The organism is Segetibacter koreensis DSM 18137, assembly GCF_000374045.1.
GTDB lineage: Bacteria > Bacteroidota > Bacteroidia > Chitinophagales > Chitinophagaceae > Segetibacter > Segetibacter koreensis.
Map to the genome: position 1 here is coordinate 1 of NZ_KB893331.1, position 57,671 is coordinate 57,671.

The 57,671-nt window shown below is 37.4% G+C and carries 49 protein-coding genes and 1 pseudogene (1 of these 50 running past the window's edge); 25 read left to right on the plus strand and 25 right to left on the minus strand.

Annotation, left to right across the window (positions count from 1 at the left end):
- Positions 1 to 512 (minus strand): annotated as a pseudogene (locus tag B154_RS28685) (tail fiber domain-containing protein); the annotation flags it as partial.
- Between the two features lie 450 nt (positions 513 to 962).
- Here B154_RS28685 and B154_RS30780 point away from each other — a divergent pair.
- On the plus strand, positions 963 to 3,785 hold the full coding sequence (locus B154_RS30780; protein ID WP_018615062.1) for a DUF4082 domain-containing protein: 2,823 nt from the start codon (positions 963 to 965) through the stop codon (positions 3,783 to 3,785).
- A 626-nt stretch (positions 3,786 to 4,411) separates the two neighbouring features.
- On the opposite strand, the gene B154_RS0114945 is transcribed toward B154_RS30780, so the two are convergent.
- Positions 4,412 to 5,341 (minus strand): T9SS type A sorting domain-containing protein, encoded by a 930-nt coding sequence (locus B154_RS0114945; RefSeq protein ID WP_018615064.1) that lies wholly within the window; start codon positions 5,339 to 5,341, stop codon positions 4,412 to 4,414.
- A gap of 455 nt (positions 5,342 to 5,796) precedes the next feature.
- Between B154_RS0114945 and B154_RS0114950 the strand changes: the two genes are divergently transcribed.
- Both B154_RS0114950 and B154_RS0114955 read left to right on the plus strand, forming a co-directional pair.
- Entirely contained in the window at positions 5,797 to 9,195 is a 3,399-nt protein-coding gene (locus B154_RS0114950) for a methylmalonyl-CoA mutase family protein (RefSeq protein ID WP_018615065.1), read from the plus strand.
- A 344-nt stretch (positions 9,196 to 9,539) separates the two neighbouring features.
- A complete protein-coding gene (locus tag B154_RS0114955) occupies positions 9,540 to 10,634 on the plus strand; it encodes a metallophosphoesterase (RefSeq protein ID WP_018615066.1) in 1,095 nt (364 codons plus the stop codon).
- Positions 10,635 to 10,650: 16 nt separating this feature from the next.
- On the opposite strand, the gene B154_RS0114960 is transcribed toward B154_RS0114955, so the two are convergent.
- On the minus strand, positions 10,651 to 11,532 hold the full coding sequence (locus B154_RS0114960) for a hypothetical protein (protein WP_018615067.1): 882 nt from the start codon (positions 11,530 to 11,532) through the stop codon (positions 10,651 to 10,653).
- A 327-nt stretch (positions 11,533 to 11,859) separates the two neighbouring features.
- Positions 11,860 to 12,147 (minus strand): hypothetical protein, encoded by a 288-nt coding sequence (locus B154_RS0114965; RefSeq protein ID WP_018615068.1) that lies wholly within the window; start codon positions 12,145 to 12,147, stop codon positions 11,860 to 11,862.
- A 159-nt stretch (positions 12,148 to 12,306) separates the two neighbouring features.
- Here B154_RS0114965 and B154_RS0114970 point away from each other — a divergent pair, with 159 nt between their 5' ends.
- From B154_RS0114970 to B154_RS0114985, 4 genes are all read left to right on the plus strand, one after another.
- Entirely contained in the window at positions 12,307 to 12,501 is a 195-nt protein-coding gene (locus tag B154_RS0114970; RefSeq protein WP_018615069.1) for a hypothetical protein, read from the plus strand.
- 94 nt (positions 12,502 to 12,595) lie between these two features.
- Complete coding sequence (locus B154_RS32445) at positions 12,596 to 12,739, plus strand: hypothetical protein (protein ID WP_018615070.1); 144 nt, start codon at positions 12,596 to 12,598, stop codon at positions 12,737 to 12,739.
- 123 nt (positions 12,740 to 12,862) lie between these two features.
- A complete protein-coding gene (locus tag B154_RS0114980; RefSeq protein WP_018615071.1) occupies positions 12,863 to 14,077 on the plus strand; it encodes a DUF763 domain-containing protein in 1,215 nt (404 codons plus the stop codon).
- Between the two features lie 345 nt (positions 14,078 to 14,422).
- Positions 14,423 to 16,231, plus strand: coding sequence for a pyruvate dehydrogenase complex dihydrolipoamide acetyltransferase (locus tag B154_RS0114985; protein WP_018615072.1), 1,809 nt, complete (start codon positions 14,423 to 14,425; stop codon positions 16,229 to 16,231).
- 197 nt (positions 16,232 to 16,428) lie between these two features.
- Here the strand turns inward: B154_RS0114985 and B154_RS0114990 are convergent, their stop codons facing one another.
- The gene (locus tag B154_RS0114990; RefSeq protein ID WP_018615073.1) at positions 16,429 to 17,685 is read right to left on the minus strand and encodes a pyridoxal phosphate-dependent aminotransferase; all 1,257 of its coding nucleotides are present in this window, start codon (positions 17,683 to 17,685) and stop codon (positions 16,429 to 16,431) included.
- Between the two features lie 171 nt (positions 17,686 to 17,856).
- Between B154_RS0114990 and B154_RS0114995 the strand changes: the two genes are divergently transcribed.
- Entirely contained in the window at positions 17,857 to 18,432 is a 576-nt protein-coding gene (locus B154_RS0114995) for an adenylate kinase (RefSeq protein ID WP_018615074.1), read from the plus strand.
- A 404-nt stretch (positions 18,433 to 18,836) separates the two neighbouring features.
- Positions 18,837 to 19,616 (plus strand): enoyl-CoA hydratase/isomerase family protein, encoded by a 780-nt coding sequence (locus B154_RS0115005; RefSeq protein ID WP_018615076.1) that lies wholly within the window; start codon positions 18,837 to 18,839, stop codon positions 19,614 to 19,616.
- A gap of 65 nt (positions 19,617 to 19,681) precedes the next feature.
- On the opposite strand, the gene B154_RS0115010 is transcribed toward B154_RS0115005, so the two are convergent.
- The 8 genes from B154_RS0115010 to lptB form a co-directional block, all read right to left on the minus strand.
- A complete protein-coding gene (locus B154_RS0115010; RefSeq protein ID WP_018615077.1) occupies positions 19,682 to 20,323 on the minus strand; it encodes a carbonic anhydrase in 642 nt (213 codons plus the stop codon).
- Positions 20,320 to 21,885, minus strand: coding sequence for a SulP family inorganic anion transporter (locus tag B154_RS0115015; protein ID WP_018615078.1), 1,566 nt, complete (start codon positions 21,883 to 21,885; stop codon positions 20,320 to 20,322). The genes B154_RS0115010 and B154_RS0115015 overlap by 4 nt, the downstream gene beginning before the upstream one ends.
- Positions 21,886 to 21,953: 68 nt before the next feature.
- Positions 21,954 to 22,268 (minus strand): hypothetical protein, encoded by a 315-nt coding sequence (locus tag B154_RS0115020; protein WP_018615079.1) that lies wholly within the window; start codon positions 22,266 to 22,268, stop codon positions 21,954 to 21,956.
- A gap of 105 nt (positions 22,269 to 22,373) precedes the next feature.
- On the minus strand, positions 22,374 to 23,123 hold the full coding sequence (gene fabG, locus B154_RS0115025; protein WP_018615080.1) for a 3-oxoacyl-[acyl-carrier-protein] reductase: 750 nt from the start codon (positions 23,121 to 23,123) through the stop codon (positions 22,374 to 22,376).
- A 165-nt stretch (positions 23,124 to 23,288) separates the two neighbouring features.
- Positions 23,289 to 24,392, minus strand: a complete 1,104-nt coding sequence (locus B154_RS0115030) for a hypothetical protein (RefSeq protein ID WP_018615081.1) — start codon at positions 24,390 to 24,392, stop codon at positions 23,289 to 23,291.
- Positions 24,389 to 25,036 carry an ABC transporter ATP-binding protein gene (locus tag B154_RS0115035; protein ID WP_157580791.1) on the minus strand — a complete coding sequence of 216 codons (648 nt, stop codon included), beginning with the start codon at positions 25,034 to 25,036 and terminating at the stop codon, positions 24,389 to 24,391. The genes B154_RS0115030 and B154_RS0115035 overlap by 4 nt, the downstream gene beginning before the upstream one ends.
- A 211-nt stretch (positions 25,037 to 25,247) precedes the next feature.
- Positions 25,248 to 26,762 carry a GH3 auxin-responsive promoter family protein gene (locus B154_RS0115040; RefSeq protein WP_018615083.1) on the minus strand — a complete coding sequence of 505 codons (1,515 nt, stop codon included), beginning with the start codon at positions 26,760 to 26,762 and terminating at the stop codon, positions 25,248 to 25,250.
- 119 nt (positions 26,763 to 26,881) lie between these two features.
- Complete coding sequence (gene lptB, locus B154_RS0115045; protein ID WP_018615084.1) at positions 26,882 to 27,694, minus strand: LPS export ABC transporter ATP-binding protein; 813 nt, start codon at positions 27,692 to 27,694, stop codon at positions 26,882 to 26,884.
- Between the two features lie 243 nt (positions 27,695 to 27,937).
- Between lptB and B154_RS0115050 the strand changes: the two genes are divergently transcribed.
- From B154_RS0115050 to B154_RS0115085, 7 genes are all read left to right on the plus strand, one after another.
- The gene (locus B154_RS0115050) at positions 27,938 to 28,891 is read left to right on the plus strand and encodes a methylenetetrahydrofolate reductase (protein WP_018615085.1); all 954 of its coding nucleotides are present in this window, start codon (positions 27,938 to 27,940) and stop codon (positions 28,889 to 28,891) included.
- A 177-nt stretch (positions 28,892 to 29,068) separates the two neighbouring features.
- The gene (polA, locus tag B154_RS0115055; protein WP_018615086.1) at positions 29,069 to 31,903 is read left to right on the plus strand and encodes a DNA polymerase I; all 2,835 of its coding nucleotides are present in this window, start codon (positions 29,069 to 29,071) and stop codon (positions 31,901 to 31,903) included.
- A 118-nt stretch (positions 31,904 to 32,021) separates the two neighbouring features.
- Positions 32,022 to 32,696 (plus strand): uracil-DNA glycosylase family protein, encoded by a 675-nt coding sequence (locus B154_RS0115060; protein ID WP_018615087.1) that lies wholly within the window; start codon positions 32,022 to 32,024, stop codon positions 32,694 to 32,696.
- Between the two features lie 94 nt (positions 32,697 to 32,790).
- Positions 32,791 to 33,444, plus strand: coding sequence for a DsbA family protein (locus tag B154_RS0115065; RefSeq protein ID WP_018615088.1), 654 nt, complete (start codon positions 32,791 to 32,793; stop codon positions 33,442 to 33,444).
- Positions 33,445 to 33,455: 11 nt separating this feature from the next.
- A complete protein-coding gene (locus tag B154_RS0115070) occupies positions 33,456 to 33,851 on the plus strand; it encodes a group III truncated hemoglobin (protein ID WP_018615089.1) in 396 nt (131 codons plus the stop codon).
- A gap of 230 nt (positions 33,852 to 34,081) precedes the next feature.
- Complete coding sequence (locus tag B154_RS28700; RefSeq protein ID WP_018615090.1) at positions 34,082 to 34,561, plus strand: DUF5606 family protein; 480 nt, start codon at positions 34,082 to 34,084, stop codon at positions 34,559 to 34,561.
- A gap of 91 nt (positions 34,562 to 34,652) precedes the next feature.
- Entirely contained in the window at positions 34,653 to 36,374 is a 1,722-nt protein-coding gene (locus tag B154_RS0115085; protein ID WP_018615091.1) for a M3 family oligoendopeptidase, read from the plus strand.
- Between the two features lie 124 nt (positions 36,375 to 36,498).
- Here the strand turns inward: B154_RS0115085 and B154_RS0115090 are convergent, their stop codons facing one another.
- Entirely contained in the window at positions 36,499 to 36,915 is a 417-nt protein-coding gene (locus B154_RS0115090) for a Fur family transcriptional regulator (protein WP_051084314.1), read from the minus strand.
- A gap of 19 nt (positions 36,916 to 36,934) precedes the next feature.
- Positions 36,935 to 37,594, minus strand: a complete 660-nt coding sequence (locus B154_RS0115095; RefSeq protein WP_033411811.1) for an SCO family protein — start codon at positions 37,592 to 37,594, stop codon at positions 36,935 to 36,937.
- 197 nt (positions 37,595 to 37,791) lie between these two features.
- Between B154_RS0115095 and B154_RS0115100 the strand changes: the two genes are divergently transcribed.
- Positions 37,792 to 38,190, plus strand: a complete 399-nt coding sequence (locus B154_RS0115100) for a MerC domain-containing protein (RefSeq protein WP_018615094.1) — start codon at positions 37,792 to 37,794, stop codon at positions 38,188 to 38,190.
- An 80-nt stretch (positions 38,191 to 38,270) separates the two neighbouring features.
- Here the strand turns inward: B154_RS0115100 and cysS are convergent, their stop codons facing one another.
- From cysS to B154_RS0115135, 6 genes are all read right to left on the minus strand, one after another.
- Positions 38,271 to 39,788 (minus strand): cysteine--tRNA ligase, encoded by a 1,518-nt coding sequence (gene cysS, locus B154_RS0115105; RefSeq protein ID WP_018615095.1) that lies wholly within the window; start codon positions 39,786 to 39,788, stop codon positions 38,271 to 38,273.
- 158 nt (positions 39,789 to 39,946) lie between these two features.
- Positions 39,947 to 41,053 carry an endonuclease/exonuclease/phosphatase family protein gene (locus B154_RS0115110; RefSeq protein ID WP_018615096.1) on the minus strand — a complete coding sequence of 369 codons (1,107 nt, stop codon included), beginning with the start codon at positions 41,051 to 41,053 and terminating at the stop codon, positions 39,947 to 39,949.
- Between the two features lie 197 nt (positions 41,054 to 41,250).
- Positions 41,251 to 42,168, minus strand: coding sequence for a rhomboid family intramembrane serine protease (locus B154_RS0115120; RefSeq protein WP_018615097.1), 918 nt, complete (start codon positions 42,166 to 42,168; stop codon positions 41,251 to 41,253).
- A 32-nt stretch (positions 42,169 to 42,200) separates the two neighbouring features.
- Positions 42,201 to 43,025 (minus strand): rhomboid family intramembrane serine protease, encoded by an 825-nt coding sequence (locus B154_RS0115125; RefSeq protein ID WP_018615098.1) that lies wholly within the window; start codon positions 43,023 to 43,025, stop codon positions 42,201 to 42,203.
- A gap of 37 nt (positions 43,026 to 43,062) precedes the next feature.
- Complete coding sequence (gene rlmD, locus B154_RS0115130) at positions 43,063 to 44,463, minus strand: 23S rRNA (uracil(1939)-C(5))-methyltransferase RlmD (protein WP_018615099.1); 1,401 nt, start codon at positions 44,461 to 44,463, stop codon at positions 43,063 to 43,065.
- 182 nt (positions 44,464 to 44,645) lie between these two features.
- Complete coding sequence (locus B154_RS0115135; protein ID WP_018615100.1) at positions 44,646 to 45,251, minus strand: DNA-3-methyladenine glycosylase family protein; 606 nt, start codon at positions 45,249 to 45,251, stop codon at positions 44,646 to 44,648.
- A 105-nt stretch (positions 45,252 to 45,356) separates the two neighbouring features.
- On the opposite strand from B154_RS0115135, the gene B154_RS0115140 reads away from it, so the two are divergent.
- Positions 45,357 to 45,827, plus strand: a complete 471-nt coding sequence (locus tag B154_RS0115140) for a YybH family protein (RefSeq protein ID WP_018615101.1) — start codon at positions 45,357 to 45,359, stop codon at positions 45,825 to 45,827.
- A gap of 44 nt (positions 45,828 to 45,871) precedes the next feature.
- Here B154_RS0115140 and B154_RS0115145 read toward each other — a convergent pair whose 3' ends face one another.
- Positions 45,872 to 46,090: a hypothetical protein gene (locus tag B154_RS0115145; protein ID WP_018615102.1), complete on the minus strand. Its 219-nt coding sequence runs from the start codon at positions 46,088 to 46,090 to the stop codon at positions 45,872 to 45,874.
- A 62-nt stretch (positions 46,091 to 46,152) separates the two neighbouring features.
- Positions 46,153 to 46,935, minus strand: a complete 783-nt coding sequence (locus tag B154_RS0115150) for a glycoside hydrolase family 25 protein (RefSeq protein WP_018615103.1) — start codon at positions 46,933 to 46,935, stop codon at positions 46,153 to 46,155.
- 267 nt (positions 46,936 to 47,202) lie between these two features.
- On the opposite strand from B154_RS0115150, the gene B154_RS0115155 reads away from it, so the two are divergent.
- The 5 genes from B154_RS0115155 to B154_RS0115175 all read left to right on the plus strand — a co-directional run bounded on the left by B154_RS0115155 (position 47,203) and on the right by B154_RS0115175 (position 53,017).
- Positions 47,203 to 48,261, plus strand: coding sequence for a dienelactone hydrolase family protein (locus B154_RS0115155; RefSeq protein WP_211217503.1), 1,059 nt, complete (start codon positions 47,203 to 47,205; stop codon positions 48,259 to 48,261).
- A 266-nt stretch (positions 48,262 to 48,527) separates the two neighbouring features.
- Positions 48,528 to 49,559, plus strand: a complete 1,032-nt coding sequence (locus tag B154_RS0115160) for a radical SAM/SPASM domain-containing protein (protein ID WP_018615105.1) — start codon at positions 48,528 to 48,530, stop codon at positions 49,557 to 49,559.
- A gap of 54 nt (positions 49,560 to 49,613) precedes the next feature.
- Positions 49,614 to 50,066, plus strand: a complete 453-nt coding sequence (locus B154_RS0115165; protein WP_018615106.1) for a MarR family winged helix-turn-helix transcriptional regulator — start codon at positions 49,614 to 49,616, stop codon at positions 50,064 to 50,066.
- Positions 50,067 to 50,100: 34 nt separating this feature from the next.
- On the plus strand, positions 50,101 to 51,579 hold the full coding sequence (locus B154_RS0115170; protein ID WP_018615107.1) for a glycoside hydrolase family 10-like protein: 1,479 nt from the start codon (positions 50,101 to 50,103) through the stop codon (positions 51,577 to 51,579).
- Between the two features lie 217 nt (positions 51,580 to 51,796).
- Complete coding sequence (locus tag B154_RS0115175) at positions 51,797 to 53,017, plus strand: DegT/DnrJ/EryC1/StrS family aminotransferase (RefSeq protein WP_018615108.1); 1,221 nt, start codon at positions 51,797 to 51,799, stop codon at positions 53,015 to 53,017.
- Between the two features lie 9 nt (positions 53,018 to 53,026).
- Here the strand turns inward: B154_RS0115175 and B154_RS0115180 are convergent, their stop codons facing one another.
- Positions 53,027 to 53,248: a hypothetical protein gene (locus B154_RS0115180; RefSeq protein WP_157580793.1), complete on the minus strand. Its 222-nt coding sequence runs from the start codon at positions 53,246 to 53,248 to the stop codon at positions 53,027 to 53,029.
- Between the two features lie 269 nt (positions 53,249 to 53,517).
- On the opposite strand from B154_RS0115180, the gene rpoN reads away from it, so the two are divergent.
- Together rpoN and B154_RS0115190 are read left to right on the plus strand one after the other, a co-directional pair.
- Complete coding sequence (rpoN, locus tag B154_RS0115185; protein ID WP_026260216.1) at positions 53,518 to 54,999, plus strand: RNA polymerase factor sigma-54; 1,482 nt, start codon at positions 53,518 to 53,520, stop codon at positions 54,997 to 54,999.
- 6 nt (positions 55,000 to 55,005) lie between these two features.
- Positions 55,006 to 55,680, plus strand: a complete 675-nt coding sequence (locus tag B154_RS0115190) for a hypothetical protein (protein WP_018615111.1) — start codon at positions 55,006 to 55,008, stop codon at positions 55,678 to 55,680.
- A 108-nt stretch (positions 55,681 to 55,788) separates the two neighbouring features.
- On the opposite strand, the gene cphA is transcribed toward B154_RS0115190, so the two are convergent.
- Positions 55,789 to 57,671: the 3' portion of a cyanophycin synthetase gene (gene cphA / locus B154_RS0115195; RefSeq protein WP_026260218.1), read on the minus strand. It continues 739 nt past the right edge of the window; only the last 1,883 of its 2,622 coding nucleotides appear in the window; its start codon lies beyond the right edge, outside the window; it ends in the stop codon at positions 55,789 to 55,791.

The window sequence follows — 57,671 nt, forward strand, 5'->3', positions numbered from 1 at the left end:
CCATAAGTACTTCCACTTCCGTATACTCCACTGCCTGAACTGTTGTAACCAAAAATACCGTTGTTGCCAACATACAGTCCGCTACTAATTGAGGCATTACCGGCTACCTGCAATTTATATAAAGGAGATGATGTGCCTATTCCTACATTTCCTGACACATACAAACCATTTGACGGACCACTGCTGCTGCTGCCGATGGAAACACCACCATTGCCATTAACGATAAATTTAGTAGACCCATTTACCTGCGCACGAAAAGGACTTACACCGGAAGCACTGTTAACGGTAAACCTGGAAGTGGTGCCTGTTGAACCTATCCCCCAGTTACCTCCATTGGTTATCCTGCCCCGTTCTGTATTATTTGTTATAAAAACAACAGATTGGCTATTTTTTGTACCAAACTTTCCTGTTGCAGTTAAGGTATTGCCTCCATTTACCCAGTTTTGAGCAAGACCGGTGAGTTGAATAAATAAAAAAGAAGCAAAACTCAAAATAGAGAATATCTTTTTCATAATTAAAATATTTATAAATGATTTAGAAGTTTCAATTAACTCTTGTCATAAGTAAGAAAAAACTTACGGAGGAATAGTTGAAAAATGAAAGTGTTGACACATAGGTCTATCTTTAAAAGATTGGGAAAAGGAGAGTTGGAAAAAAATGAGGACTTGCTACTATAAAAATAAGGGATATAAAAAGCAAATGCAAGAGTCTTCAATATAAACATTTAGAGTGAATCCTGCAAGTGTTTGATTTTATATTTTTTAATAATACATTGCAATAACAAAATATTTTATTGCTAAAGAGCGCATTTAAGTATCATGCCTTTTTAGAAATTAATTTAGGTCTACTATAACGTGCATCTGACTGAGTAAACAAAGAAGGAATTTTGAAATATAAACCGAAGTTCAACTTCTTTGTGATTTATTTTCTTTTGAAAGTATTCTTGATATGAAAGGAAAGTTATGTTTAAACAAATTTTTAATAAGAAATACTCCAGATATAAATATAAACCGGTGATTAACGGTTATTGTAAAGTTACTCCGATATATAACTGTTTTTTCAGGTCCGGATTGCCCAATATTATTTGTTATTTCTTTCTATCATTTTTCATTTCATTTGGTCCTGTTATTGCTCAGGATGCAAATAACTGCACAGGGCCTACTGCTACTATAGAGGCTTCCTCTCCTGTCTGCCAGGGTGGAACTGTTTCCTTAAAGTTGAAAGAGGCTAGTGGTCATGCTCCTTTTGATCTTGTAGTTAACGGGGTTACGTATAAGGGGGTCGAGGTAGGGCAAACCTTTGCAACAGTTTCTGCAGCTGGCAGTATATGGGGCATGGGTGGTACTCCTGCAAATGGCAATGTTAACGATGGCGTACCCATTGAGGTGGGTGTCAAGTTTCGGTCTGCTATAAAAGGCTATATTACCGGAATTCGCTTTTATAAAGGTGTACAAAATGCCGGCGTTCACATAGGGTCCTTATGGAATTCTTCGGGTACGCGTTTAGCAACTGCTACCTTTACCAATGAGACCGACAGCGGCTGGCAGGAGGTAACTTTTCCCGTACCTGTTTCTATTGCAGCCAACACTACTTACATAGCTTCTTATTTGTCACCAAAAGGTATTTATGCTTACAGTGGAGATTTTTTTACAAATGCTGGTGTGTCAAAAGACTCGCTTACAGCTTTGCAATCAAATGCTGGTGAATTAAATGGAATTTATAAATACGGCGGTGGTTTTCCTGATCAGTCGTTCAACAATTCAAATTATTGGGTTGATGTATTGTTTATTAGTTCGCTCACGTCAGCAACAACTACCAATTATACGCTGACGAGCATTGCAGACAGTCATAATTGTACTTCAAATGGCGCAGCATTGAGTGTAGCTTCCGTCGCTATTAATCCCTTGCCTTCCGGATCAATAAGAATTGAGGAACAAACCTGTGATAGTGATAAAATTAATCTGATTTTTGATGCTAATAGTGGAGCCGGTCCTTTTAATCTGGTTATAAATGGCACATCTTACTCAAATATTATTAGTGGTTCGGCTTTTAGCACTGGCATGCAAACATATTCTGCCACTAGCATTTGGAGTAATAATACACCACCGTCGACAGCAACTGTAAGTAGTGACAGTAGCAGTGTCGAGTTGGGTGTCAAATTCAAATCAACTACAAGCGGAAAGGTTCTTGGAATACGTTTTTATAAGGCGACAGGAAACTCAGGTAAGCATACTGGTTCGCTGTGGTCCGCAGACGGAAATTTATTAGCAACAGGTATATTTAGTAATGAAACTTCAGGCGGCTGGCAGCAGCTAAATTTTACAACACCTGTAGTTATCCAGGCAAATACTGTCTATATAGCTTCTTATTATACACCTGTTGGTCAATATTTGTATAGTAGTAATTATTTTACCAATAACTCAGCCGGTAATTCTTTTCTCAAAGCATTAAGTAGCGGTGAAGAGGGTGCTAATGGGGTTTTTAAATATGGCCCTGGCGGTATATTTCCTACCGAGTCATTTGACAACACAAATTATTGGGTAGATGTAGTTTTCAAACCTGATACTGTATTTACTCCCGAAAAAAACTTTTTTCACTTAATATCTGTTTCAGATGCAAACTCTTGTACTCTTTTGGGGGATCCTTTATACGAGCTGGGGGTTGTACCCATTTCATGTCCCCCCGTTTTAATGGATAGCCTTGTTCCTGTAACCTGTTCACCTCAGAGTTTACAATTGGTTTTTCGCCAACCCATTAGTTGTGCTTCTATTGCTGTCGATGGAAGTGATTTTACAGTTGAAGGGCCATACCCAGTAAGAGTAACAAGTGCCAGAGGTGATTGTGTCAGTAATGGATTTTCATCCTCAATTACTATTCAATTGGATAAGCCCTTGCAGCGAGCAGGGAAGTTTCAATTACATCTTCAGGACGGCAGTGATGGAAATACATTATTGGATGAACATAACCAGCAAACGCCAAAAGGTTCCGCTTTATCTTTTGAGATAAAAGATACCGTAAATGCTGCATTTACTTATACCATAAAATATGGTTGTTCAATAGATAGTGTCCTTTTTAGGCATACCGGTAGTAATGGTGTTAATCAATGGATGTGGGAATTGGGTGATAACGTAAACAGCACAAATCAAAACCCTATGGCTCTTTATTCAGTTTTTGGCGAAAAACAAGTGAGGCTGATAACAAGCAATGGGTTTTGTAGTGATACTGCCAATGCCACTATTGTGCTGGATAACTATTTAAGTGTAGATCTTGATGTAAAAGCAAAGGAATGTACCCAGGAGCCCGTAGAATTTATTAGCACAGCAAAGGGAAAGATTGTAAAACATCAGTGGTCCTTCGGTGATGGCACATTCTCTGACCAGGCATCGCCTTTCCATTCCTACCAGTACACCCAGCAAGCTGGAAATGCTTTTCAGGTTAGCTATTCTGTAACTGATCAGTATGGCTGCGTGAAAAGTATAACCATACCCCTGGATATTTATACCAATTGCACTGTATATATTCCCAATGCTTTTACGCCTACCGGAGATGGTCTAAATGATTTGTTCAGACCTTTAAATGTAAAACTTTCAGATCACTATGAGTTTAGAATATTAAACCGTTGGGGACAGGAAGTATTTTTTACGAAAGATATTTCCCAAGGCTGGGATGGCCGTTACAAAGGCCAGAATCAGCAAACCGGTACTTACGTTTGGATGATGCGCTATACAGATATTAATACTAAAAAAATCGTAAACCGCAAAGGCAGTTTTATCTTAATAAGATAGATATCTGGGTGATATACTCAACATTATTGATTCTGTAATTGTGAAAGTTAAAGGAGTTGTTTTTCAACCTTTTTTTCGCACTACTTCTAATACTTTTTGCACTTATTTTATTAATATCATATTTTTTTTGCCTGATTTTAAAAGTAGCTTAACAGATTTCCTTAAAAAAACAGATTTCTTTTATTGTAACTTTAATTCGTATCTTTTATTTCTTTTTCTTCTCTCTTTTAAATTCTCCAATTTTCTATGATTACTATTTAACCTAATAGTTCAGAAAATAATTTTTGAATACTGTGAGAAACATCAATGTATCACAATAAAAAATTCAATCATGGAAGATTTTCTCACTATGCTGCCTGGTATAATAATCATTATTGGTTTTACAGTTTCATTAATAAAAAATAGGGAACACAAGCATCAGTAGTTATAATCATAGATTATAATTGCGTGTTTTAATGAATGATTTGTGCGATTTTATGATCGCTTCTCCATCACATATGTTTTTAGGAGCGTAATTTTTTTTAACTGAAATTGTCGTTCTTTTACTAATATAAAAATCCTGCAAAACTGTCTGTTTGTCTTGCAGGATTTTTTAGATTACCGATAGTCCTCTACTTCAAAAAATGCTATTTGACTACTACCTGGTGAGTTTCTTTTAACCCATTGAGCATGAAAATGATGGAATAATTGCCTGCAGGCAAATCTCCTAAATGTAGATGGCCATTATTTACACCTGCATACGCCTGCATCATTGTGTTTATAAGTATCTTTCCTTCGGTACTGATAACTTTTACATTCATTTTGCCTTCTTTTTCCGCGTTAAACGTCAACATTAAATGGCCCATTGCAGTTACGGGATTAGGGCTTATAGAAGTTATTAGCTTAAGGTTAGACAATTTATTCTTAAACAGTTTTGTATCAGAAAAAACACGCTTACCGTCTTTATCTACTATTGCAAGATTATAATAATAATACTCCTGCCCTGAAGAAATTTTAGTGTCAGTAAATGAATAAGATGTTTCACCGGCAGAATTTCCTGCGGCAAGTACTCTTGCTATTTCTGTAAATTCTGACCCGTTTGAACTGCGGCGGATAGAGAAATAATCAGTATTTTGCTCAGTTGCAGTTTTCCAGTTTAAAGAAACATTAGAATTAGAACTGTTTACCTGGAAAGTGGTCAGCGTTACGGGCAAAGCGGTAGAAGCTGTGAAAGAGCCAGCCATATTGGGGGCATGAGGTATACACCAATAATTATAATCACCTGCAACTTTAACTACATAATCAAAAGTTGTACTGGTAGAATTAATATCAGCATTCCATGTAGCAGCACCGGCGGGAAGAGAATTGCCCGTGCCCTGAGATGCGGGATCACATGTAGTTGTATGCGATCCGCTGACCCAAACCCACCTTACTGTATCTCCGACAATCACATCACTTATTGTGTTGGGGCTAAAAGAAAAATTTGCAACATTAACTAGATGAACCTTGGCAACCTGTGCGTGGCTCACAAAAAAAATAACTAAAAAACCTAACGAAAAAAGTATATTCTTTTTCATATGCGGATTTTTTTTGGTTTTAACTATTACCAACAAATTAATTTTAATTTTCTGCTTTCTGTTTTATTTCCTGCCAGATAGGATAAAACTCCTTCTCATTACAGAAAAATCCTTTCTGAACAGATATTGGTTAATCGACTTAAACTGTTCTTAGAACCTGATCTTTTCAATTCGACTTTCTGTTTTTCCTTCTTATTCCCACTTGAATAATTTTGATGCAAAATCATTTATTTCAGGAAGAATAAATTGAAATCCTTGTATCAATTGTGTGCGATTTCTCCAATTGACCCTTGTTGCATTTGAAAAGCTTAATTTTGCTAAAGCGATTTGCCTGCATATTGTACACAAGATCTTTGATAATAAAAATATCAGGAGTTGGACTTAATTAAAAAACAAAAGACAACGAAAAGCAGGTTTTGTAATGTATGGTATGATATTATTGAAAAATGTACATAATGTCTTATTCTCCCCGAAATAAAGTTAGAATTGTAACAGCAGCATCATTATTTGATGGACACGATGTTGCCATAAATATCATGCGGCGTATAATGCAGGCAAAAGGCGTAGAAATCATTCACCTTGGTCATAATAGAAGCGTAGCAGAAATTGTGGAATGTGCAATAGAAGAAGATGCTCAGGGAATTGCAATCACAAGTTACCAGGGTGGGCATGTTGAATTCTTTAAGTATATGAAAGATATGCTCGATGAGAACGGTTGCAGCCATATAAAGATATACGGCGGCGGCGGCGGTACTATACTTCCCGCAGAAATTAGAGAACTTGAAAACTATGGCATAGCTAAAATTTACAGCCCCGACGATGGACGGCTGATGGGTCTGGAGGGAATGATTGAAGATGTGGTAAAAGGTTGCGATTTCCCGCTTGATGGAAATCTGGAAATATCAGGAGAACTGCAACTTGAGGAAGTAAAAGATATTCGCTTTATTGCTCGTGCAATAAGCCACGCCGAAAACGGCCAGGAGTTTAATGAGCTCATTTCTCCCTTTTCTAAAATTGAAAAAATAGCGGATAAACAAATTTCTCCCGTATTAGGAATTACAGGTACGGGCGGAGCCGGAAAATCTTCTGTTACTGATGAAATAGTCCGTCGGTTTCTAAATGCATATGCCGATAAAACAATTGCGGTTATTTCTGTAGATCCTTCAAAAAAGAAAACAGGAGGTGCCCTCCTTGGCGACAGGATAAGAATGAATTCTATTCATAGTGGACGTGCTTATATGCGGAGCCTGGCTACACGTGAGAGTGATATAGCCCTAAGTAAGCACGTGAGCGAGGCTATTGAAATTGTAAGACGTGCAGGATATGATTTTGTTATTTTAGAAAGTGCGGGAGTAGGGCAAAGCGATGCCAGTATTTTGGAATTTTGCGATGTAAGCCTTTATGTAATGACCCCGGAATATGGAGCCGCCTCCCAGCTTGAAAAGATTAATATGCTCGATTACGCCGATATTATCTGCATAAATAAATTTGACAAAGCGGGATCATTAGATGCATTGATGGAAGTGCGAAAACAGTATAAGCGCAATCATGGGTTATGGACGGCTAAAGATCAGGAACTGCCAATAGTAGGAACGATTGCAGCTAAATTTAACGATGAGGGAGTTAATAGCCTTTTTGTGGAAATAGTAAAGGCTGTTGAAGCAAAAACAAATATCTGCTTTGGAAAAAAAGAAATAGAAGAGAGTGAAATCAACCATTCAATCAGCCAATTGATTGTGCCGCCAAATAGAGTTCGTTATTTATCTGAAATAGCAGAAAGTAACCGCAAGTATAATAGCTGGGTGAATAAGCAGAGCGAAATTGCTTCCAAGCTTTACCAAATAAATGGTGCTCTTGAAGCACTAAAAGAGATTCATCCAATAGAAGTACAGGCCCAAGCTTTAGAGAGTTTACCGCTAGCAAAAAAACATTTTGAAAAACAATTAGACAAAGAATGCCATAGCTTACTACATAAGTGGCCGCAAGTAATAAAGAAATACAATGCAGAATTTTTTGAGTATGAGGTGCGGGGCAAATTTATTAAGCAGTCTCTTATTACTACCAGTTTATCGGGCACACCTATACCCAAGATAGTATTGCCAAAGTATAAGGATTGGGGCGATATTTTGCGTTGGCAATTAAAGGAAAATATCCCCGGTGAATTTCCGTATACTGCCGGCGTGTTTGAATTGAAGCGGGAAGGAGAAGATCCTACTCGCATGTTTGCAGGAGAAGGCGGTCCCGAACGCACCAATAAACGGTTTCATTACGTGTCCTTCGGTCAGGGCGCGAAACGTCTTTCTACAGCCTTTGACAGCGTCACTTTATATGGAGAAGATCCGGATTTGCGTCCAGACATTTTTGGTAAAATAGGAAATAGTGGTGTTAGTGTAGCAACTGTAGATGATGCTAAGAAACTATATAGCGGTTTTGATTTGTGTGACTCCCGCACGTCAGTAAGCATGACAATTAATGGTCCTGCGCCGGTTATACTTGCTCTTTTTATGAATGCTGCTATCGACCAGTTGTGCGAAAAATGGATCGAAGCTAATGGACAATGGTCTTCGGTGAATAATAAACTTAAAGAGAAGTTTATCCATTTTTCAAGGCCCTCTTATTATAATCCGGCCTCACCAGAGAGACTTCCTGAAGGAAGCAATGGATTAGGTTTAAAGCTGTTAGGTCTATCTGGTGATGAAGTTGTACCAGCGAAGGTTTACCAACAACTACGGTTTGAAGCATTAAGCCAGGTTCGCGGAACTGTGCAGGCAGATATTTTAAAAGAAGACCAGGCGCAGAATACCTGCATCTTCAGTACAGAGTTTGCACTAAAACTTATGGGCGACGTGCAGCAATATTTCGTTGATAACAAGGTCCGTAATTTTTACAGCGTCAGTATTAGTGGCTATCATATAGCGGAGGCAGGAGCTAATCCTATTACCCAACTGGCTTTTACTCTTTCCAACGGTTTTACTTACGTAGAATATTATCTCAGTCGCGGAATGAATATAGATGATTTTGCACCTAATTTATCTTTTTTCTTTAGTAACGGAATGGATGTTGAGTACAGCGTCATCGGCCGTGTAGCAAGAAAAATATGGGCCAACGCCATGAAGTATAGATACAATGCAAATGATCGCAGCCAGAAACTAAAATATCACATTCAGACAAGTGGTCGCAGTCTTCATGCCCAGGAAATTGACTTCAATGACATTCGAACAACCTTACAGGCATTGTATGCTATATATGACAACTGCAACAGCTTGCATACCAATGCTTACGACGAGGCTATAACAACCCCTACCGAAGAAAGTGTGCGTCGTGCCATGGCCATTCAACTTATCATTAATCGTGAGCTTGGCACCGCTAAAAATGAAAACCCCAACCAGGGAAGTTTTTTAATAGAAGAGTTAACAGATCTTGTTGAAGAAGCTGTGCTTGCAGAATTTGATCGGATAAACGACAGAGGAGGAGTGCTGGGGGCAATGGAAAGAATGTACCAGCGAAACAAAATACAGGAAGAAAGTCTTTTTTATGAGCACCAGAAACATACCGGTGAACTTCCTCTTATTGGCGTAAATACTTTTTTAAATAAAAAAGGCAGCCCTACCGTTTTACCCAATGAAATTATACGTAGCACTACAGAGGAAAAGCAACAACAGATACAAAACCTTAACGACTTTAAAAAGAGAAATGAAGATAAATCTACTGAAATGCTTATAAGACTTAAAAAGGCCGCAATTAATAACGCAAACCTTTTTGAAGAACTTATGGAAACTGTTAAATATTGTTCGCTTGGCCAAATCACTCATGCATTGTACGAAGTAGGTGGGCAGTATAGAAGAAATATGTAAGTGTATAATTGAATAGATAAAAAGTTGCCAAGATAGAAGTTGAAGAAAACTTACATGAATAATTTAAATTTCCTGGGAAAAAGTTAGCATCGTGTATTCCACAAGTCTTCAATTCTACGAACGTTTAATAAAATTCCTTTTCGTGCAACTCCCGGGCTTTTTATCTTTTATCTAATTTCTGGTATTTTTGTTTCATCTAAAATTTATCTTATCTCTGCCTGATCATTTTGCCTCTGGCTCAACTAAAGCTGTAATGGCAATAAAGCTAAAATTACTTGTTATAATTTATATTGCAGCAGTCGCCTTTTCTCCTTTTGTAATCTAAAAGGCTTCTTCAATCATTGATGAGAAAATTTTTACAACGAATATTATCAGGACCTGTAAGCCGCCTAGCAGATAAATATTCATCAAAGCCAGATAAAGCGCGAGTACATAAAGCATTAACACAGTTATATAATAAGATATCAACCGGTAACGAAAAGAAAGGGCTGCTAATTGATTTTACTCCCGACGAAGACAGATTTATTATTTTTTCAGACCAACATAAAGGAGCAAAAAATGGTTCTGACGACTTTGCATTTGCCGAGAAAAATTACCTGTACGCATTAGAGTACTACAATCAAAACAATTTTCATTTTATCTCGTTGGGAGACGGAGAAGAACTTTGGGAAAATACATTAGCTGCAGTAAAAAAATGCAATGTTGCCAGCTATGAAAAAGAAAAATCTTTTTTGCAGAGAAATGCATTTTCTAAAGTTTTTGGCAATCATGACCTGGAGTGGGATAACAGTCCGTTAGCAGGTGTCGAACTTCGAAGTATTTATGGTTGCAAAGTTCCTATATATGAAGGGATCATTTTAAAAACACCAGGTAATAATCCATTGCGTATTTTTTTAACCCACGGTCACCAGGGCGATGAATTGAGTGATGGGAATTGGTTTAGTAAATGGTTTGTTGCAAAAATCTGGGCGCCGTTACAATCGTACCTATCCATTAATCCTAATACGCCTGCCTTTCAGGATCACTTAAAAACGGATCATAATCTTTTTATGTATGAGTGGATAACGAAGCAAAAAAATATGCTACTGATAACGGGGCATACACACCAGCCTGTTTTTCAATCTTTGACCCACCTTGAAAGTTTATACAGAAATATGGCTGCTGCTAAAGAAGCAAATGATGTGGCAACAATACAATTAATTGAGAGCGAAATTGAACAGAAAAAATTAAAAGGTAATTCCCTCCCTGATTTTACAGCTTACAAACCTACCTATTTCAACAGTGGTTGTTGTTGTTTTAACGACGGTGATATTACAGGTATAGAAATAGCAGATGGCAAAATACGCCTTATTAAATGGGAATACGGAAAGGATAAGTTACAATTGCCTTCAAGAGTGGTACTTGACGAAACTGATTTAGAACCTCTCGGTAAATATTAATGAGGCATCAATTTTCCTAATAATTCACTTCTGCCCCTTCTTCGTTTACATACATCGTTTTACCGCCTTTGGTGTGAATTTCATAAACATCAGCTTTTCCGAGAACCTGCCAGCGAGAAATGGTGGTGACTTGTAAATTTGAAGGCAGTTTAGATACATAAGTACTTACAGCTTGAGGCAACAAAACCAGGGGTACTTCCGTCCTCATATCCATCCTTTGCCCTGAGGCATTGTAGTTGGTAGTTATCCATGTATCACCGGCTTTGTATCTTGCAGAGTAAATAGAAGTATCTTTACTATTCCTGCTCCAGGCTGCATTGGCAGCGTTTGGAAACTCTTTTCTAAAAGAAGCAGTTATAGGCGGCGGAACTGTCCATTCGCTTTCTCCTACAGTTCTTCTGCTTTTCCCCCAGTTGGTTTGGCCAAACTGTGCATTACCAGATTTGTCTACAGCGCCTGAATTAGTTAATACACCATTATCGGTGATAGTATTGACATTAAAAATAGTATCATTAGCAGCGTCAACAGGAGTGGCTGTAGCATTAGCGTCTCTTACATTGGCGATGTTGTTTATGTTATGTATGTTTTTACTTGTTGTGTCAAATTTTTGTTGCGCATCTGCTGCAGCATGAATGCCTCCAACAAAAGGACTTTTAGTAACGGTATTAGATTCTCCCGTATCAGCGTCGCTGTTTTTATCTGACCGGCCGTTTACGTACTGTTCTGTTACAGTTTCCCTTAATTGTGTAGCTGTAGAAGTATCTGCAATACTATTGTGCGCTTTTTTTGCTTCATTATTACTTTTAAAAGTCTTTGTCTTGCTATACACAGAATGATGGACTTGGCTGTAACCGTTTAAGCAAAACCCTATAAACAAAATAATGTAGAGCGTTTTCATACAATTTCTTATTTAAAATATTCTAATTAAAAATTAATTTTTCATTTTCCTACCTTACATCGTCTGCATTTGGCCAAGCAAGAAACCTACATACCAGGTGTATCTATTAAAAGAATAAATACAAAAATCATACGCATACAACCAGCCTGAACAACGATGATTGTTAAAGATTAAACGAATGAAATAGTAAAGCCCCAATAGGGGCTAAACATCTTGATTGAACCTTCAGTTTATATTCACCTCATGCCTTTCGTGCAAAGACATTTCGTTCCTCACATTGCATAATAGTATTGTAGCCACTTCCTGCTTCTACAATAAAACCAGTAGCTATTTTTCCTTATTTATTAGCTTAAAAAAACGGCTTTCCTTACCACCCGCAGTATGATCCTGGTATAAAAATTCAAGATTGCGGTCTTTGAAGGTTTCATACCAATCTTCCCAGGAGATTTCTTCTAAGGTGTCTTGACCTGTATACCCTGGAAAATCAATACGTAAAACACCTCCACCTTCATCATCTGCAGTGCTTTTTACTCTTGAAGGTTTTCCGCCTCTTTCTTCTGCCCATTTCTGTATGACTTTAAGATCAGTCGTTGTTTTTGATGAAGACTCTGACATAATTCTTAGTTTTATTTGGTTAATAATGATAATAGGATTTTACTAAAACTATGCTAGCCACAATTTGGGGAAGGGAATGTTGACGGTTAACAGCTTCTAACAATTGGCCTACATCTTCTTTTCACGGCCCACCTTTTGCATTTAATATGAAAAAAGGTTATGGAAAAAAAAGTGTTTGGGATTATACTTACTATTTTAGGTATTGCCGGACTTATTGCTGCAGCAATGAATTTTGTACACAGCAGTGGCGGTAGTGATAATATAAAAATGATTATTGTTTATCTCATACTTGGCCTTATCTTTTTCTTTTCGGGCATAGGTCTAATCAGAACTACAAAAGACACATCGGGGTGATATGAAAAAAAATTCTTTTTGTAGAATTTTTTTCAGGAGAAATTGTAAGTAAGTAATTAAGAAATAGTATTTATAACAAAAAAACCAGGTGATTATGAAAAATGTTTTTATGCTGCTCGGTGCTCTTGTTCTTGGATCTGTTATTATACAACAAATATTAGGTGAAAAATCAAAAAAGCACATAAAGTCAAGAGAGGATGATCCAACAATTCCGCCCATATCCTCAACGGCATTTTAGCAACCTTTCCATATTCTAATTTCTGTATAAAAATTTCGAGAATTGTTTACTTGCTTTTGAATATGACTAACACAGGTATTCTTTATGCTTTAATTGCAAATCGTTTAGCTAATTTTGTTAGCAATGAAACGATCAGGGTCAGCAAATCTTCCTTTACATTATGGCTATGTTCCCCAGTGGCTGGCTGTTCGTATGGCTAAACTTGGCTTAGCGATTACCGAGTCAATTATAAGTGAATATGGCAAAAATGAAATTCTAAGACGTCTTAGTGATCCTTTTTGGTTTCAAAGTTTTGGTGCAGTAATGGGCATGGACTGGCACTCTTCCGGCATTACAACCTCAGTTATGGGAGCCCTGAAAAGAGCAATCAATCCACGGGCGAAAGAACTGGGAATTTTTATTTGCGGTGGCAAAGGAAAATCATCCAGACAGGCACCTGCCGAACTTATTTCTGTAGCCGATCAAACGGGTCTTGATGGAAATTATCTTGTAAGATGTAGCAAGCTAAGCGCAAAAGTCGATAATACTGCTATACAGGATGGTTTTCAATTGTACATGCACAATTTTATTGTTAGCGACACCGGTGAATGGACGGTAGTGCAGCAAGGAATGAATGCAGGTGATAAAACAGCAAGGAGGTATCACTGGCACTCCGAAGGATTGCAATCTTTTGTAGAAGAACCACATACCGCTATCTGCGGTATCAACCAGGGAACAATATTGAATATGACTGCTGCAGACGCCAAACCTGCCCAAAATGCGATTATAAATGTTACGCATGAAAAGCCTGAAAAAATGATGCACGAAGTGCAGCAGTTAATAATGCCTTCTCATCATGAAGTAAGAAGCGAAAATATTGATTTAAGAAGGTTGGGAACAGTGCTTTGGTTAGCACATGATAAGCAAATAACATATTTTGAAGATTTATTGTTGCTTGAGGGCGTCGGACCGCGTACAATGCAATCACTTGCCCTAGTAAGTGAAGTTGTCCATGGCACACCATCACGATTTAAAGATCCTGCCAGGTTTTCTTTTGCTCATGGAGGGAAAGACGGTCATCCTTTTCCAGTTCCTGTAAACATATATGATGAAACAATAAGCATTCTACAAAATGCAGTGCAGAAAGCTAAACTGGATAATAGTGATAAACAAACAGCTATAAGGAAACTTCATGAAATTGCTAAGCAGGCTGAGAATAATTTCATTCCAAAAGATAATCTTGATGAACTAATTCAAAAAGAAAGAGATGAAAGCTGGAAGTACGGGGGTAAGACTGTCTTTGGAGATGCCAAACCTCCGCGCAAAGTAGGTAAGGGAATACAGTTAAGAATGTTTTAGTTCAGGTTGATAAGGTTTTCCGTTATTAACATTCATCCAGTAAAATTCATCCCTTCTATTATCAGTTTTCTTTCCGCTACAGGTTTAGAATAGAATTTTTTAAATCAGTTTTTTCGGGTAAACTGATTTAAAAACAAGTAAAAACTCCTTTTTTGAAATAATTCATCATTTTCTATCATTAGCGAAAGAAAGTAAAATTAGAAGTATTGTTTTTTAAAGGAAATTTTATTCCTCATCTTGCCTTTAATTCATTTTCATGTAATTTCACGGCTCAAAATTTAACGCGATAACGCTTTGCAGTTGATGCCGCATCTCAAGTTATAGCGTTTAGCAAAATATAAAAGTATGGCGGAAGCGATATTAATGCCCAGGTTGAGCGATACCATGACAGAAGGAGTAATAGCTGCATGGCATAAAAACGTAGGTGATACAGTTAAAAAGGGTGACTTGCTTGCTGAAATTGAAACTGACAAAGCTACGATGGAACTTGAAAGTTACCAGGAAGGTGTACTGCTACATCGAGGTGCAGCAGATGGCCAGAAGTTGCAGGTAAATGACCTGTTAGCTATTATTGGCAAACAAGGAGAAGATGTATCTGCTATCGTAGCAGAACATACAGGTGGAAATGCTGCTGGTAATGGACAACCTCAGCCAGAAGCTCAGTCACAGCCTCAACCACAAGCAACTCCTGCTACGCCATCGCCTGCTCCCGAGCAACCGGCTGCGGCGTCTGAGCCCGCTCCGGCACCGACACAAACCGTTTCTCAGCCAACCCCTCAGCCCGCTTCCAGTGCTGCACCTATGGACCTTGCTAACATGGAAGAAGTTGTTTTAATGCCAAGATTAAGCGATACAATGACCGAAGGTGTTATAGCTTCATGGCAGAAAAATATTGGCGATACTGTAAAAAAAGGTGAAGTTTTGGCTGAAATTGAAACTGACAAGGCCACAATGGAGCTTGAAAGTTATAAAAACGGAACATTATTATACCAGGGAGCCAAGGCCGGTGATAAAATTGCCGTTAATGAGTTGCTTTGCATTATTGGCGAACCGGGGATGAATATCAATGCAATTGTAGCCGCGGCAAAAGGTGGTGCAGTGTCTCAGCCAGCAGTTGAAGAAGCCGCTGCTTCTTCAACACAACCCCAAGCTCAAATTTCACAACCAACTTCTGCGCCACAGGCTGAACAACCGGAAGTGGTAAATCAAGGGCGGATTATTGCATCTCCTTTAGCTAAAAAACTGGCCGAGGAAAAAGGTATTGATCTTAAGTATGTAAAAGGTTCGGCAGACAACGGAAGAATAGTAAAACAAGATATAGACAATTATAAGCCTGTACAACAACCAGCGCAAGTTCAACAACCGGCTGCACCTGTACAACCTTCTCAACCTCAAGCGCCTGCACCTGAAGTTCAGGCTCCTGCTAAACCAACTGAGGCTAAACCTACAGTTGCCGCAGGTATGATAGGGCAGGTAAGCTTTGATGAAGTTCCCGTTTCTCAAATGCGCAAAGTAATTGCAAAACGTCTTGCTGAAAGTAAATTCTCAGCTCCCCATTTCTACCTTACAATGAGTATAGATATGGATAATGCAGTTCAGACTCGTGCTAAGCTTAATGAACTTTCACCGGTAAAAATTAGTTTCAATGACTTAGTATTAAAAGCTGCGGCTGTAGCTCTTAAGCAACATCCAAAAATAAACAGTAGCTGGCTTGGTGATAAAATTCGCATTAATCATCACGTAAATATAGGTGTAGCCGTAGCGGTTGATGAAGGTTTACTCGTTCCTGTCGTCCGTTTTGCAGATGCAAAGAGTCTTAGTCAAATAGCTGCTGAAGTAAAGCAATTTGCTCAAAAGGCTAAAGACAAAAAGTTGCAACCTGCTGATTGGGAAGGAAGCACGTTTACCATCAGTAATCTTGGAATGTTTGGTATTGATGAATTTACCGCTATTATAAATCCACCCGATGCCTGTATTTTAGCTATTGGTGGTATTGCACAGACACCTGTTGTGAAAAACGGCCAGGTAGTACCGGGAAACATTATGAAAATAACATTAAGTTGCGATCACAGGGTAGTAGACGGAGCTTCCGGAGCTGCGTTCCTTCAGACACTAAAGAGCCTTTTAGAAGAACCTTTGAGAATGTTGGTTTAACGTAAAGCGAGATTAGCAGCAATTATAGAATAAATGATAAAAAAGGTGAGATTTCTAAAATCTCACCTTTTTTATTGCAAGGGAAAGTAAGCAATGCTGAAAAGTGGTAAGTAATGTTTTTAAGAGAAAATTTAGAATTTGCGGAAAGGATTACAGTTTGTGATCTTAATAAACACTGCGCCTTTTCCTCCGCTTTATCAATAAAGTTTGTTTAACGCTTCTTCCAGCTTTCCAAACATTTCATTTATTTCTTCTTTTTTACAAGTACCAACACTTAGGCGATACCACGGCGATTCTTTGTCTGCACCAAAAGCATAAAACGGAACGACAGCCAGTTTTCCCTCACTTAACAAGTAGTCTGTAACATCCGATTGTTTCTCCAATACTTTGCCGTTGTTAGTTTTTTTTCCGGTCAGTTCAAATTTAACTGTAAGATAAATGGCAGCTTGAGGAGAAACCGCATCTACAGCAAATCCACTATTTTTTAAATCGATAAATCCTTCAAAAATTTTTCTCAACCGTTCTTCTACTTCAGATTTAAAATGTGTAAGATATTTCTGAATACTTTCTTTTTGGTGTAGAAAATTCGCAGTGGCTTTTTGTTCTGCCATTGGTGCCCACGCGCCAAGGTGGCTAAGAATTGCTTTCATTTTATTGATGATGAAAGCAGGGCCGAGAGACCATCCTACCCTCACACCTGTAGCAGCAAATGCCTTCGATATACCGTCAACAAATACTGTATATTCTTTCATTTCTGCTCTTAAACTTACTGGATTATAATGTACGGTTGAGGCATAAGTTAAGGTCCAGTACATTTGGTCGTACATTACATACAGCTTCTTTTCATTATCACCGCGCTTTTTATTTTCTTCCAAAACAAGATCGCATATTTTCGCTAGCTCATCTTTTTGCAACGTAGTGCCGGTCGGGTTTTGAGGCGAGCAAAGACAGATGAGAGTAGCGCCAGCTATGTGAGGTGCAATGTCTGATGCCAAAGGCATAAAATTATTTTCCGGTGTCGCTTCTATTTTACAGTGCACACCTTCTGTCATATGCACGTAATGGTTATTGTTCCAGGATGGAGTGGCATAAATTACCTTATCACCTTCATCTACTATTGTTTTAAATATGGTATAAATAAGCGGACGACCACCGGAAGCGATCAAAATTTCATTACTTGCATAATCCAAACCTTCCCAATCTTTTAAAAAGCTTGAAACTGCACTTCTTAATTCCACAATACCGTCTGCAGGAGGATAATTGGTGTAATGATTTTTATAGGCTTTTATTATTTCATCTTCAAGCTCCTTAGGGATAGGAAAAATATTAGGATCAAAATCACCAATAGTGAAATTATATATTTTTTCTCCATTACGTACACGTTCACTTATAGCGTTTCCAAGTTTCACGATTTCTGACCCGATAAGCGTTTCCGCAAGTTGACTTAATTTCATATTGTAAAAGTACTTTTTTGAGCATTAAAGTTATCATGAGATTGTTTTAGAACACTAACAGCGCAACTCTTATTTAAAACGAACTCTTTTTTATTTTAAAACGTAAAAAGTGTTAAGGGAAATGTAATGCCCAAACCCTTATATTTGCGCCTTATTTAAGGAAGTTTTATAATGTTCAATATTATTTTGTTTGGACCTCCAGGCAGTGGAAAAGGCACACAAAGCGAAAGATTGGTTTTAAAATACGGTTTAAAGCACCTGTCTACAGGAGATATACTTAGAAGTGAAATTGCTTCGCAGACGCCTTTGGGATTAGAGGCCAAAAACCTGATGGATAAAGGGCAACTTGTTCCTGACGAAGTAGTTATTGGAATGATCAGTTCTGCGCTTGAAAACAATCCGCAGGCAAAAGGATTTTTATTTGACGGTTTTCCTCGTACAGAGGCGCAGGCTGAGGCACTTGATAAACTGTTAAAACTAAAGCAAACAGAAATAGGAGTTGTACTTGCATTAATAGTAAGTGAAGAAGAACTTGTGCAAAGATTGTTAAACCGTGGATTAACCAGTGGACGACCAGACGATAATAATGTTGAGGTAATAAGAGCGCGCATTACGGAGTATCACAAAAAAACATCTGTTGTCGCAGATTATTATCGCAAATTTAATAAGGTTTTTGACATACCGGGAGAAGGCACAGTAGATGAAATCTTTGAAAGCCTTTGTGAAAAAATAGATGAAAGAATGTAAATTAAGTTCTTAGCAACCCAATACCAACTGCACGAGCCTTCCACTAAACCGGAAGGCTTTTTTAATTAGTTTTCCTTCCCAGGAATTAGAGTAAGGGACATTATTTTCCATGCGAATCGTCTTTCAAATGAAATGTTTCCATCGTTTGTAAGACTTTTAAAAATTGAAATCTTTTAAAGTAAAAAAGCCTTTCAATAATTTTATTTTATTATAACTGTCTTTAAGAAATGGTAATAAAAAAAGTTGTTTTAGCTTTATACAATGTTTATAAATGATTAATTTTTTCTGAATTTTCATTTGACTATCGTAAACCATTTTAAAAAAAGTACGTTTTACATAATAAAGGTTCACAGGAAGATTAATCATAGTAAGTACATCCATCTATAAAATAATTTAGCATAGTTATGATAACAGAAGTTAGCGATGGATACGTTAAAACTGAAAAGGAACATGGTATAACTACAATAGAGTTTTACCATCCACAAAGCAATTCGTTGCCCGGAAAACTTCTTGAAGTGATTGCGCAAACAATTCATAGCGAGGGAGTGAATGTTGGGACAAAAGTCATTATCCTGCGATCGGGCGGAGAAAAGATATTTTGTGCGGGCGCGTCTCTTGATGAGCTTGCGTCTATAACTAACGCCCAGGACGGTACTGATTTTTTTAGCGGCTACGCTAAGGTGATAAACGCAATGCGCAAGACTCCTCAATTTATTATCGCAAGAATTCATGGAAAATGTGTAGGCGGAGGATTAGGATTAGCGGCAGCGGCAGATTATGCTATAGCAACAGAAGGTGCAGACATTAAGTTAAGTGAACTGTCGGCAGGTTTTGGCCCATTTGTCATTGGCCCTGCAGTGCAGAGGAAAATTGGTTTGTCTTCTTTTAGTCAATTAACCATTGATGCGAATATGTGGCGCTCGGCAGACTGGGCAAGAAGAAAAGGTTTGTATGCAGAATTGCATCCAGAGCCATCAGGTATGGAAGAGTCTATCGAAAGGCTTTCTTTTACCTTGTCGCATTTTAATCCTGATGCAACGAAAGAACTAAAAAAAGTCTTTTGGAAAGGAACAGAAGACTGGGACGACCTGCTGAGAGAAAGAGCTGCAATAAGCGGCCGATTAATTTTAAGTGATCATACTAAGAGTTTTATTCAAAAGTTTAAAAGCAAAAGCACTCTTTAAAGTGTAAGTTTCACTGTAAATAAAAACCCCGAAAATTAATCGGGGTTTTCTTTTAATAAAAATATCTACAAATTGTTGAAATCATACTCATATACCGGGTCTATATGAGTTCCCGCCTGCATTTCAAAGACAGGATTAATGATGCCGTTCGAAAGACTGTACACCCAACCATGCAAATGGGGCCTTTGTTCATGCTTCCATGCTTTTTGTATTATAGAAGTTTTAGCCAGGTTCATCACCTGTTCTCTTACGGTAAGCTCTATTAGTCTATTTACTCTTTCTTCTCCTTCCGGATATTTTTCCATTTCCTGCCGGTGCAACCGGTAAATATCTTTTATATTTCGGAGCCACATATTTAAGACTTGCTTATGATCGTGGTTTGTCAACGCTGCTTTTACTCCTCCACAACCATAGTGCCCGCAAACAATGATGTGTTTGACTTTGAGAACTTCTACTGCATATTCCAAAACACTTAGCACATTTACATCGGTGTTTATCACCAGGTTGGCTATGTTTCGATGTACAAAAATTTCACCAGGCTGAGTGCCGGTAATTTCATTTGCCGGAACACGACTGTCGCTGCAGCCTATCCATAAAAATTCAGGTGTTTGCAAATGCTCAAGTCTTAAAAAAAAATTGGGGTCATCTTCAACTTTTTCTTTTGCCCATGCTCTGTTTTCTAACAATAACTTTTCGTATGATGTCATGCAATTTTAAGTTTTAAAGGTTCATCAAATAGTGAATGCATTGTCTTGGACATGCTTTTTTTAATTTCTACCTTGATATTTTTTAGATGCGCGTGTTTCAGGAAGTTGTTTATTTCTTCAATTATATCTTTATCAATAAAATCAGCTCTTGTTGCATCAATAACTATGAACGAATTTGCAGGAACTTCTTCCAGCTTCTGTTTTATTATTGGCTTATTTAGAAAGGAAACATCCTTGCGAAGACGTACAAGATACCGGTTAGCATCACTTACAACAAGTACTGAAGACTTGAAGTTTGCACGGACCATAAAAAATAAACCTACAATTATTCCGGTTACAATTCCAACCAGTAAATCAGTAAGCAGTATTGCAAGTATTGTTACAACAAAAGGAATAAACTGATCCCATCCCTTGATATAAAATTCTTTGAATATAGAAACTTTAGCAAGTTTATATCCTGTGAAAATAAGAATAGCGGCTAGTGCCGATAAGGGAATTAAGTTAAGTATTCCCGGAATAAGAAGTACAGAAACAAGCAACATTATGCCATGAGCAATTGATGAAGCTTTTGTTTTTGCTCCTGCCATTACGTTTGCGGAGCTCCTTACTACCACCGAGGTTAATGGTAAACCGCCTATTAAACCAGACACCATATTTCCTATTCCCTGTGCTTTTAGTTCCCTGTTGCTTGGTGTAACTCTTTTTAGAGGGTCGAGTTTATCCACAGCTTCAATACCAAGTAATGTTTCCAGGCTCGCAACAATAGCGAGTGTAACTGCTGTTATCCATACATCCGGATTTTTGATAAAAGCAATGTCAGGAAAAGTAAAAAATGAAAGAAACATCGATGCATTTTCTGCTACAGGCAAAGATACCAGGTGCTTTTGTTCTAATTGCATACCCGTAGAACCAGCTAATACTTTACTTAGAAAAACAGCTACCAATACCACTACCAACGGTCCTGGAATAAGTTTTAATACTTTTTTAGATTTAAAAAATTTAGTCTCCCAGGCAACTAAAATGATTATTGAAATAATACCAATAATGACGGCGGCAGGAGTAATATAATTTAATGAATGAAAAATACCCGAAAAAGTGTTTTCCTTGTCACCTTGAGAGAATGACACATCTCCCGTATAATTGGAATCGTAACCTACAAAATGGGGAAGTTGCTTTAGAATAAGAATGAGACCGATAGCAGCCAGCATTCCTTTTATAACAGAGTTGGGAATATAATCTCCAACAACACCTGCCTTGACAAACCCTAATACAACTTGTATCATACCAGCCAGTACTACGGCCAGCAAAAAAGCCTCATACACTTGTAATTTAATAATAGCGGAAGCAACAATCACAGTTAACCCCGCCGCCGGTCCGCTTACACTTAATTGCGAACCACTCAATGTTCCAATTACGATCCCACCAACGATGCCGGCGATAATTCCAGAGAAAAGTGGCGCACCCGAACCAAGGGCAATACCTAAACATAGTGGTAATGCCACCAGAAAAACCACGACAGAAGCCGGTATATCGGCTCCTGCATGCTTTAAATAATTTTTCATGCAGAAGAATGTATTTATCGAATCAATAAAATATAATCAGTTATAATAAAAAGGACAAGGCAATCTATTTATATAACCGAATCGGGAGGTGGAATTACAACTTCTGTGGAATGATTAGAAGGGATGCTTTCTGAAAGATGAATATAAGCAAGTTCTTTACTGTCAGAACAAAAAGAAATACCGGTTGAATAACCTGAAGGGGGTAAATAAGGGTGATTGAATTTGGCAAATGTATCAGCTTTGCCTGCATCGTCAGCGGCATTATGAGGCAATTCTTCTGTCCACTGGTTTTTACTCAGCATGTTGCCGATCTGCGCTATTGGCAACATTTGTATTGCTATCAACAGACTTAAAAAAAACGATATGATTTTAAGTTTTATCATTTTACCCTGAGGCAAAGATAACAACCAGAGATATTAATCACAATATTCGACATATCATTTAACAAACAAAAGTAATAGAACAAAAAAAACGTATATCCTTTTTCATCAGATATTCAACCCCCCGCACACACTTATAACCTGGCCCGTAACATAACTACTCATGTCACTGGCGAGATATAAAGTAGTGTCTGCTATTTCAGCGGCGGTGCCAAAACGTCCTAAAGGAATTTTTTGTAAATAAGTTTTTGAGGCTTCTCCATCTTTAAGATAATCCGTCATGTCTGTCTCTACAAATCCCGGAGCAATTGCGTTGCATCGAATATTACGGCTTCCTAATTCATGCGCCATCGATTTAGTAAATCCTATTATTCCTGCTTTAGAAGCTGCGTAACTGCTTTGTCCTGCATTGCCTCTGATACCTATTATAGAACTCATGTTTATAATGCTGCCTTTTCTTGCCTTCATCATAGGTTTTATAACCTGCTTCGTCATATTAAAAACACTCTTCAGGTTGATATTCATTACGTCATCCCATTGCTCAGACGTCATGCGCAGCAGCAGGTTATCTTTACTGATGCCAGCATTATTTACACAAACATCTATGGTTCCAAATTCTTTAATAGTGTCATTTACCATTGCCTCACATTCTGCATAAACTCCTGCATTACTTTTATATGCTTTGGCTTTTACGCCTGCAGCTTGAAGTTTTTCTTCCAGCGCTTTTGCTTTTTCATCACTACTTACATATGTAAATGCAATGTTTGCACCTTGTTCTGCCAATTTTAAAGCAATTGCTTCACCGATTCCACGGCTCGCGCCTGTAACTATAGCAACTTTTCCCTCGAGTAATTTCATAGATTTGACATAAATTTTATAAACGTATCAGGATTATACAGAGCTAATCTTTTTCTAATTTGTGCCTGGTTGAAAGCAAAAGTAAATTAATAGAACATCAGTACACTCATATACTCAACTTTTTCTCTTTATTCAATCACCTTACAATCAAATCGCTCTAAACTTCTACCTATATTTCTTTTCGTAACTATAGTAGTACGAATTGTATAATACAAATGCCAGTAACATGATTGCCGCAGGAAGTAATAACCCGGGATCGTATAACAGAATAAAAAAGCAAGCGGCAATAATAGCAAACACAACCCGGATTAACTGCTCCATATCTGTTTTGTCAGTTAAAAGCACTACATGAAACATGCATAATAGTGCAATACCCATTAATAATATTTGCGGGTAATCGGCAATGACGAAATGAACATTTAAGCCTTTGAATACAAAAAGAAATTCAGGGAGCAGAAGGAGTGTATACATTATTGACATCCTCATAAACCTGCTGATAATTGTGATGGGAAGGTTTTTGGTGAACGACAAAAACTCTTCTTCAAAAGCTCTTATATGAAATACAATGGCGCTGTGTGAGGCTGCAGTAATTAAAAGTAAAAGCTGCAATGGACGAATGTCGTAGCGGTCGGGCACGTATAGCTTTATAAATCCAAAAAGAATCAATAGAGAAAATATTTTAGTTACAAAGAGCATTTGTTTGCGGTCGTGCCAGAGAAAGAGGAGCGGAATGATAAAAAGTGGCTTTGATATATTTATATTGAAAGTTGGTAATGCAAACCTCGCTTTAAACAGGTTCTTCTTTTGTATACTAACAATATAAATTAAAGCTGTCAGGCTAACAACAATTACATTAAAAAGAAGAACCGCTATGGCACACCAATATTGTTGTTTAGCAAGAGCGAGCCAAACAATTGCCAGGGCATATAATATTACAGGCAAATAAACAAGCGCTTGTACATACACCATGTATAAGTACAGTTTTTTAAAAGATAAACTGTTGAGACAAAACAAAAAGGATTGCCGGGGATCAGCAAGCTGGTGCAAAATATAATCGATGCATTTGAAATTATACAAAAGCCAGGTGACCATAACTGAAGCTAAGAAAACAGGACTTTGAATGATGCCGGTAATAATGGAAAGATGAAAGGCTAAAGGCGAAAAAGGTAACCCGAATAACACAAAAAAACCAAAAATGAAAAGCCCGGCGTTAACCTTATAAAAATGATTAACCAAAACCCTTTGCAATATGCTGGATCCTTTGGTCATATACCGGTTGTATAAATCGTTTTATTTTCTGCAATCAATGTTCCTGAAAATTGCAACTGATCTTTATGCAGTGTTTGGTGAGAGGTGATGATGAACGATGTTCCTTCTTTATATTTGTCGTTTATAATTCTGCAAATTGTATCTACAGCCTTTGCATCTATAGTAATTAGTGGTTCATCGAGTAATATTATTTTTGGGTGTCCGATAAAAGCAAGTACCAGGCTCACTTTTTTAATCATGCCGCTGGAATAACTTCCCAATCTTTGGTGGTACGCATCATAAACATGTAATTGTTTTAATAAATCCTCAGCCTGTTGCAAATCCCCGCAATTTGTTTCACAATACAGCTCCACTAAATCTTTAGCAGTTAAAAAAGATGGGTATAAAGGTTCAGCTTCTGCATAATTTACAAGCCTCACAAAATGTTTTCGATGTTTTTTAATACTGAATTTATTTTCTAAAATTATGTCCCCGGTAAAAGGGTGCAAGCCAGCAATCATTTTAAGGAAAGTAGTTTTCCCTGATCCATTTTCTCCCTTCATCCACCATATTCCATTAGTAATTGATAACAAAGGAACTTTTATAGCTAAATAACTTCCGTAATATTTTTGAATATTATTAAACTCCAGCATTATATTAATCAAAGAAATACTTGTTTGTAAACGTAGTGGAAATTAAGACAAGAGTTTGTTATAAAGTTATTTGAAGGAGGCTGATTTTAAGCAACAGTAGGTGCAATAGATCATTAGAGGGAAAATTGCACAAATACTCTCCAAAGGAACTAAATATGGAATGGTGTAACACCAATATTGGCATGAGGGGTTAAAGGCAAATAAAAAACAGATCCCTTAATCCTCACTGATTATTTGCAATAGCAAGAATTTCATCAATATATTTTCGGTCGTTGCTTAGTCTTGGTACTTTATGCTGTCCGCCAAGTTTTCCTTTACTTTTGAGCCATTCTTCAAAAACTCCTTTTTTCAATGACCTGATTACCGGCATCCGCAATGCAATATCTTTATGACGCTTGGCCTCATAATCACTATTGGCATTTTTTAAAGCATTGTCAAGTTCATAAGTAAAAAATCCCAGGTCCGACGGCTCTTTTTCAAATTGTATTAACCATTCATGACCGCCGTTTCCTTTTTCGCTAAAATAAATGGGAGCAGCTGTATAATCGTTTACTATTGCTCCGGTTTTTTCGCATGCCGCAGCAATAGCACAATCTGAATTATTTACAATTACTTCTTCACCAAATGCGTTGATAAAATGCTTTATTCTTCCTGAAACTTTTATTTTATACGGTGACAATGAGGTGAATTGTATGGTATCTCCTATTAGGTATCTCCATAATCCGCCGTTGGTACTTATAACAACAGCATAATTTTTTCCAATTTCAACAGAATCCAGTTGTAAAGTTTGAGGATTTGCTTTTCCGTATTCCTCCACCGGCAGAAATTCATAAAAAATTCCATGATGCAAGAACAGCAGCATTCCTTCTACATCCGGATTGTCCTGGGCTGCAAAGAAACCTTCGCTTGCATTATATAAGTCCAGGTAATTAATTGGTGCCCCGATCAACTTTTCAAATTGCTCTTTATAAGGTGTAAACGAAACGCCGCCATGAATATATAATTCAAGATTTGGCCATACTTCTGCAAGACATTCTTTTCCTGTTATTTCCAGTATTCTTTTAATTAAAACCAAGGTCCACGTTGGCACGCCACTTATACTGGTAACATTTTCATGAATAGTAGTTTTTGCAAGTTTTTCTATTTTTGTTTCCCATTCATCTAACAAAGCAATAGACAATTCTGGAGTTCTGAGCCAATGACCGTAAAAAGGTGTGTTTTGCATGAGCACTGCGCTTAAATCTCCATACTTGGCTTCTTCATTCATTTTGCACACTTGGTGGCTTCCACCTATAACCAGCCCCTTTCCCGTTAGCAAATCACTGTCAGGGTTAAAATTGTAATATAATGTAAGCAGATCTTTGGCGCCCTGAAAATGGCTTCCATCCAGGCTTTCTTCAGACACAGGAATAAATTTGCTCTTATCGCTGGTAGTTCCGCTGCTTTTGGCAAACCAGTTAATAGGAGTATTCCACAACAAATTCTGCTCCCCATTCATCATACGTTCTATATACGGTTTTAAATCTTCGTATTCGTGAATAGGAACAAGGTCTTTAAAATCTTTTATGGTATAAATATCTTCAAAACGATATTTCCTTCCTATTTCTGTGTACTGAGCAGATGTTATCAGATCCTGGAATACTTCGTATTGAGCAGCAACAGGATTATTGATCCAGTTTTCGATTCGCCAAAGCCTAAAACGGGCCAGGCGCGATATGGCAGGGCTTAAAAGTTTCATTAGATACGTGTAGTACTTGACAAAATAACAAAATGAAACTAAACAGAACGGTTTTTTTTAAGGAGTTTTTAATATTTGACAGTAAAAACCAGCTTTTAGGCGAAAAACTATTCATATTTCTAACGCTGATCATCAAAAGATGCAACACTTTCTGTAGCTTTTTGAAGAGCATTGTCTCTTTCCATTTCAATAATCCAGTCTTTTCTGCGGAGTTGAAAATTGGTTCCCAAATATAATCGTCTCACTTGTTCATTGTTTGCCAGCTCCTCTGCACTACCATGTTTAAATATTTTTCCTTCTATCAGCAAATAAGCACGGTCACATATAGATAAAGTCTCATTTACATTATGATCTGTAATTAATATACCAATGTTTCGATACTTTAATTTTGCAACAACAGTCTGTATATCTTCTACAGCAATAGGATCTACGCCGGCAAAAGGTTCATCTAACAAAATAAATTTAGGGTCGACTGCAAGTGCACGTGCAATTTCTGTTCTTCTTCTTTCTCCCCCGCTTATGCTGTCGCCGTTATTTTTTCGAACGTGATGCAAATTAAACTCATCAAGCAAAGCTTCTAACCGTTCCTTTTGTTCTTTTTTGCTCAGCTTGGTCATTTCAAGCACTGCTTTTATATTATCTTCAACAGAAAGCTTCCTAAAAACGCTGGCTTCCTGGGGCAGATACCCAATACCCATTTGAGCCCTTTTATACATTGGAAGCTTGGTAATTTCCTCGTCGTTTAAAAAAACAGTTCCCTCGTCAGGCTTAATTAAACCTACCACCATATAAAATGTGGTCGTTTTTCCTGCGCCGTTCGGACCTAGCAAACCAACAATTTCACCTTGTTTTACGTCAATTGATACATTGTTGACGACAGTACGGTTGCGATAACTTTTAATAAGGTCTTTGGTATGTATAATAAGACTCAATGACAAATGATTTTAACAAAAATACACTAATAGCAAGTTTATTGTCATCCGAACATGGCTCTTAACAGTTTATTGGGGTGATTTTAAGCAAGTTGACACAAACCTGCTAAACGTATAAATAAAAAATTTATACAAAAATTACTAAAAAAAGTAAAATTAGATGTGTAAAGGTTTGTGGAAGGTCTCCTGCTCTTGTTTTTATTTTTATACAGCTTATGTTTGCAGCAATTTTTAAAATACAGGATGAAAGTTATTGAGCATCTTAAACAGGCTAAGGATACACTTATTTCTTTTGAAGTTTTACCACCATTAAAAGGTAAAAGTATCAATTCAATTTATGATCATCTTGATCCTTTGATGGAATTTAAACCTTCATGGATAAATGTTACCTATCATAGAAGTGAAAGCATGTTTAAGAAAAAAGCCGACGGCACTTTTGAAAAAGTAGAAGTGCGTAAACGGCCTGGTACTGTTGGCATTTGTGCATCTATTATGAACCATTATAAAATAGATGCTGTACCTCACTTTATTTGCGGCGGTTTTAATAAAAGAGAAACCGAAGATGCCCTCATTGATCTTAATTTTCTTGATGTAGATAATGTTTTGGTTCTAAGAGGCGATGCTGCTAAAAATGAAACTTCCTTTGAACCGGAACCTGATGGCCACAGTTATGCGATAGACCTTTTGAAACAGGTGGTAGACCTCAATAACGGTATTTACCTGGATGAAGATATTCAAAACGGGGGTAAAACAAACTTCTGCATTGGAGTTGCAGGTTATCCTGAAAAACATTTTGAAGCACCAAACCTGGAAATCGATCTTAGGCGTTTAAAAGAGAAAGTAGATGCGGGAGCCAGTTATATAATGACTCAAATGTTTTTTGATAACAAGAAGTTTTTTGATTTTGTAAAGGCATGCAGGGAAATAGGCATCGAGGTGCCCATCATTCCTGGTTTAAAGCCTATTACTAGCAAAAAACAATTATCAATACTTCCAAGAATATTTCATGTAGACATTCCTACAGATCTCTCAAATGCTATCATGCGGTCAAAAACAGACCAGGAATGTGAATGCGTAGGTGCTGAATGGCTTATTCAACAAAGTAAGGAATTAAAGAAATTCGGAGTTCCGGTATTACACTATTATACACTCGGCAAGCCAAAGGTTATCTGGAATGTTGTGAAGGAACTTGTATAGCAGCTTTTATTCCCGGCCTCATTTCGCCTGCTGTAATTACTTTTTTTACCAAAGTCATTGTTAATCCTGTTAATTATCGGTTATAGGAATTCCGCGCATTTTGCTAAAAATTCGGATTATTCCAATTAAAAATGATTCTGAAATTAATAGTGGTTCTAAATTATTTACCTTAGCCGGATGGCAAAGAAGTTGTTTTTATTAGACGCGATGGCCCTTATTTACCGGGCCTATTATGCGTTAATCCGTAATCCCAGGCTGACCAGTAAAGGTCGTAATACAAATGCACAATTTGGTTTTACCAACACTTTAGTTGATTTAATAAATAAAGAGAAACCTACACACCTGGCTGTTTGTTTCGATACTGAAGCCACTACAGAGCGTCACACAGACTTCACCGAATATAAAGCTAACAGGCAAGCAGCTCCTGAAGACTTAACAGGTTCTCTTGACGATATTAAAAGAATAATAAAAGCTTTTAACATACCAGTTGTAGAATTGGATGGTTATGAAGCAGATGATGTAATAGGCACGGTTGCCTGGCAGGCAGCAGATATGGGTTATGAAGTGTACATGGTTACGCCTGATAAAGATTATGGACAATTGCTGATACATGATCACGTGTATATATATAAGCCTCCCTACATGGGAAATAAAGAAGAAATACTGGACGCGAAAAAGATAACAGAGAAGTGGTGTATAGAACGAGTCGAACAGGTAGTAGATATGCTTGGATTGATGGGTGATGCCGTAGATAACATTCCCGGGATTGCTGGTGTGGGTGAAAAAACTGCCTGTAAACTTTTAAAAGAATACGACACACTCGAAAACATACTTGAACATGCAGATGAAATAAAAGGCTCGCTTGGTGAAAAAATAAGAAATGGGAGAGATGCAGCCATTATGAGTAAAAAGCTTGCTAAGATTATTACTGACGTACCTGTTCAGTTTCACGAAGAAGATTATAAACTGAAGGAATGGAACATTCCGGAGTTAAAAGACATATTTACTGAGCTTGAATTTAAAGCATTGGGTAAAAGAATTCTTGGAAACGAATTCAGCGTATTTGAAAAAGTTGCAACACTGCCCTCAGGAGGACAAATGGATCTTTTTGTAACGGTCGAGGATGGAAAAGAAATAGACGTGGAGATAGCCTCCATCAGTGAACCGGAAGAGCTGGAAGGGCTTACAGCTGATAAAAATATTCAAAACACAGCTCACAATTATGTACTTGTTGAAGGGGTAGAAAAGATAAAAGAACTGGTTAATGAGCTTTTAGCTATCGAAGAAATAAGTCTTAATACCGAGACTACAGGTGCTTACGCCCATGATGTTGAACTTTTAGGAATTACTTTTTCTTTTAAGCAAGGTGAAGGTTATTATGTGCCGGTTCCAAAGAAGTTAGAAGAAGTTAAGGAATTCCTGGAGCACTTTAGACCTTTATTTGAAAGCCCAGCTAAAAGATGGGTGGGGTACAACATTAAATATGAGCTGACAATATTAAAGTGGTATGGAATTGAGGTTTCCGGGCAAATATTTGACACCATGCTTGCTCATTATCTGATTGAGCCGGAAGGACGAAGGAATATGGATTTTCTGAGTGCGCAATTTCTCGGTTATGAGCCTATCCTTGTTGATGACCTCTTGGGCAAAAAAGGAAAAAACCAGCTTTCAATGCGGGATTTGGAGTTGGAGAAAATAAAGGAATATTCAGTAGAAGATGCCGATATAACACTTCAGTTAAAAAACTCTTTTGCATCACTAATAACAAGACGAAAAGTTGATAAAGTCTTTAACGAAGTAGAAATTCCATTAGTGAAAGTACTCTTGGATATGGAATATGAAGGCGTGCGTATAGACAAAGATTTCTTAAGTCAATATTCTAAAGAACTTGAAAAAGAAGCTGCATGTTGCGAAGAGAACGTATACGCGGTGGCAGAAGTTAGGTTTAACCTTGCATCGCCAAAGCAATTAGGCGAAGTATTATTTGAAAAACTAAAGCTCGATCCGAAAGCGAAAAAGACGAAAAGCGGTCAATATGCAACAGGTGAAGATGTGCTGATGAAACTTGCATCTCAACATAAAATTGTAGATGATATTTTGGGTTTTCGTGAGCTAACAAAATTAAAAAGCACTTATATTGACGCATTGCCTGAAATGATCAATCGTAAAACAGGACGAATTCACACCTCTTACAACCAGGCAGTTGCGGTAACCGGAAGGTTAAGCAGCAATAACCCAAACCTTCAAAATATACCGGTACGTACCGAACGTGGAAGGGAAATAAGAAAAGCATTTGTGCCAAGAGATGAAAATCATGTAATAGTAAGTGCAGATTATTCACAGATCGAATTGCGCATTGTTGCAGCTATAAGTGGTGACCCAAACATGTGCGATGCATTTAAACAAAGCAAAGATATTCATACCGCTACTGCCGCAAAAGTGTATAACATAGATGAAGCCGACGTAACCAAGGAAATGCGTTACAAAGCAAAAAGCGTAAACTTTGGAATTATTTATGGACAAGGAGCGTTTGGCCTTTCTGAAAACCTCAAAATTAGTCGGGCGGAAGCAAAGGAAATTATTGAAAACTATAAAAAGCAGTTTCCCAACATACAGCAGTACATGGACAATCAAATAAAATTTGCCAAGAAGCATGGATATGTTGAAACACTGCTGGGCCGAAAAAGATGGCTAAAAGATATTCATAGTGCAAACTTCACGGTACGTGGGTATGCTGAGCGAAATGCCATAAATATGCCCATACAAGGAACCGCAGCAGATATGATTAAACTTGCTATGATAAAAATTTATAAAGAATTTAAGCAGCGCAACCTTAAATCGAAAATGATTTTGCAAGTGCACGATGAATTGGTTTTTGATGCATATAAAGACGAGGTAGAGTTAATCAAACCTATCATTATTAGTTGTATGGAATCTGCGTTGACTTTACCTAATGAGGTACCCGCCAGTGCTGATTTAGGAGTGGGCGACAATTGGCTGGAAGCGCATTAAGCCGCCGACGCATAAAGGAACAAAACTGTTGAATAAAAATTTTCGCGGAAGACTAACGGACCTTAATAAACTTATCTTTTAAAATCTTTTAATTGAGCCCCTTCAGGGGTTTTGGGGTATGCTTTCTAAAAAAATACTTGATTTTCTTTTTAATCTTCAATTTCCTTTTGATTTACCACCAGCAGTTGAAGTGATGCACCCCTTCGTAGATCCGGAAACAGCCAGGATTGTCAGGATCTTCTATGATAAATATTATAGTGATAGCAATTCGAGGTATTGTATAATTGGCATTAACCCTGGTAGGTTTGGCGGAGGTGTGACCGGAATTCCCTTTACTGACCCCATCAGGTTAGAAAAAGAGTGCGGCATCAACAACAATTGGCAACGCAAACAGGAGTTGTCTTCTGTGTTTGTTTATGATATGATTACTGCCTTTGGTTGCGTCGAAGCTTTTTATAATAAGTTTTATTTTACTGCTGTTAGCCCTCTTGGGTTTACCAGGGCAGGCAAAAATCTAAATTATTATGATGATAAGGTTTTAATTGACAAAATAATTCCTTTTGCTGTTGAATGTTTCAGGTTGCAAATATCCTGGGGGTTAGAAACCTCCGTCGCCTTTTGCCTGGGGGAGGGAACGAACTACAAATTTTTATCAAGGCTCAACATGACTTATAAATTATTCGACAAAATAATTCCGTTATCTCATCCCAGGTTTATTATGCAATACAAACTAAAAACAAAGGATAATTATATCAATAAATATCTGCAGGAGTTCTTGCCACTTAGTAAATAAAAAAGCTTAAAATAAAATTTAAACAGTTATTGCAATAAGAGTAATTCATTAAATCCTTGTCATAGTTCAAATTCATGGTTCTACCTTTGCGATCATGAAACCTGTACTCATTTATTGTTATGATGCTTATTGTGGTTGGTGTTACGGATTTAGTCCTGTTATAAAAAGAATCGCAGATGAATATAAAGACATGCTGGAAACAGATGTTTTATCAGGAGGAATGATACTTCCCGAAAAGCCTGCTCATATAAGTACAATTGCTCCTTATATACAAAAAGCATATAAAACAGTAGAAGAACTTACAGGGATAAAATTTGGAGAGGATTTTTTATGGCACATTTTCAATTATGAAGACAGCGACTGGTATCCTAACTCCGAAAAGCCGGCAATAGCCATGTGTATTTTTAAAGAATTTTATCCTGAACGATCAGTTGAGTTTGCATCAGATTTGCAACATGCATTAAATTATGAAGGGAGAGATTTAACTGACGATGAAGCGTACCGGCACTTGCTTGAAAAATATAGCATCCACCCGGAAGTCTTTTACGAAAGATTGAATAGTGAAGAGTATAAAGAGAAAGCTTATTATGAGTTTTCGCTGGTTAAGCAGTTGCAGGTTACCGGGTTTCCTTGTGTTTTTATTCAAACCGACGAATTAAAATTTCATATGGTAGCACGAGGGTTTACTGATTATGAAACGCTGAAACAAAGAATAGATAATGTTTTAAGCTCAGTAAAGATTGCATAAATACACAAGTTATGAAGCGGGACATAGAATCGAGAGAAGACCTTTTTAAATTGTTTGGCAAGTTTTATAACGAACTGCTAAAGGATGAAAGTATCTCTTACATATTTACAGATGTAGCTAAAGTGGATATGCAGCAGCACCTGCCCGTTATTGTTGATTTTTGGGATATGGTTTTGTTTGATGCACACACTTACAAGAAGAATGCTATACAACCGCATTTGGATTTGAACCAGAAATCAAAGTTTGAAAAACATCATTTTGATACCTGGTTACACCATTTTAATAAAACAGTTGATGAATTGTTTGAAGGAAATGTTGCTTTTATAGCAAAGCAGAAAGCAAAAAGCATTGCTACAATTATGCAAATAAAAATCGCCCAGCTTAATAAAAATCAACCCGGTTTGTAAATTACCCTTCAATTTAATCACACTCTGTGACTATAAAGATTGACTTCACCTTAGCTAATCATATTTTTTACAAAACCTTAGAGGCTGAAAAAAGAATGGGTACAGATTTAACAATAGCTCTAAAACTCGTTAATAAAAAAACTCCTCATCAAAATCTTAAAAATTATTATTTGAAACGAGGTTAAAGCAAATACTTTTATCTTGCACATCCTAAAAATAATAGACTGATTATGGAATATGGAAAAATAATTTCTGTTACAGGACTGGGTGGATTGTTTGAATTGGTAGGCAGTAAGAAAGATGGCGCTATTGTACGGTCTCTTGAAGACAAAAGCACACGTTTTGTAGCAAGCCGTGTGCATAATTTTTCACACCTTGAAAGCATTGAAGTATATACTGTTCGTGATAATGTAAATCTCGTTGAGGTGTTTGCTGCAATGAAAAACAGTGGAGAAACGTTGCCTTCCGATAAGGATAACGGAGCGGTTAAAGCTTATTTTCAAAAAGTTTATCCTGATATGGATTTTGAAAGAGTGTATACCAGTGATATGAAGAAGATGGTAAAGTGGTTTTCGATTTTGCAGGCTAATAATGTTGAATTCAAATTAAGCGAGGCGGCAGAAGAGGAAAATGAAGAAGCCGAACAAGGTGTCGAAGTAACATCGCCTGATGATGCTGAGGATGCAGGAACAGAAAGAGCAGAACAGTAATAAATAATATTGTAAGCTATGAGCGACAGGCATAGTAATGCTACTATCACTTACAGCTTGTAGTTTTACGTATTTAAAACATACTACCACCATGACATTGACTGCAGATATTAAGAAACTCGAAAGACATTATGTTCCTGCGGATTTTGCGGTAACGGATTGGAATACTTTGGAGCCTTATTTTAAAGAGTTGCTGGAAAGGCCCATTAATTCAAGAGAAGACCTTGAGAAATGGTTGAAAGATATGAGTGAAGTTGAAGCGGTAGTGAGCGAAGATGCATGCTGGAGACAAATCCGCATGACTTGCGATACAACTGATAAAAGCCTGGAAGAGTCTTTCAATTTCTTTTTCATGGAAATTCAGCCTAAGATTCAGCCGTATGCTGACCTGCTGAACCGTAAGCTGATTGACAGTCCTTTTACCAAAGAACTCGACCAGCAACAATATTTTACCTACTTGCGAAATGTAAAAAAAAGCATTGATTTATTCAGGGAGGCAAATATTCCGTTGCAGGCAGAGCTAAGCGTTATGCAACAGCAATATGGACAGATTGCCGGCCGGATGACAATAGAAGTAAAGGGGCAGGAGTACACATTGCAACAGGCAGCCAAGTTTCTAGAGGACCACGACCGCAGCCTGCGAGAAGAGGTGTACAGGAAAATGAATGAGAGAAGAATGCAGGATAAAGATGCTTTGAATGATTTATATACACAATTGGTTCACAAGCGTCATCAGGTTGCTTTAAATGCCGGTTTTGAAAACTACCGGGATTATAAGTTTGCCGAAATGGGGCGGTTTGACTACACCAAAGAAGACTGCTTTAAATTTCATGAGGCAGTAAAGTTGCACGTGTTGCCGTTGGTGCAGAAAATAAATGAGCGGAAAAAGCAAAAACTGGGTGTAGATACATTACGCCCATGGGATACAGAAGCAGAGCCTGAAGGAGTGCAACCTCTTCATCCGTTCAATACAAGCGAAGAACTTACGGAAAAGACCATCAAATGTTTTGAAGAGCTAAATCCGTTTTTTGCAAATTGTTTGCGAAAAATGAAAGAGCTTGGACACCTTGACCTTGAAAGCCGGAAAGGAAAAGCTCCGGGGGGGTATAATTGTCCGTTAGCAGAAAGTGGTGCGCCATTTATTTTTATGAATGCTGCAGGCCAAATGCACGACGTAACTACAATGGTACATGAAGGTGGACATGCTATTCATTCTTTCCTTTCACATCCGTTACCGTTAAGTGGTTTTAAAGAATACCCCATGGAAATAGCGGAAGTAGCAAGTATGGCGATGGAACTTTTTAGCATGGATTACTGGAAAGTGTTTTTTAATAACGATGAGGACCTCGTGCGTGCGAAAGAACACCAGTTGGAAAGAACTATTTCTATTTTCCCATGGATTGCAACTATTGATAAATTTCAACATTGGGTGTATGAAAACCCAAATCATACTGTAGAAGAAAGAACTGGAAAATGGATGGAAATTCTGGAAGAGTTTTCTACAAAGACAGTTGATTTTAGTGGCCTGGAAGAATACCGCAAGATTGGATGGCAAAGGCAATTACACCTTTTTGAAGTGCCTTTTTATTATATTGAATATGGAATAGCTCAACTAGGTGCCATTGGATTATGGAAACAATTTAAACGCAGCAAAGAACAGGCTCTGTTGAATTATATTAATGCATTAAGTCTCGGAGGCACAAAAACTTTACCCGGTCTGTATGAAACCGCAGGTTTAGAGTTTAATTTGTCGCCGGATTATATAAAGGCTCTGATGGATTTTGTGAATGAGGAATATCAGAAAATCATCTGAAGCAGGATGTATGGCTAAATGATGAATTGGAATAAATGCGCAAAAGATATTCAAGTAAAAAATGTCGGGCCCGGGCCCGACATTTTTTACATACCTTAAAAGCCTTTAAGTGGTATGAAAAAAACTAACAATTCTTACATCTTCCAGTAACTACTACATCAATTAAAGATGGCTTAAAACCTTGGGGAAGATTAACTTCGGGAGTTACGACGGAGTCGAGGCAATAAGTTACATTACAGATATCACAAACGAAATGCACATGATTGTCATGATGATGGCCCTTCGAGCATTCATCTTTACACAACGCATATCGTACAGAATTATCAGGAGTGGGTATTGTATGAATAATTCCTTTTTCGACAAAAGTCTGAAGTGTACGATATATGGTGACGCGATCAAATTTTTCGCCAGTTTTTTTCTCAATATCATTATGTGCTAATGCACCATTATGCTCCTTGAAAAGCTCGAGAATTTTTTTTCGGCTATCTGTTACACTTAGCTGGTTTCGTTTTAATATATGATCAATGGATAGCATGTCCATACTTGTAAAATTACAAAATTTATTGTGGAGCGTTGCCATATACCCCGTTTACAAATCCTTTTGGTCCCACCTTTTCCTGTAGCAGATTTCTTATATCGGTGCTTAGTTTTTTCATTTCATCCTGTTTAAGTGCATCGTACACACCGCCTCTTACATTTCCGCTTTTATCTACCAATGCTATAAATTGGGTGTGTATAAACTGGTCATCTAATTTTTCTACACTGTTTGCCGGGTCATCTAATAAATAGCTTGTCCTGGCTGCCGTGTACAAACTGTCTTTCCTTCCGGTTACCAATACCCATTTTTTAGTGTCTATTTTCATGCTATCCGCATAAAATCGCAGTCTCGCAATAGAATCCTTTTCTGGCTGAACAGTATGAGCAAGAATTAAAAAATCAGGCTCATCTTTATACTGTTCATAAATTTTTTTAATGCTTTTGTTCATTTTAGGGCAAATTCCTTTACAGGTCGTAAAGAAATACTCTACAACTGTCACTTTTCCGTTTAGATCGTCCTCTGTAACGGTTTTTCCATCCTGGTTTACAAAAGAAAATGGTTTTACATAGCTCACTGTCGGCAGTTTTGCCTTCCAGTTATCTGTACCTGCAAAAACAAAATAAAAGAAAAGACCTGTAAGCACAACGAAGAAAGCCAGATACCCAATTCCCTTTTTGCTCATATATACTTCTTGAACCGCAAAGTTACTAATGCCACTGTTAATGCTTTTGTATTTAAAAGAACACATGCGGTTGTAATGCATATCACTTTTATCAGTAAAGAAATATATTCCCAAATAGCAAGAAGACCTGCTTATTGCATTAACGCAACAATTTAATTATTTGCAACTTTGTTGCAAACCTATACCTTTGCCATCCTTTGAATAAAAACTCTAAGATAAACTGGGATGCTTTAGGGATAGCCGCATCAGTTGCTTGTGCCATTCACTGTGCCCTATTACCATTGTTATTTACCAGTCTTCCACTATTTGGTATTAATATAATTGAGAATAAGATTTTTGAAATTATCATGGTGATTGTAGCTTTTGCAATAGGCGTGTATAGTTTATACCATGGCTGGAAAAAGCACCATCATAACTACATTCCGCTTTTGGTATTTTCTGCGGGATTTATATTGCTTGTATTGAAATTATTTTTTGATGCTTACGAAAACTGGCTACTTCTGCCGGCCGTAATAGGAATAGTCTCGGCCCATATGATAAATTTTCGGGCATGCAAAATTCACAATCATGCGCATGCCGATGATTGTAACCATTAATTAAGTTAATCAGAAATAATTGCTACTAAAAATGCAATGCTTTTTAATAGCAGATGAAACTTTAAAAATATCAACTGGCCCTAAACAAAAGAATAAGTAATATTTCCATCTTTTTCATCTTTTAAGGCAATACCTAATTGCAATAACTCACTCCTTATTGCGTCAGATGTTGCATAATCTTTTTTTGCCTTGGCCTGTTTTCGCATCTGAATTAATACCTGCAACACTCCGTCAAGTTTTGAGTAATCTCCTTCCAATTCACTTTTAAGACCCAAAATGTCTTCTGCAAAAGTTTTTATTTTAGATTGCATCTGGTGAAAAGTGTCACTGCTTAGTGCCGATGCAGGGATATGTTTATCTTTTATTGAATTGATTACAGGAACTATTTCAAACATATTAGCCAGAACTTTTGCAGTGTTAAAATCATCATTCATAAATTCATCAAGCTCCTGCAACAAGGTCTGCACTTTTGTGTCCAATTCTGCATCAACTCTTTCTTTCTCAAATTCAATATCAGAAGGCTTTATTTTCTGAAGATATTCATGGGCCTCCCAAAGTCTTTTTAAGCCCTTTTCGGCAGATTGTAAAGCTTCATTGCTAAAATCAAGGGTGCCACGATAATGAGTCTGCAAAATAAAGAAACGGATGGTCATCGGGCTGTATGCCTGTTCTAAAATAGGATGACTTCCACTAAATAATTCACTGATTTTAATGACATTGTTATAGCTTTTTCCCATTTTCTTTCCGTTAATGGTAATCATATTGTTATGTATCCAGTAACGGGCAGGTGTTATGTGATTGCAAACGGTACTTTGAGCTATCTCGCATTCGTGATGTGGAAACTGGAGATCCATGCCGCCACCATGAATATCAAACTGGTGACCTAGGTATTTCGTACTCATTGCGGAGCATTCAATATGCCAACCGGGAAAGCCTTCTCCCCATGGACTTTGCCAACGCATTATGTGTTCAGGAGGAGCGTTTTTCCACAAAGCAAAATCAGCTTTATTTCTTTTTTCCTCCTGGTTCTCAAGTTCGCGTGTCGTATCTTCCTGCTCGTCAAGTACTCGGCCACTTAACATGCCATAGGGCAGACCCAATTTAGAAAAATCTGTATTATATTTTTCAACGTCAAAATATACGCTTCCATTAACAACGTATGCATAACCATCTTCGATTATTTTTTCTATCATCACAACCTGCTCTACTATATGACCTGTAGCAGTAGGTTCGATACTTGGCTCAAGATTATTAAACCGGTGCATTGCCCAATGAAAAAGGTTAGTATATTTTTGAACCAGTTCCATTGGCTCCAGTTTTTCAATAACTGCTTTTTTGCTTATTTTATCTTCAGCCTCTCTTCCTTCTTCTTCAAAGTGGCCGGCATCTGTTATATTTCGTACATATCTTACTTTGTACCCTAGGTATTGAAGATAGCGGTAAATAAAGTCGAAGGTGATAAAAGGCCTTGCATGACCTAAGTGACTTTCTCCGCTAACTGTAGGCCCGCACACGTACATTCCCACGCGACCTTCTATTAATGGAACAAATTCCTCCTTGCGACGGGTTAAAGTATTATACACCTTAAGTGAAGACATGCGTTATAAAAAATTAGTAAAAATTAATAAAAAATATAATTATTGTTAAACGGGGCACAAAGGTAATTTAACTGGTCACCAGAAGCAAGTAAATTGCTTATGCCATGTTTAGACCTTAATCATTGAAATTTCTAGTTCTATCATAGACCGATGTCTTCTTATTTAAGACCAATATCAGTAACCAGCATAAGATGGTCACTTAAATCTTCATCAACAAGATCAAATTGGAGAATAAAAAAATTTTTATCTGGTAAAATATAGTCAATTCGAAGCGTGGGGGCAAGTGCGAGGTAAGTACGGCCTATACCTAGAGAAGTAGCCAAAAATACGTCCTGCCAGTCCTTCCGAATATGAAAATAAGTGTAACTATTAGGGACATCATTAAAGTCGCCACAAATAACACTGGGGTAAGGGGAGTTATCAAGAGCTTCTCTTACAATATTTGCCTGCTTGCCTTTTTGGGTATATGCCCGTTTCATCTTTTCGATTATGCTTAGTGAAGCGGGTAAAGCTTTATTTTCAGTTTTTTTTATTTTTTCAATGTCGTCGTAATCTTCTTTTTTAAACTTAAAAGACTGAAGGTGTGTAGTAAATACTCTTATGATCTTTCGGGGAGTTTGTACGTCAGCATAAATCAGGCTTTCAGCAGATGTACCGGGAAACCGGATTTTTCCTGAATCGACAATCGGAAATTTCGAAAAAATAATACTTCCTGCCTGGTAACTTTGTTTTGCTCTTGTAAAGTCTTTGGAGAAATAATGGTAAGGATACTTATTTTTAAAAGGACTTAGGTTGTTTTGAGCATCTGAATTATTAAATTCCTGCAGGCAAATGATATCAGGATTTTGTGTCATGATAGTCTCAGGAATTGTAGCACGGTCAATTCTTTTCTTATCTGCTTCTTCACTTAAGCCTACAAGGCTCCGGATATTCCAGTCAACAATGCGAAGGTGTGTGCTGTCTTTTTTTTCAGTAAAAGTTTCATATTTGTTTGTTGCAAACAATACACTTAGTTGTTTCCACCCAATAAGCAAAGTTATTATTGATATAACAGAACCCATGGGTTTGACGAGCCACCAAAAAAAAATTGAAAAAATAAGCAGCAAGGCCAGGTAAGGAACTGAGAGCCCAAAGAGTCCCATAAACCACCACGCTGACGGATTAAGGTATGGAACAAGGCAGGCAATAAGAAAAAAGGCTGCGATGATGCAGTTTACAGTTATAAAAAAACGATTTAAAATGCTTGTAACCTTTTTGCCCGCCATACTGTAAATATAAAAAATTAGATAGCTGGTATTTATTAGCTGTACTCTTATTAACTTTTGAAATGTCACCTTTCAAAAAGCAATATAATGATACAAAGCTTAAAAGTTACCTGAAACATGATACCGTTGTAGGCGATAACTGTTTTTATGAGGTTTTACAATAGAAAAAACAAAAAATATTTATGGAAACAGCAACGTTATAATTCCTCCCGGCTGGCTTTTTTCAAAAATTCTTTTTCATCCTCAGTTAAAGCATGATAACCTTTTGTGTTTATTTTATCAAGCAGGTCGTCAACGCGTTGTTGGGTAACGTGAGGAGTTTTTTTAAATGGTTTTTGATTTGATTTATAAAACAATTGTTTGGAGGGAGAGTCCTTTACATGTTTTTTCTGTGGGTTAAAGAGGTCATCTACCCAATTTACCAGATCACTCATCCACTGCCCCCAGTCATTACCTTTTTGCAGTTGCCATACAAAAACATAGCCCATTAATCCCCCGGCAACCAGTGCAGCAGCTTGTCCCGCATTTCCTGCTCCCACTGTGCCTAATCTAAAAATAATAAATATGGCTGTTAATACCCATAAAGGAATATTTAACATAGGAAAAATCCGGTACCTGGGAGCTAATGATGTAGTTGCAATGGCAATGGCCATTAAAGAAGGACCCGCGCCAGACATCGGAAAAACACTGTTTACATTTTCTTTTAAAACAGGAATAAGATTTACAGTTAAAAGAAAAATAACTGAACCCGCCAGACCGCCATACAGATAAACGGGAATCAGCTTTTTATTGCCTGTAAGACTTTGGAAAATATAACCAAATCCCCATAACCAAAGCATACTTGAGATCAACTCCCAAAGACCGATATGCGTAAACATATAAGAAAGCAAAGTCCATGGACGTGTTGCAAAAACCGCCGGCTGGGCAGGAAGAGAAAGCAGTTGGAGCACCTGGGCTTCAAAAGTGCCCACTGTACTATTGTTTACCAGGTAAACAATCTTTATAAAACTTAAAAAAATGAAAACAAGTACGTTTACTACAATCAGCAACAAAAGAGAGTTTCCATCCTCGCCAAGCAGAATTTTTTTGCGGTTATTTTGCTGTAAAATGCTCATGGTTTAAATATTAAAAATCTACACCTCAGATTCTAATAAAAGTTACGCCTATTTTTTTTATTCCAGGTTAGTACCAACAAAAAACCCACCAAACCACCTCCAATATGTGCCCAGTGCGCGATATTATCTCCTGCATTGTTTAAAACCCCCGAATAAATTTCAAACCCAAAATACGCCAATCCTACCCATTTTGCTTTAATTGGTACTAAAAAATAAAAATATAAATAAGTATTGGGAAATAAGTAAACAAATGCTGCTAAAATACCAAATACTGCCCCGCTGGCGCCGATCGTAGGGTTGCTTATTACAGAATAGGTAACATCCGATACATATTTAACAAGTCCCCGCATACTACTTCCATCACCAGGGTCTGCAAGATAATTTTGTAAGACTGACGCACCTGTAGGGTCATTGTTTAATCCATACCTCCTAAAAAATCCAATCGCTCCCTCAGGCGTTACATGTTGTTTGAGTAGTAAAAACTGGCTGAGTAATGGGTGATAATCGTACCATAAGAATGCTAATTGTATTAATCCCGCTCCGATACCGCATAAAAAATAAAAAGTCAGGAACCTTTTTGGCCCCCACAGCGTTTCAAGGTGTGCTCCAAACATCCAGAGAGCAAACATATTGCTGAATAAATGCATGAAACTGCCATGTAAAAATAGGTGTGTTACTATTTGCCATGGCTGGAAGAGGGGAGACTTTACATGATGCAGCCCCAGCAGATCTTCCATATTTAATATTCCACTTGCGCTTAGAGTTTGCTGCGCAAGAAAAAAAAGAACATTTATAATCAGCAGATTCTTAATAACTATGGGAAGGATTTCGAAACGGCTCGGTCTGAATTCGGTCATAATATATTTAATGGTTACAAAGGTATGTTTCTATAAGTTAGCGAAGTTTTAATTGAACTACATTTTCAATGTGTAACGTATGCGGAAACATATCTACCGGTTGAATTTTTGTCACCTCATATTTCTCACTTAATAAAGCTAGGTCGCGTGCCTGGGTTGCAGGATTGCAGCTAACATACACTATTATGGGAGCAGATATCTCCAGCAGCTTTTTTACCAGTTTTTCATGCATGCCTGCCCGTGGAGGATCTGTTATTATAACATCGGGCCGGCCTTCATTATTAAAAAACTCCCCATTGCATACATCAATAACATCTCCGGTGAAGAAGGCCGAATTTTTAAGATTATTCAAACGGGCATTTTCTTTTGCATCTTCTATTGCATCTTCCACCATTTCTACACCTACTATTCTTTTTGCAAGCCTGCTCACAAATATACCAATACTGCCTGTGCCGCAGTATAGGTCATAAACAGTTTGTGTACCGTTTAGTTCTGCAAAATCCCGAGTAATCTTATAAAGTTTTTCGCCCTGTGAAGTATTTGTCTGAAAAAAAGATTTTGGAGAAATCTTAAATTCGAAATCTTCCAGCTTTTCTATAATGTACCCCTTTCCTGAAAAAACCTGCGGCTGCAAATCAAAAAGACTATCATTCCTTTTTGTATTAATGGTATATAACAGCGTGGTAATTTCAGGAAAATTCTTCTGAATGAATTCAAGCAGGGGAAATAATATTTTTTCATCTTCATATCCCACCACCACATTTACCATAATTTCTCCCGTGGTAGCAATACGAATAAGTAAGTTGCGAAGGTAACCAGTATGATTGCGGATATCGTAGTGAGAAATGTTATGTTCTTTTGCATATTTCACCACCGCTAACCGTAAAAAATTTGTCGGCTCACTTTGCAGGTGACATTCTATAATCGGTACCACTTTATCGAAATAACCGCGTGCGTGAAAGCCTGCGACGTTTTCATCAGCAGAAATTAACGGGTTATGAAGTTCTTCAGCTAGTAAAAAACGTTTATTAGAAAATGTGTATTCCATTTTATTGCGGTACCGGGTAGTTTGTTCTGCACCGATAATCGGCATAATTTCAGGCAGGTTTACTTTACCAATACGCGTGAGGTTATCCGCGACCTGCTGTTGCTTGTATTTCAACTGCTGGTGATAAGGAAGCATTTGCCACTGACAACCGCCGCAAACACCAAAATGCTGGCAAAAAGGTTCTACTCGCAAATCACTGTATTTATGAAAATGCACAACAACACCTTCTGCCCAGTCTTTTTTATTCTTTTGAAGCAATACATCTACCTCATCACCCGGTATGGTGTTCTCTACAAATATGACTTTGCCTTCTACCCTTGCGAGAGATTTTCCTTCTGCAGCATATTTTTCCATTACTACATGATGCAATACCACTTTCTTCCTTCTCATTTCGCAAAAGTAGCGGAAGACTACGATTTATTGAATTATGAAAGAATTGAAGAACTTCATTTTATTGGTTTATTTAATAAAACTCTTACCTTTAAAGTAGAAGGCTACACAGAGTTATGCTGACCAACGGAGCGTCGCAAGAAAAGTTTAATAGAAGAACAAATGGCTGTACCAAAAAAAGCTCATACCTGAGGAACAGCATCTTTATAATTCCATAAATGCATGCAAGCGTATGTGCGATAGGGCTTCCATTTTAAAGATATTTTCAGCATTTTTTCCTTTAGCAGCTTTTTATCATCTGTAGGCAACTTATATACTTTAACCATTGCCTGCTGTATACCGAGGTCATCAACTGCAAAAACATCTTCGCGACCTAACGTAAACATCAGCAGCATTTCTACCGTCCACCTTCCGACCCCTTTTATTTGCGTAAGCAAATCAATAATCTCTTCGTTTGTCAATGACAACAGTTTCGAATCTGTTATTTCATTTTCAATGCAAAATGCGGCAACATTTTTTACGTAACTGACCTTAGCATTTGAAAGACCGATACCGCGTAAAGTTTCAGACGGAGTATCAAGCACTTGCTTTGGTTGTGGCTCCTCACCTTCGTATATTTCAAGAAAACGTTTGTAAATGACTTTTGCGACTTTGGTGCTCAATTGTTGACTCATGATACTTGCCATCAAGCGCAAGGAAATATTTTCATGCATTTGTAACAGTGGTACAGGTTCTTTTATAATTGTTGCCAGTTTTTTATCTTTCTGCAATTGAAATAAGTATTCCATTTTTTAAAATTACTACAAAGTAAATTTGGCATGTGATTTTTGCATATCATAGATTGCAGAAAGTACTCGCTTACAAACGCTAACCTTATATACTGTTACTAACTTATGAAAAGATCTGCATTTTTTTGTTGCCAGCTTACGCCGTATCAATTCTTTTGCGTATTTGTAATTTGTTTTACCGCTGGTTTGCCTCAAAGATCATATGCACAAAACCGGGATGAAATAACTATAAGAAAATTATTGGCAGACCAGATTGCAGCATGGAACAACAACAGTATTGAAGATTTTATGAAAGGTTATTGGCAAAGTGACAGTCTAATGTTTGTAGGAAAGAATGGTTTGAAATACGGATATAAAACAACGCTTGAAAACTATAAAAAAAGTTACCCCGATACCTCTGCAAGGGGCAAGTTATATTTTGATATATTACAAATGAAAAGGCTCAGCAAAGAGTATTATTATGTAACAGGAAAATGGCTACTAATGCGTTCAATTGGTAACCTTGACGGATATTTTACGCTGCTTTTTAAAAAAATAAAAAACCATTGGCTCATTATTGCAGACCATAGCCGATAATTATTAATAGTAAGGAAAGATAGAGTAATAGCTTTTGCTCTGATTTAATTATTTATTCTCCAAATTTTTTTATATAATATTATAAGAATTACAACGCTTATAATAAACCATACGTAAAAAAGGATATTGCCAATAGTAATTTGTTCACCTATAAAAGCATTGTCTCCTTTAATGGCAGCTGTAGCATTAACGGCAAGCCAAATAAATGCTATCACTAAGCTGTTTGCAACACGTTTTAGGAATGCCGCTGCTTCAGGTTCCATTTTTTATTGTTTTACAGGAGCGTTAAACCAAAACCAAATATAAAGTTAGGTTTTTTGGTTCATTACTTAACCAGCAGCTTTTCAAAATCGCGGCTGTCGCCGTTAAAAACATTAAAGTCAACAGGTTTTGTTATGCCGTTAACCCTGCCTCTTTCATTGTGTTGCCAAAATACCCAGTCGCGGTTTATGCGTGGCTTGTCTTTTTCAAGATAATGAGCGGCCCAAAGGGGGTATTCGTCAAACTGTCCCTGCATATACCTCGAATAAAAATTGACATAAGTATATACGATCGGCTTCACCTTATAGTAGTCTTCCACTACAGCGAGCCAATCCTGCACTTCTTTGCGCATTTTCTCAGGTTTTACCCCGTACAACTGCTCGATATCTAGTACTGGTGGCAGATCACCTGGTTTAAGTTCTACGTGACTGATAAAATTTTTAGCCTGGATTTTTCCGCTTTTGGTAGCAAGAAAAAAGTGGTAAGCGCCTCTTATCACGCCAGCTTCTGCAGCTTTTTTCCAATTTCGTTTAAATTGTTTGTCAACATTGCCTAATCCTTCAGTAGCTTTTATAAAAGCGAAACTTATGTGTACATCATTCACCTTCATTTCTTTTACTGACGGCCAGTCGATAAAGCTTTGATACTTGCTTACATCTATTCCATGAATCTCGTAACTGTCAGGTATATCTATACCAAAAGCAGGATAGCGAACAAATCTTGCCCGTTGAATGCTCGCGTTCTTATACAGTAAATATGCAATAACAGCTAAAGCAACCAAAATACAAGGAATAATTATATACCATATTTTACCTGCATTTTTCTTTGTTGATTTTCTTTTAGCCATAAACCTGCATCATCTGCAATGACAAATATGACTAATAATGTGTGAAGTAAAAATGAAAACTTTTATTTGTAAATCTGATTATGTCACTTGGCTTATTCAATACGGAACTGTTTAAGTTGCGATTGCAGCAATTATTACTTTCGTTTGCATAAAGGAATAGGCAGGAGATTGAAAAGAAGGGATTGTAAATAATATTTGATAACTATATTTATTTAGTCTAAAAACAGCAAAGCCAACATCAACTTTAAAAATATGAATATTTTTTACATGAAATCACTAAATATGAAAAGCGGATTTTTTTGGTTAACAATCTTTCTTATATCTTTTACTATTGTTTTAGCCGGTTGTAAAGTTCACAACAAGGCGTCAGGAAATAAATCTCAATCAATGATAAATGACAGAAATGCTAAAAAAGTAAATCAAGGCAAAGAAAAGCAGCGCAAAGAATTGTATAGCTTATTGGGAAAATTGCCTGACAGGCATAGGCCTATATCTGTAAAAGTAATTTCGAAGGAAGAAACTGATGAGATGATTGTAGAAAAATTATTGCTTGACCTAAATGGGATAGAAGAAGTTCCTGCTTATTTTACAAAACCTAAAAACAGTATTGGCAAAATACCGGTTGTATTATTTAATCATTCACATTTTGGAGAATATGAAGTAGGAAAAAATGAATTTATACGCGGCAGAAAAGAAATGCAAAAACCGCCTTTTGCTTTAGCCCTTGCCCGTGCTGGTTATGCAGGCTTGTGTATAGATAGTTGGGCATTTGGCGAACGGCAGAAATCAACGGAAATAGAAACTTTTAAAGAAATGCTTTGGAAAGGCCAGGTAATGTGGGGCATGATGGTATATGATGATTTACGGGCACTGGATTATTTGACAACTAGAGATGATGTAGATACCAAACGGATTGCAACAATGGGAATGTCGATGGGCAGCACTATGTCATGGTGGCTCGCAGCCCTGGATGAGAGAATAAAAGTTTGCGTCGATTTGTGCTGCTTAACCGATTTTCAAACCTTATTGGAAGAAAAAGCACTTAGTTTACATGGCATTTATTATTTTGTGCCTGACTTGCTTAATCATTTCAGTACCTCGCAGATTAATGCACTTATTTCACCCCGTCCTCACTTTGGGCTTGCCGGTCGGTTAGACCCTTTAACTCCTTTAAAAGGGTTGGAAATAATTAATAAAAATTTAAAGGACGCTTATCAAAAAGACGGAGCCCCTGATGCATGGCAATTGAAGATTTATAACATTGGGCACCAGGAAACACCTGAGATGCGACAGGATATTATGATGTTTTTGAAAAAATGGTTGTAGCTATTTAATAATGAAAAAAATGACTAAGAAAAACAAAAGTGATTGCAGTGAGAAAAATTTACTTTAGTCCATAATCAATAAACAGAAAGTTTTAATAGCCGGAAGAAAATGATTTTTGCTATGGCATGTTAAAAACGTGTTTTAGCCTTCAATTAAGGGATGATAATTTTTTATAAGAACAACTTAAAAATTTGTTTTTAGCATTTTACATTCTTTTCTATCAAAATTTAAAGCCTCAATTTGTCGTCAAGCCTTAATTTTACATAATGCCTTATTTTAATTTAAATGATACTATAAACTTATTTTCAAAAGTAACACCCCGGCGTGCCTTTAATGCCATAAGGGTTTGGAGCAGTTATCGTTTGAGCAGAGTCATAGGCAGACCTATACAATGGGGTTATCCTATTTCAGTTTCTATTGAGCCAACTACTTCCTGCAATCTGCGTTGTCCTGAATGCCCGAGTGGTTTACGTGCTTTTACACGGCCTACTGGTATGCTTAAAAAAGATTTTTTTCGCCGTACTATAGATGATATTTATAAAGAACTTACTTATCTTATATTTTATTTCCAGGGAGAACCATATTTAAATCCTGATTTTCTGGAAATGGTAAAATACGCTTCAGACAAAGGTATTTATACGGCTACCAGTACCAACGCTCACTATCTGACCGATGCGAACGCAAAAAAGACTGTTGAAAGCGGACTTGATCGACTGATTATTTCCATTGATGGAACTACTCAGGATGTATACAAACAATATAGGGTAGGGGGCAATATTGAAAAGGTATTGCAAGGTGCCAAGAACATTGTAAAATGGAAGAAAGAATTGAAAAGCAAAACTCCTTTTGTATTTTTTCAATTTCTTGTAGTAAAACACAACGAGCACCAGATAGAAGAGATAAAACAAATGGCGAAAGAAATTGGTGTTGACCAGGTAAGGTTTAAGACAGCCCAGGTTTACGATTACGAAAATGACCCGAACCAATTAATTCCCACCATAGACAAATATAGCCGCTATCGCAAAGGAAAAGATGGAAAGATGAAAAGTAAAAGCGGGCTGGGAAATCACTGCTGGAAACTTTGGCAAGGCAACGTTATATCGTGGGATGGATTAGTAGTGCCATGCTGTTTTGATAAAGATGCAGCGCATCGATTAGGAAACCTGCAGGTGCAAACTTTTAAAGAAGTGTGGAATAACGAAAACTATAAGCAATTTCGCAAAGAAATAATGAGCAGTCGCAAAAACATTGATATTTGTGCAAATTGTAGTGAAGGTTTGAAAGTGTGGGAAGATTAAATTCATTAATTTTAATAAGCAAAAAATAATATTTCCTGTTTACAACAAGTGAGCATGGCTATCGAAAAAGAAATTCCAAAAAGTTATTTACGAAATTCAAGTCATAAGACACTTGTAAATATAATTTTCACTTCCAACTGGATTCTGGAAAGGTTAAAACAATTTCTGGAAAATGAAGATATTACTCATCAGCAATACAACATTCTTCGTATTCTCAGCAATAGCGAAACTCCTCTGTCTACGTTGCAAATAAGAGAGCGTATGCTCGACAAAATGAGTGATACCAGCCGAATAGTGGAACGTCTTTTAAAAAAAGATTTGGTCAATAAGCAAATATGTAGGTACGATAAACGTTTAGTTGATGTTACCCTCAGTGAAAAAGGGCTTAAGCTTCTACATCGTCTCGAAAAAAAAACGCATGAATTGGATGGCATTGTTTCTAACCTGACGGATAAAGATATAGATACAGTAAATCAATTGCTTGATAAGATAAGAGAGAAAGCTTAGAACGATATTTCAATTTCATTTACCATTAGATTTTATGAGGATTTTCATAATTATTATTTTTTGCACAATTTATTCATTCAGCATATTTGCTCAGAAACCACCTCAATACGAATTTAGAGCGGTATGGGTAGCTACGGTTGAAAATATTGACTGGCCAAGCAAAAAAGGCTTACCTGTAGAACAACAAAAAGAAGAATTTATTCGCCTTCTTGACATGCACAAGAAAAATGGAATGAATGCAATAATAATGCAGATAAGACCGGTCGCCGATGCATTTTATCCATCCCGTTTTGAGCCATGGAGTGAATATCTTACAGGAAAACAAGGATTAGCCCCAACCCCGTATTACGACCCATTACAATTTATGATAGAAGAAACGCACAAGCGTGGAATGGAATTTCATGCGTGGATGAATCCATATCGTGCGGTCTTTAATGTTAATCGTTCTTCTGTTGCTCCCGGTCATATTACCAAATTATTTCCGCAGTGGTTCGTGACTTATGGAAACACGAAATATTTTGATCCCGGTTTACCAGAAGTTCGTGATCATGTAAATCGAATAGTGAGAGATCTGGTAGAAAGGTACGACCTCGATGCCATTCATTTCGATGACTACTTTTATCCATATCACATTGCAGGCAAAGAATTTCCGGATGATGTAAGTTATTCAAAATACGGTAATGGTATAGACAGAGGTGACTGGCGCAGAAACAATGTCGACAGCATAATAAAAATGCTTGGCGAAACCATCAAAAGCGTAAATCCACGGGTAAAGTTTGGTATCAGTCCCTTTGGTGTATGGAGAAATAGCAGCAAAGACCAGCGGGGAAGCGATTCCAAAGCCGGTGTTACTAATTATGATGATTTGTATGCTGACATTTTATTATGGCTCGAAAAAGGATGGGTAGATTATGTAGCCCCACAGTTGTACTGGGAAACCACGCAAAAATCTGTAGGCTTCAATATGCTTTTAGATTGGTGGGCCAATAATACTTATGGCAGAAATTTGTACATAGGTCATGGTATTTACAGAGCCCTCGAAGCCAGGACCGGTTCATGGAAAAATGCCAACGAACTTCCCAGCCAGGTAAAAGCAGTAAGGGCTAATCCCAACGTGCAGGGAAGCATTTATTTCAGCAGTGCAAGCTTCGCTAGGAATCCCAACGGATGGAGCGACAGCCTTCGAAACAATTATTATAAATATCCCGCTTTAATTCCGCCTATAAAGTGGATCGACTCCATTCCGCCTATCAGTCCCTTGTTAGAAAACTTAAATGAAGACCAGGTCAGATTATATTATCGTGGCGTTGAACCCATTAAAGGATTTGCAATATATACATTACCCGCTGGCGCAGAAGAGAATATAAATGATGCTACGCTTGCAGCAATCTTGGTTGCTGATAAGACCATTGATGTAAATCTCTCCTCCATTCCTTCAAACAGCGGAGATAAAATTTTCGTTTCTTCAATAGATAGAAATAATAATGTGAGTGAGTGGGTGCAGTTGAGATAAGACCGACTTTTAAATTTTTTGGTTACCAGCTTTACCAGCTTTTTCTACATCCTTGTGTCACTCACTTGTACTTATAGATTCTTTATTCAGCTTTTTCAAACATTTATACTTTTAATCTTTTATCTAATTCAATCTTTTATAACAACAACTACTGCTCTTGCAATTGCAAAACTTTTACCTTTGACCTTCAATTGCAAAACCTTTCAATTTTAATCATATGCCAGGCTTTGAACTATGGGGCGCAGAAGAGCAGAAAGAAGTAAATGACGTTTTGGAAACCGGAATTTTAATGCGTTACGGGTTTGATGGAGCGAGAAAAGGAATCTGGAAAGCCAAAGAACTTGAGGCAGAAATATGCAACACATTTGGCAGCCAATATGCTCAGCTTACCAGCAGCGGAACTGCCGCGTTAACCACTGCAATGGCAGCATTAGGCATCGGCTATGGGGATGAAGTGATCATGCCCACCTTCACCTTTGTAGCAAGTTTTGAAGCGGTACTGAGCGTCGGCGCTATTCCTGTACTGGTAGATGTAGATAAAACACTAACACTTGACCCGGATGCAGTTAAGGAAGCTATTACGCCAAATACAAAATGTATTATGCCGGTGCATATGTGTGGCAGTATGGCAAATTTAGACGCGTTAAGAAACATTTGCGAACAGCACGACCTGTTATTGCTCGAAGATGCATGTCAAAGCATTGGTGCTACGTACAAAGGCAAAGCTGTTGGCACAATTGGCGATGCAGGAACGTTTAGTTTCGACTTTGTAAAGACAATGACTTGCGGTGAAGGCGGTGTGGTAATGACCAATAAAGAAGATGTATATATAAAATGTGATGGCTACACTGATCATGGACACGATCACAAAGGCGGAGCAGATCGCGGAGCTGATGATCATCCTTTTATAGGTTATAATTACAGAATAAGTGAGTTGCATGCAGCAGTAGGCCTCGCACAAATAAGGAAAGTACAACGATTTTTAGATATTCAGAAGAAAAATTACTCCCAGCTCAGGCAGATTATTTCACAGGTGCCCGAAGTTACTTTTCGTTCAGTTCCTGATCCTGACGGAGATAGCTGCACATTTTTAAGCTGGTTTTTACCTTCTGAAGAAATTACGCAAGCCTTTGTAGAAGAAATGAAATCGCAAGGAATTTTAGGTGGCAACTTTTATTGGTATAAAAACAACTGGCACTATATAAGCAAATGGGATCACTTAAAAAATGCCAGTCTTTTAACTGGTCTCAGCCATGCCGTTACAGAAAAACTGCGATCATATGCAACCCAAAAATTTCCGGCAAGTGACGCCATTATGGGCAGATGCATTTCAACTTCTATAAGTCTCGCATGGACAGATGAACAGATAAAAGAAAAAGGAGAAAAAATGGTAGCTGCCATTCGTAAGGTATTAACTGCTCAACATAACTTAGTTTAAAGTTCCTTTTTAATAGATAAACGGTTGCCGCGTTCCAATACCTTTCCCTTCCAGGTGATCGGTATAAGAAACACTGCCCAATCGAAATTTTACAGGAAATTTAAGTGTTCTTTCAATTTGCAATTCTTTGCGGCAAAAAAAACCTAAAGAATTAAAATAATAAGTTGATGGTACCGTTTTAAGAGCAGAATTACTAATTCCATTCAGGTGATACTGGTTTATAAAAGGCATAAAAACAATTTGAACTTTTTTCGTAGTATCAGCAACGGTTTCCTGTTTCACAGAAGACAGAGCAGTAAAATTACTTTGTCCTTTTGAACAAAAACATACAAATAAAATTAGAAAGAAACAAATGGACGAACATTTCATGTTGCCTGCTTTTATATGTAAATTTACCTCAAATTGTTGAAGGCTTTTTTTAAAGGATACCTGTAACAGATTTTTGGCAAAATTAAAACATCTAATTTGCGAGTTTTGCGGTTTGATCCAAGAGGTAAAAAATGTCATTAAGTCAATCATTACAACAGAAGTTATTACAGAAGTTATCGCCTCAGCAAATTCAGTTGATGAAGTTGTTGCAGGTTCCTACTGCCAATTTGGAAGAACGTGTAAAAGAAGAACTTGAAGAAAATCCCGCCCTGGAGGTTGGTGAAGATGGTCACGATGACTTTGAAGAAGCAGATGATTTTAAAAGCGATTCGGAGGACGATTATGACTCAGAAGTCGGTGCTGATGAATACGACAATATTGATCTTAGCGAGTATGTTTCTGAAGGAGATGATGAAGTCGGGGATTATAAACTGCGCGATGACAATTACCCCGAGATGGATGAAGGAAAGGTTATACCTATAAGGGTTGAAACTTCTTTTCATGAAATGCTTCTAAACCAGTTAGGTATGATGGAACTGGATGACCGTACCAATAAAATAGCTGAACAAATAGTGGGAAGCATTGATGATGATGGGTATTTGCGAAGAGAAATTTCATCGATATCTGATGATTTGGCTTTCAGGCAAAATATTCTTTCTTCAGAGGTGGAAATAGAAGGGCTTATAAAAAAAATTCAACAGTTTGATCCACCTGGTATTTGTGCACGTGATCTTAAAGAGTGTTTGTTACTTCAGCTAAGGCGCAAGCTAAAAGAAGGAAAAGAAGTAGAAATAGCAACGCAGGTGTTAGAGAAGTACTTTGATGAATTCACAAAAAAACACTACGAAAAAATACAGCGTGGTCTTGGGCTTACCGACGAGCAATTAAAAGCGGTTATCAACCAGATCATCAGGTTGAACCCGAAGCCCGGTGGAAACATAGGTGAGGTAAATAAAGCAGAAAGTTACGTTGTGCCTGACTTTTTTATTTATAACAATAATGGTACTCTTGAACTTACTTTGAATAGCAAAAATGCTCCTGACCTTCGCATTAGTGAAGGCTATAGAGATATGCTGAAAGATTATGAAAAAGGAACTAAAAAAGACAAAAGGCAAAAAGAAGCGGTTCTTTTTATAAAGCAGAAAATCGACTCGGCAAAGTGGTTTATAGACATGATTAAACAGCGCCAGCAAACATTGATAGGCACTATGTCAAGTATCATGAACTACCAGAAAGAATTTTTTCTTACCGGTGATGAAACAACACTGAAGCCAATGATCTTAAAAGATATTGCTGAAATGACAGGTCTTGACATAAGTACTGTAAGCCGGGTTGCGAACAGTAAATTTGTGCAAACAGAATTTGGAACTTACCGTTTGAAATTTTTCTTTAGTGAATCTTTAAGTACCGATACAGGTGAAGAGGTAAGTACTCGCGAGGTAAAAAAGATTTTGAGCAACCTGATTGAGGCTGAAGACAAACGAAAACCATTAAGTGACGAACAGTTAACTGACCTGCTGCAGGAAAAAGGTTATAATATAGCTCGCCGTACAGTAGCTAAATACCGTGAACAATTAAACCTTCCTGTTGCCCGGCTGAGAAAGCAGTTATAAGATAAAATGAATTATATTCAACCAATACCAAGACAAGCAGAATTTCCACTTCCCCAGGCTCGGATTTTTAAGTTATTGGCAGCATTCTTTTCTTATCTTTTTCATCCTTTATTTATTTCCGTTTATGTTGCTGCTTACCTTATTTACCTGCATCCTTATTCTTTTTTTGCATTCGATCCGCAACAAAAGTTTTTAAGGCTGCTTTCAATATTTGTAATAACGGCCTTTTTTCCGGCTTTTACCGTTCTCTTATTATGGCGCCTTCAATTTGCGGATTCGATTCTTTTAAAAACTCAAAAAGAAAGAATAATTCCGTATGTAGCTTCTATTATTTATTTTTTCTGGGCTTTTTTCGTTGCCCGAAATCTTGAAGGAACACCACCCATTATGGTATCTTTTTTCCTGGGAACATTTCTTTGTGCGAGTGCGGCTCTTATGGCAAATAATTATTTTAAAATAAGTATGCATGCCTTGGCCGTGGGCGGTGCTGCAACTTTTATGATCTTGGCGGGTTTAGTAACAGGCCAACCAATGGGACCTGCTATTGCAATTGCAACTCTTATAACCGGCATAGTTTGCACTTCAAGATTAATTGTTTCAGATCATCATCCGATGGAAATTTATTGGGGATTAATTTTAGGAGCGCTGAGCCAGTTAGTTGCAGGCTTTTTTATACTGTAAAGTTTTTAAAAGGGTGTGCTATTAAAATGAGATTTAGTGTATACAATAACCGGGGCGACAACAATAATCCGAAAGGCTTGCTTTAGATTATTTTGCTACTGTAGTTTTTTAAGCTTTGTCTTCTTCTTCTTTAAGTTTTTTTACAAAATCGAGTGATGCGTCTACATCGTCTGCCAATAAAGTTATGAGCGATCCTGGTTTTGCATTAGTATAAGCATGCATTATCGCTTCTTTTTCATTTGGTAAAACAGTTACAGTAAGATGCGTCGGCTTTGTTTCGTTTATACCTTCTATAAGTAAATTTATAATCTCATCAGCCGTTCTGCCTCTTAGCGACTCATCTTGTCTTATTATGATTTCGTCGAAGTTTTTTCCTGCTATTCTTCCTAAATCTTTTATATCATCATCTCGCCGGTCACCAGTACCACAAATAATTCCTACCCTTTGAGTTGCGTCCATTTTATTTAAAAAATCACAAAGCAAAGTGAGCCCTGCAGGATTATGTGCAAAGTCAAGCATCAATTGAAATTTTTTAAAGCGAAAAAGATTTAACCTTCCCGGAGTTTGAGTGGGAGATGGAACAAAGGTCAGAAGGGCTTGTTTTATATCATCAATAGTTATGTGACGGTAAAGGTAAGACGCTAAAACGGCAGGCAAAGTGTTCATAATGTTATGTATGGCTTTTCCACCATAAGTTATGGGAATATCAGTTACTTTATGAACCCTTATTTTCCACGTTCCTTTAAAAATAGATACATATCCGTTTTCAAAAACAGCGGCAAAGCCACCTTCTTCACAGTGTGTTTTTATTCGCGGATTGTTTTCATCCATGCTAAATAATGCAATGTTACAACTCAATCCCTCTCTCATGGCATAAACAAGGTCATCATCTGCATTTAATATTGCGAAGCCGTGCGGAAAAACTGTTTCAGGAACAACGGCTTTTACCCTGGCCATTTGTTCCAGATTTTGAATGCCACCCAAGCCAATATGATCGGCACTAATATTGGTAACAATAGCAATATCACAATTTTGAAAGGCAAGGCCTGATTTTAAAATGCCTCCCCTCGCGCATTCCAATACTGCAAAATCAACTGTCGGATCTTTTAAAACGAATTGCGCGCTGACCGGTCCTGTACAATCACCGCGCATCATTAAGTGGTTTTGAATGTAGACTCCGTCAGATGTAGTGAAGCCAACTTTATAGCCAACAGATTTACAAATATGTGCTATTAATCTTGTGGTTGTCGTCTTGCCGTTTGTACCGGTAACAGCTATAATAGGAATACGGCCGCTGCTGCCTTTTGGGAAAAGCATATTAATTACAGGTTCGGAAACATTGCGAGGCAACCCGGCAATTGGTTCAATGTGCATGCGAAAACCTGGCGCAGCATTTACTTCCAATACAGCTCCTCCGTTTTCTGAAATGGGTTCCTTTAAATTTGGAGCCATAATATCTATACCGCAAATGTCAAGTCCAATAATTTTTGAAATTCTCTCTGCCATAAATATATTACCCGAATGCACCTCGTCTGTTACGTCTGTGCTTGTGCCGCCCGTGCTCAAGTTTGCAGTTGGTTTTAGCAGAACTAATTCATCTTTTTGTAAAACAGTATTCAGATCATAACCAAGATCAGATAACATTTTATGAGTAAAATCATCAACTTTTATTTGCGTAAGCACTTTTTCATGTCCAAATCCCCGGCGCGGATCTTTATTTGTCTCGTCTATTAGCCATTGTATCGTGTGTTCTCCATCGCCCACCACACTTGCAGGTGTTCGCAGTGCTGCACAAATAAACTTATGATTTATAACAAGAATTCTGAAATCATAACCGGTAATAAATCTTTCACAAATAACACTGGTATTATATACTTGTGCTGCACCCAAAGCCTTTACTGCATGTTGCCAATCAGTAATGTTGGTTGTGGCGCCTTTGCCATGATTACCATCTATGGGTTTTAAAACAATGGGGTAGTCAATGCGGTCTA

What these genes read in the sequence shown, in the direction of transcription:
- B154_RS0115060 (WP_018615087.1), top strand. Translation starts at nt 32,022, where the DNA reads ATGCTTTCTAAAAAAATACTTGATTTTCTTTTTAATCTTCAATTTCCT.
- B154_RS0115165 (WP_018615106.1), top strand. Translation starts at nt 49,614, where the DNA reads ATGGCTATCGAAAAAGAAATTCCAAAAAGTTATTTACGAAATTCAAGT.
- B154_RS0114960 (WP_018615067.1), bottom strand. Translation starts at nt 11,532, where the DNA reads ATGAAAACGCTCTACATTATTTTGTTTATAGGGTTTTGCTTAAACGGT.
- B154_RS0114995 (WP_018615074.1), top strand. Translation starts at nt 17,857, where the DNA reads ATGTTCAATATTATTTTGTTTGGACCTCCAGGCAGTGGAAAAGGCACA.
- B154_RS0115030 (WP_018615081.1), bottom strand. Translation starts at nt 24,392, where the DNA reads ATGACCAAAGGATCCAGCATATTGCAAAGGGTTTTGGTTAATCATTTT.
- B154_RS0115150 (WP_018615103.1), bottom strand. Translation starts at nt 46,935, where the DNA reads ATGGCTAAAAGAAAATCAACAAAGAAAAATGCAGGTAAAATATGGTAT.
- B154_RS0115050 (WP_018615085.1), top strand. Translation starts at nt 27,938, where the DNA reads ATGAAAGTTATTGAGCATCTTAAACAGGCTAAGGATACACTTATTTCT.
- B154_RS0115125 (WP_018615098.1), bottom strand. Translation starts at nt 43,025, where the DNA reads ATGACCGAATTCAGACCGAGCCGTTTCGAAATCCTTCCCATAGTTATT.
- rpoN (WP_026260216.1), top strand. Translation starts at nt 53,518, where the DNA reads ATGTCATTAAGTCAATCATTACAACAGAAGTTATTACAGAAGTTATCG.
- B154_RS0115010 (WP_018615077.1), bottom strand. Translation starts at nt 20,323, where the DNA reads ATGACATCATACGAAAAGTTATTGTTAGAAAACAGAGCATGGGCAAAA.
- B154_RS32445 (WP_018615070.1), top strand. Translation starts at nt 12,596, where the DNA reads ATGAAAAATGTTTTTATGCTGCTCGGTGCTCTTGTTCTTGGATCTGTT.
- B154_RS0115190 (WP_018615111.1), top strand. Translation starts at nt 55,006, where the DNA reads ATGAATTATATTCAACCAATACCAAGACAAGCAGAATTTCCACTTCCC.
- B154_RS0115180 (WP_157580793.1), bottom strand. Translation starts at nt 53,248, where the DNA reads ATGCCTTTTATAAACCAGTATCACCTGAATGGAATTAGTAATTCTGCT.
- B154_RS0114970 (WP_018615069.1), top strand. Translation starts at nt 12,307, where the DNA reads ATGGAAAAAAAAGTGTTTGGGATTATACTTACTATTTTAGGTATTGCC.
- B154_RS0115120 (WP_018615097.1), bottom strand. Translation starts at nt 42,168, where the DNA reads ATGAGCATTTTACAGCAAAATAACCGCAAAAAAATTCTGCTTGGCGAG.
- B154_RS0115085 (WP_018615091.1), top strand. Translation starts at nt 34,653, where the DNA reads ATGACATTGACTGCAGATATTAAGAAACTCGAAAGACATTATGTTCCT.
- B154_RS0115160 (WP_018615105.1), top strand. Translation starts at nt 48,528, where the DNA reads ATGCCTTATTTTAATTTAAATGATACTATAAACTTATTTTCAAAAGTA.
- fabG (WP_018615080.1), bottom strand. Translation starts at nt 23,123, where the DNA reads ATGAAATTACTCGAGGGAAAAGTTGCTATAGTTACAGGCGCGAGCCGT.
- polA (WP_018615086.1), top strand. Translation starts at nt 29,069, where the DNA reads ATGGCAAAGAAGTTGTTTTTATTAGACGCGATGGCCCTTATTTACCGG.
- B154_RS0115175 (WP_018615108.1), top strand. Translation starts at nt 51,797, where the DNA reads ATGCCAGGCTTTGAACTATGGGGCGCAGAAGAGCAGAAAGAAGTAAAT.
- B154_RS0115020 (WP_018615079.1), bottom strand. Translation starts at nt 22,268, where the DNA reads ATGATAAAACTTAAAATCATATCGTTTTTTTTAAGTCTGTTGATAGCA.
- B154_RS0115135 (WP_018615100.1), bottom strand. Translation starts at nt 45,251, where the DNA reads ATGGAATACTTATTTCAATTGCAGAAAGATAAAAAACTGGCAACAATT.
- B154_RS0115005 (WP_018615076.1), top strand. Translation starts at nt 18,837, where the DNA reads ATGATAACAGAAGTTAGCGATGGATACGTTAAAACTGAAAAGGAACAT.
- rlmD (WP_018615099.1), bottom strand. Translation starts at nt 44,463, where the DNA reads ATGAGAAGGAAGAAAGTGGTATTGCATCATGTAGTAATGGAAAAATAT.
- B154_RS0115170 (WP_018615107.1), top strand. Translation starts at nt 50,101, where the DNA reads ATGAGGATTTTCATAATTATTATTTTTTGCACAATTTATTCATTCAGC.
- B154_RS0114950 (WP_018615065.1), top strand. Translation starts at nt 5,797, where the DNA reads ATGTCTTATTCTCCCCGAAATAAAGTTAGAATTGTAACAGCAGCATCA.
- B154_RS30780 (WP_018615062.1), top strand. Translation starts at nt 963, where the DNA reads ATGTTTAAACAAATTTTTAATAAGAAATACTCCAGATATAAATATAAA.
- B154_RS0115015 (WP_018615078.1), bottom strand. Translation starts at nt 21,885, where the DNA reads ATGAAAAATTATTTAAAGCATGCAGGAGCCGATATACCGGCTTCTGTC.
- B154_RS0115070 (WP_018615089.1), top strand. Translation starts at nt 33,456, where the DNA reads ATGAAGCGGGACATAGAATCGAGAGAAGACCTTTTTAAATTGTTTGGC.
- B154_RS0115095 (WP_033411811.1), bottom strand. Translation starts at nt 37,594, where the DNA reads ATGAGCAAAAAGGGAATTGGGTATCTGGCTTTCTTCGTTGTGCTTACA.
- B154_RS0115145 (WP_018615102.1), bottom strand. Translation starts at nt 46,090, where the DNA reads ATGGAACCTGAAGCAGCGGCATTCCTAAAACGTGTTGCAAACAGCTTA.
- B154_RS0114945 (WP_018615064.1), bottom strand. Translation starts at nt 5,341, where the DNA reads ATGAAAAAGAATATACTTTTTTCGTTAGGTTTTTTAGTTATTTTTTTT.
- B154_RS0114980 (WP_018615071.1), top strand. Translation starts at nt 12,863, where the DNA reads ATGAAACGATCAGGGTCAGCAAATCTTCCTTTACATTATGGCTATGTT.
- B154_RS0115040 (WP_018615083.1), bottom strand. Translation starts at nt 26,762, where the DNA reads ATGAAACTTTTAAGCCCTGCCATATCGCGCCTGGCCCGTTTTAGGCTT.
- B154_RS0115110 (WP_018615096.1), bottom strand. Translation starts at nt 41,053, where the DNA reads ATGGCGGGCAAAAAGGTTACAAGCATTTTAAATCGTTTTTTTATAACT.
- B154_RS0114990 (WP_018615073.1), bottom strand. Translation starts at nt 17,685, where the DNA reads ATGAAATTAAGTCAACTTGCGGAAACGCTTATCGGGTCAGAAATCGTG.
- B154_RS0115090 (WP_051084314.1), bottom strand. Translation starts at nt 36,915, where the DNA reads ATGGACATGCTATCCATTGATCATATATTAAAACGAAACCAGCTAAGT.
- B154_RS0114955 (WP_018615066.1), top strand. Translation starts at nt 9,540, where the DNA reads ATGAGAAAATTTTTACAACGAATATTATCAGGACCTGTAAGCCGCCTA.
- B154_RS0115140 (WP_018615101.1), top strand. Translation starts at nt 45,357, where the DNA reads ATGAAAAGATCTGCATTTTTTTGTTGCCAGCTTACGCCGTATCAATTC.
- cysS (WP_018615095.1), bottom strand. Translation starts at nt 39,788, where the DNA reads ATGTCTTCACTTAAGGTGTATAATACTTTAACCCGTCGCAAGGAGGAA.
- B154_RS0114985 (WP_018615072.1), top strand. Translation starts at nt 14,423, where the DNA reads ATGGCGGAAGCGATATTAATGCCCAGGTTGAGCGATACCATGACAGAA.
- B154_RS0115065 (WP_018615088.1), top strand. Translation starts at nt 32,791, where the DNA reads ATGAAACCTGTACTCATTTATTGTTATGATGCTTATTGTGGTTGGTGT.
- B154_RS28700 (WP_018615090.1), top strand. Translation starts at nt 34,082, where the DNA reads ATGGAATATGGAAAAATAATTTCTGTTACAGGACTGGGTGGATTGTTT.
- B154_RS0115155 (WP_211217503.1), top strand. Translation starts at nt 47,203, where the DNA reads ATGAAATCACTAAATATGAAAAGCGGATTTTTTTGGTTAACAATCTTT.
- B154_RS0114965 (WP_018615068.1), bottom strand. Translation starts at nt 12,147, where the DNA reads ATGTCAGAGTCTTCATCAAAAACAACGACTGATCTTAAAGTCATACAG.